51 protein-coding genes, 1 rRNA gene and 1 pseudogene (1 of these 53 only partly in view) are annotated in these 56,706 nt (G+C 72.8%); 40 read left to right on the forward strand and 13 right to left on the reverse strand.

The window, feature by feature from the left end; all coding sequences use genetic code 11:
• The 3 genes from rrf to ACIQK6_RS39050 all read left to right on the forward strand — a co-directional run.
• Positions 1-92, forward strand: a 5S ribosomal RNA gene (gene rrf, locus ACIQK6_RS39040); the annotation flags it as partial.
• Positions 93-316: 224 nt separating this feature from the next.
• The gene (locus ACIQK6_RS39045; protein WP_402697203.1) at positions 317-1,678 is read left to right on the forward strand and encodes a hypothetical protein; all 1,362 of its coding nucleotides are present in this window, start codon (positions 317-319) and stop codon (positions 1,676-1,678) included.
• Positions 1,660-2,505: a hypothetical protein gene (locus tag ACIQK6_RS39050; RefSeq protein ID WP_329108066.1), complete on the forward strand. Its 846-nt coding sequence runs from the start codon at positions 1,660-1,662 to the stop codon at positions 2,503-2,505. The genes ACIQK6_RS39045 and ACIQK6_RS39050 overlap by 19 nt, the downstream gene beginning before the upstream one ends.
• Positions 2,506-2,572: 67 nt before the next feature.
• On the opposite strand, the gene ACIQK6_RS39055 is transcribed toward ACIQK6_RS39050, so the two are convergent.
• A complete protein-coding gene (locus tag ACIQK6_RS39055; RefSeq protein WP_329103495.1) occupies positions 2,573-3,844 on the reverse strand; it encodes a DUF1015 domain-containing protein in 1,272 nt (423 codons plus the stop codon).
• A 112-nt stretch (positions 3,845-3,956) separates the two neighbouring features.
• Here ACIQK6_RS39055 and ACIQK6_RS39060 point away from each other — a divergent pair, with 112 nt between their 5' ends.
• Genes ACIQK6_RS39060 through ACIQK6_RS39075 form a run of 4 tightly spaced genes read left to right on the forward strand, consistent with a single transcriptional unit; the run spans position 3,957 to position 8,072 of the window.
• Positions 3,957-5,036 carry an HAD-IIA family hydrolase gene (locus tag ACIQK6_RS39060; RefSeq protein WP_329103497.1) on the forward strand — a complete coding sequence of 360 codons (1,080 nt, stop codon included), beginning with the start codon at positions 3,957-3,959 and terminating at the stop codon, positions 5,034-5,036.
• 50 nt (positions 5,037-5,086) lie between these two features.
• On the forward strand, positions 5,087-6,154 hold the full coding sequence (locus ACIQK6_RS39065) for an iron chelate uptake ABC transporter family permease subunit (protein WP_329103499.1): 1,068 nt from the start codon (positions 5,087-5,089) through the stop codon (positions 6,152-6,154).
• Entirely contained in the window at positions 6,151-7,245 is a 1,095-nt protein-coding gene (locus ACIQK6_RS39070; protein WP_402697206.1) for a FecCD family ABC transporter permease, read from the forward strand. Before ACIQK6_RS39065 ends, ACIQK6_RS39070 begins: the two co-directional genes overlap by 4 nt.
• A gap of 5 nt (positions 7,246-7,250) precedes the next feature.
• Positions 7,251-8,072, forward strand: coding sequence for an ABC transporter ATP-binding protein (locus ACIQK6_RS39075; RefSeq protein ID WP_329103502.1), 822 nt, complete (start codon positions 7,251-7,253; stop codon positions 8,070-8,072).
• 148 nt (positions 8,073-8,220) lie between these two features.
• Here ACIQK6_RS39075 and ACIQK6_RS39080 read toward each other — a convergent pair whose 3' ends face one another.
• Positions 8,221-8,568, reverse strand: a complete 348-nt coding sequence (locus ACIQK6_RS39080; protein WP_329103504.1) for an SCP2 sterol-binding domain-containing protein — start codon at positions 8,566-8,568, stop codon at positions 8,221-8,223.
• Positions 8,569-8,632: 64 nt separating this feature from the next.
• Here ACIQK6_RS39080 and ACIQK6_RS39085 point away from each other — a divergent pair, with 64 nt between their 5' ends.
• The 5 genes from ACIQK6_RS39085 to ACIQK6_RS39105 all read left to right on the forward strand — a co-directional run bounded on the left by ACIQK6_RS39085 (position 8,633) and on the right by ACIQK6_RS39105 (position 14,160).
• Entirely contained in the window at positions 8,633-8,911 is a 279-nt protein-coding gene (locus ACIQK6_RS39085) for a hypothetical protein (RefSeq protein WP_402697209.1), read from the forward strand.
• 7 nt (positions 8,912-8,918) lie between these two features.
• Complete coding sequence (locus ACIQK6_RS39090) at positions 8,919-9,734, forward strand: TlyA family RNA methyltransferase (protein ID WP_329103507.1); 816 nt, start codon at positions 8,919-8,921, stop codon at positions 9,732-9,734.
• Positions 9,731-10,675, forward strand: coding sequence for an NAD kinase (locus tag ACIQK6_RS39095; protein ID WP_329103509.1), 945 nt, complete (start codon positions 9,731-9,733; stop codon positions 10,673-10,675). Before ACIQK6_RS39090 ends, ACIQK6_RS39095 begins: the two co-directional genes overlap by 4 nt.
• A gap of 432 nt (positions 10,676-11,107) precedes the next feature.
• Positions 11,108-12,832 (forward strand): DNA repair protein RecN, encoded by a 1,725-nt coding sequence (recN, locus tag ACIQK6_RS39100; RefSeq protein WP_329108070.1) that lies wholly within the window; start codon positions 11,108-11,110, stop codon positions 12,830-12,832.
• A gap of 203 nt (positions 12,833-13,035) precedes the next feature.
• On the forward strand, positions 13,036-14,160 hold the full coding sequence (locus ACIQK6_RS39105; protein WP_402697212.1) for a glycosyltransferase family 4 protein: 1,125 nt from the start codon (positions 13,036-13,038) through the stop codon (positions 14,158-14,160).
• A 209-nt stretch (positions 14,161-14,369) separates the two neighbouring features.
• Here ACIQK6_RS39105 and ACIQK6_RS39110 read toward each other — a convergent pair whose 3' ends face one another.
• The 3 genes from ACIQK6_RS39110 to ACIQK6_RS39120 all read right to left on the reverse strand — a co-directional run bounded on the left by ACIQK6_RS39110 (position 14,370) and on the right by ACIQK6_RS39120 (position 19,332).
• Entirely contained in the window at positions 14,370-15,995 is a 1,626-nt protein-coding gene (locus ACIQK6_RS39110) for a PucR family transcriptional regulator (protein ID WP_329103512.1), read from the reverse strand.
• 35 nt (positions 15,996-16,030) lie between these two features.
• Positions 16,031-17,413 carry an FAD-binding oxidoreductase gene (locus tag ACIQK6_RS39115; protein WP_329103514.1) on the reverse strand — a complete coding sequence of 461 codons (1,383 nt, stop codon included), beginning with the start codon at positions 17,411-17,413 and terminating at the stop codon, positions 16,031-16,033.
• Between the two features lie 107 nt (positions 17,414-17,520).
• Complete coding sequence (locus tag ACIQK6_RS39120; protein WP_329108073.1) at positions 17,521-19,332, reverse strand: glycoside hydrolase family 15 protein; 1,812 nt, start codon at positions 19,330-19,332, stop codon at positions 17,521-17,523.
• A gap of 497 nt (positions 19,333-19,829) precedes the next feature.
• Here ACIQK6_RS39120 and ACIQK6_RS39125 point away from each other — a divergent pair, with 497 nt between their 5' ends.
• The 14 genes from ACIQK6_RS39125 to ACIQK6_RS39190 all read left to right on the forward strand — a co-directional run bounded on the left by ACIQK6_RS39125 (position 19,830) and on the right by ACIQK6_RS39190 (position 35,548).
• Positions 19,830-21,467 (forward strand): CTP synthase, encoded by a 1,638-nt coding sequence (locus tag ACIQK6_RS39125; protein WP_327386190.1) that lies wholly within the window; start codon positions 19,830-19,832, stop codon positions 21,465-21,467.
• An 84-nt stretch (positions 21,468-21,551) separates the two neighbouring features.
• Positions 21,552-22,187, forward strand: a complete 636-nt coding sequence (locus ACIQK6_RS39130) for an NUDIX hydrolase (RefSeq protein WP_329108075.1) — start codon at positions 21,552-21,554, stop codon at positions 22,185-22,187.
• A 162-nt stretch (positions 22,188-22,349) separates the two neighbouring features.
• Positions 22,350-24,338 (forward strand): tetratricopeptide repeat protein, encoded by a 1,989-nt coding sequence (locus tag ACIQK6_RS39135; RefSeq protein WP_402697215.1) that lies wholly within the window; start codon positions 22,350-22,352, stop codon positions 24,336-24,338.
• Positions 24,339-24,490: 152 nt separating this feature from the next.
• Positions 24,491-25,606, forward strand: coding sequence for an alanine dehydrogenase (ald, locus tag ACIQK6_RS39140; RefSeq protein WP_329103518.1), 1,116 nt, complete (start codon positions 24,491-24,493; stop codon positions 25,604-25,606).
• A 368-nt stretch (positions 25,607-25,974) separates the two neighbouring features.
• Positions 25,975-27,093, forward strand: coding sequence for a ParA family protein (locus tag ACIQK6_RS39145; RefSeq protein ID WP_329103520.1), 1,119 nt, complete (start codon positions 25,975-25,977; stop codon positions 27,091-27,093).
• A complete protein-coding gene (locus ACIQK6_RS39150) occupies positions 27,078-27,599 on the forward strand; it encodes a hypothetical protein (protein ID WP_329103522.1) in 522 nt (173 codons plus the stop codon). The genes ACIQK6_RS39145 and ACIQK6_RS39150 overlap by 16 nt, the downstream gene beginning before the upstream one ends.
• Positions 27,600-27,999: 400 nt before the next feature.
• On the forward strand, positions 28,000-29,256 hold the full coding sequence (locus ACIQK6_RS39155; protein WP_402697218.1) for a segregation/condensation protein A: 1,257 nt from the start codon (positions 28,000-28,002) through the stop codon (positions 29,254-29,256).
• Between the two features lie 59 nt (positions 29,257-29,315).
• Positions 29,316-29,888, forward strand: a complete 573-nt coding sequence (gene scpB, locus ACIQK6_RS39160; RefSeq protein WP_402697250.1) for an SMC-Scp complex subunit ScpB — start codon at positions 29,316-29,318, stop codon at positions 29,886-29,888.
• Positions 29,888-31,225, forward strand: coding sequence for a pseudouridine synthase (locus ACIQK6_RS39165; RefSeq protein WP_329103528.1), 1,338 nt, complete (start codon positions 29,888-29,890; stop codon positions 31,223-31,225). The genes scpB and ACIQK6_RS39165 overlap by 1 nt, the downstream gene beginning before the upstream one ends.
• A 156-nt stretch (positions 31,226-31,381) precedes the next feature.
• Complete coding sequence (pnuC, locus tag ACIQK6_RS39170; RefSeq protein ID WP_329103530.1) at positions 31,382-31,978, forward strand: nicotinamide riboside transporter PnuC; 597 nt, start codon at positions 31,382-31,384, stop codon at positions 31,976-31,978.
• Positions 31,975-33,054 carry an AAA family ATPase gene (locus tag ACIQK6_RS39175; RefSeq protein WP_329103532.1) on the forward strand — a complete coding sequence of 360 codons (1,080 nt, stop codon included), beginning with the start codon at positions 31,975-31,977 and terminating at the stop codon, positions 33,052-33,054. Before pnuC ends, ACIQK6_RS39175 begins: the two co-directional genes overlap by 4 nt.
• Positions 33,051-33,779 carry an NUDIX domain-containing protein gene (locus ACIQK6_RS39180; protein ID WP_329103533.1) on the forward strand — a complete coding sequence of 243 codons (729 nt, stop codon included), beginning with the start codon at positions 33,051-33,053 and terminating at the stop codon, positions 33,777-33,779. The genes ACIQK6_RS39175 and ACIQK6_RS39180 overlap by 4 nt, the downstream gene beginning before the upstream one ends.
• Positions 33,776-34,786 carry an ADP-ribosylglycohydrolase family protein gene (locus ACIQK6_RS39185; RefSeq protein ID WP_329103535.1) on the forward strand — a complete coding sequence of 337 codons (1,011 nt, stop codon included), beginning with the start codon at positions 33,776-33,778 and terminating at the stop codon, positions 34,784-34,786. Before ACIQK6_RS39180 ends, ACIQK6_RS39185 begins: the two co-directional genes overlap by 4 nt.
• 3 nt (positions 34,787-34,789) lie before the next feature.
• Positions 34,790-35,548, forward strand: coding sequence for a DNA polymerase beta superfamily protein (locus ACIQK6_RS39190; RefSeq protein ID WP_329103537.1), 759 nt, complete (start codon positions 34,790-34,792; stop codon positions 35,546-35,548).
• On the opposite strand, the gene ACIQK6_RS39195 is transcribed toward ACIQK6_RS39190, so the two are convergent.
• The 3 genes from ACIQK6_RS39195 to ACIQK6_RS39205 form a co-directional block, all read right to left on the reverse strand.
• Positions 35,537-36,217, reverse strand: a complete 681-nt coding sequence (locus ACIQK6_RS39195) for a DNA polymerase beta superfamily protein (protein WP_329103539.1) — start codon at positions 36,215-36,217, stop codon at positions 35,537-35,539. The two genes, ACIQK6_RS39190 and ACIQK6_RS39195, sit on opposite strands and share 12 nt — an antisense overlap.
• Before the next feature lie 28 nt (positions 36,218-36,245).
• Complete coding sequence (locus tag ACIQK6_RS39200; protein ID WP_329103541.1) at positions 36,246-36,734, reverse strand: Rieske (2Fe-2S) protein; 489 nt, start codon at positions 36,732-36,734, stop codon at positions 36,246-36,248.
• 80 nt (positions 36,735-36,814) lie between these two features.
• Entirely contained in the window at positions 36,815-37,156 is a 342-nt protein-coding gene (locus tag ACIQK6_RS39205) for a DUF952 domain-containing protein (RefSeq protein ID WP_329103543.1), read from the reverse strand.
• Positions 37,157-37,271: 115 nt separating this feature from the next.
• On the opposite strand from ACIQK6_RS39205, the pseudogene ACIQK6_RS39210 reads away from it, so the two are divergent.
• The 5 genes and pseudogenes from ACIQK6_RS39210 to der form a co-directional block, all read left to right on the forward strand.
• A pseudogene (locus ACIQK6_RS39210) lies at positions 37,272-37,739 on the forward strand (YidB family protein); the annotation flags it as partial.
• Positions 37,740-37,870: 131 nt separating this feature from the next.
• Positions 37,871-38,959, forward strand: a complete 1,089-nt coding sequence (locus ACIQK6_RS39215; protein WP_402697224.1) for a prephenate dehydrogenase — start codon at positions 37,871-37,873, stop codon at positions 38,957-38,959.
• 135 nt (positions 38,960-39,094) lie between these two features.
• Positions 39,095-39,802 (forward strand): (d)CMP kinase, encoded by a 708-nt coding sequence (gene cmk / locus ACIQK6_RS39220; RefSeq protein WP_329103548.1) that lies wholly within the window; start codon positions 39,095-39,097, stop codon positions 39,800-39,802.
• A 56-nt stretch (positions 39,803-39,858) separates the two neighbouring features.
• A complete protein-coding gene (locus tag ACIQK6_RS39225; protein WP_382550876.1) occupies positions 39,859-40,446 on the forward strand; it encodes a lysophospholipid acyltransferase family protein in 588 nt (195 codons plus the stop codon).
• Between the two features lie 76 nt (positions 40,447-40,522).
• Positions 40,523-41,986, forward strand: a complete 1,464-nt coding sequence (gene der, locus ACIQK6_RS39230; protein ID WP_329103552.1) for a ribosome biogenesis GTPase Der — start codon at positions 40,523-40,525, stop codon at positions 41,984-41,986.
• Between the two features lie 34 nt (positions 41,987-42,020).
• Here the strand turns inward: der and ACIQK6_RS39235 are convergent, their stop codons facing one another.
• Both ACIQK6_RS39235 and ACIQK6_RS39240 read right to left on the reverse strand, forming a co-directional pair.
• Entirely contained in the window at positions 42,021-42,383 is a 363-nt protein-coding gene (locus ACIQK6_RS39235; protein ID WP_329103554.1) for a hypothetical protein, read from the reverse strand.
• A 207-nt stretch (positions 42,384-42,590) separates the two neighbouring features.
• Positions 42,591-43,400 (reverse strand): hypothetical protein, encoded by an 810-nt coding sequence (locus ACIQK6_RS39240; protein WP_329103556.1) that lies wholly within the window; start codon positions 43,398-43,400, stop codon positions 42,591-42,593.
• Positions 43,401-43,696: 296 nt separating this feature from the next.
• On the opposite strand from ACIQK6_RS39240, the gene ACIQK6_RS39245 reads away from it, so the two are divergent.
• The 3 genes from ACIQK6_RS39245 (at position 43,697) to ACIQK6_RS39255 (ending at position 46,092) form a co-directional block, all read left to right on the forward strand.
• On the forward strand, positions 43,697-44,434 hold the full coding sequence (locus ACIQK6_RS39245) for a transglycosylase family protein (protein ID WP_329103558.1): 738 nt from the start codon (positions 43,697-43,699) through the stop codon (positions 44,432-44,434).
• A 97-nt stretch (positions 44,435-44,531) separates the two neighbouring features.
• Positions 44,532-45,074, forward strand: a complete 543-nt coding sequence (locus ACIQK6_RS39250; RefSeq protein ID WP_402697227.1) for a hypothetical protein — start codon at positions 44,532-44,534, stop codon at positions 45,072-45,074.
• Positions 45,075-45,111: 37 nt separating this feature from the next.
• Entirely contained in the window at positions 45,112-46,092 is a 981-nt protein-coding gene (locus ACIQK6_RS39255) for a YafY family protein (protein WP_329103562.1), read from the forward strand.
• A gap of 286 nt (positions 46,093-46,378) precedes the next feature.
• Here ACIQK6_RS39255 and ACIQK6_RS39260 read toward each other — a convergent pair whose 3' ends face one another.
• Together ACIQK6_RS39260 and ACIQK6_RS39265 are read right to left on the reverse strand one after the other, a co-directional pair.
• Complete coding sequence (locus ACIQK6_RS39260) at positions 46,379-47,482, reverse strand: phosphatase PAP2 family protein (RefSeq protein WP_329103564.1); 1,104 nt, start codon at positions 47,480-47,482, stop codon at positions 46,379-46,381.
• 242 nt (positions 47,483-47,724) lie between these two features.
• Positions 47,725-48,834 (reverse strand): hypothetical protein, encoded by a 1,110-nt coding sequence (locus ACIQK6_RS39265; protein WP_402697230.1) that lies wholly within the window; start codon positions 48,832-48,834, stop codon positions 47,725-47,727.
• Positions 48,835-49,156: 322 nt separating this feature from the next.
• Between ACIQK6_RS39265 and ACIQK6_RS39270 the strand changes: the two genes are divergently transcribed.
• Positions 49,157-50,812 carry an MFS transporter gene (locus ACIQK6_RS39270; RefSeq protein WP_402697232.1) on the forward strand — a complete coding sequence of 552 codons (1,656 nt, stop codon included), beginning with the start codon at positions 49,157-49,159 and terminating at the stop codon, positions 50,810-50,812.
• A gap of 225 nt (positions 50,813-51,037) precedes the next feature.
• Positions 51,038-52,210, forward strand: coding sequence for an acyl-CoA dehydrogenase family protein (locus ACIQK6_RS39275; protein ID WP_329103570.1), 1,173 nt, complete (start codon positions 51,038-51,040; stop codon positions 52,208-52,210).
• A 21-nt stretch (positions 52,211-52,231) separates the two neighbouring features.
• Here ACIQK6_RS39275 and ACIQK6_RS39280 read toward each other — a convergent pair whose 3' ends face one another.
• On the reverse strand, positions 52,232-52,681 hold the full coding sequence (locus ACIQK6_RS39280; RefSeq protein ID WP_030012752.1) for a cell division protein SepF: 450 nt from the start codon (positions 52,679-52,681) through the stop codon (positions 52,232-52,234).
• Positions 52,682-52,965: 284 nt separating this feature from the next.
• On the opposite strand from ACIQK6_RS39280, the gene ACIQK6_RS39285 reads away from it, so the two are divergent.
• The 4 genes from ACIQK6_RS39285 to ACIQK6_RS39300 all read left to right on the forward strand — a co-directional run.
• Positions 52,966-54,297, forward strand: coding sequence for a DUF5685 family protein (locus tag ACIQK6_RS39285; protein WP_329103573.1), 1,332 nt, complete (start codon positions 52,966-52,968; stop codon positions 54,295-54,297).
• A gap of 77 nt (positions 54,298-54,374) precedes the next feature.
• Positions 54,375-55,199 carry a DUF1684 domain-containing protein gene (locus ACIQK6_RS39290; protein ID WP_402697235.1) on the forward strand — a complete coding sequence of 275 codons (825 nt, stop codon included), beginning with the start codon at positions 54,375-54,377 and terminating at the stop codon, positions 55,197-55,199.
• Between the two features lie 135 nt (positions 55,200-55,334).
• A complete protein-coding gene (locus ACIQK6_RS39295; protein ID WP_402697237.1) occupies positions 55,335-56,219 on the forward strand; it encodes a S1 family peptidase in 885 nt (294 codons plus the stop codon).
• 97 nt (positions 56,220-56,316) lie between these two features.
• Positions 56,317-56,706, forward strand: the 5' portion of a protein-coding gene (locus tag ACIQK6_RS39300) for a hypothetical protein (RefSeq protein WP_329103579.1). The gene runs 90 nt beyond the window's last position; 390 of the gene's 480 nt are visible here — the first part of the coding sequence; its start codon is at positions 56,317-56,319; its stop codon lies beyond the right edge, outside the window.

Below are 56,706 nucleotides of genomic sequence, written 5' to 3' on the forward strand. Positions count from 1 at the left end.
CGCCCGGTTACATTCCGAACCCGGAAGCTAAGCCTTTCAGCGCCGATGGTACTGCAGGGGGGACCCTGTGGGAGAGTAGGACGCCGCCGAACAATCTTTCAAAGGACCCTTGGTCCAGCGTTCAACGCTGGACCAAGGGTCCTTTTTTGTTTTTCACCTCTTTACGCCGAAGCGCGGCCATGGGTTGGTTGCGCGAGAATGACTAGCGGTACCCCGAAGACAGGAGTCACACCCATGTCCAACTCTCCCGACGATCGTCCGGAGCGCGAGCCTCGTCGCAACGACGGCGGTGACAGGGGCGGCTACCGCGGGGGCCGTGACGACCGTGGCGGCGACCGTCCCCCGTTCCGTCGTGACGACCGTGGTGCCAGTGGCCGGCCGTCCAGCAGCGGTGGTGGTTTCCGTCGCGATGACCGTGGTGGGCGTCCCTCCGGTGGTGGCGGCGGCTTCCGCCGTGACGACCGCGGTGGCGACCGTCCGTCGTACCCCCGCCGCGATGACGACCGTGGTGGCCGTCCCTCCGGTGGTGGCGGTGGCGGTTTCCGTCGCGATGACCGCGGTGGCGACCGCCCCAGCTTCCCGCGTCGTGATGACCGTGGTGGCGACCGCCCCTCGTACCCCCGTCGTGACGATGACCGTGGTGGGTTCCGTGGCGGTCGTGACGACCGTGGTGGCGACCGCCCGTCCTACCCGCGCCGTGACGACCGTGGTGGCGACCGCCCGTCGTACCCGCGTCGTGAGGACGACCGTGGTGGCCGTCCCTCCGGTGGTGGCGGTGGCTTCCGCCGCGACGACCGCGGTGGCGACCGCCCCTCGTACCCGCGTCGCGATGACCGGGGTGGCGACCGCCCCTCGTACCCCCGTCGTGACGATGACCGTGGTGGGTTCCGCGGCGGTCGTGACGACCGCGGTGGCGACCGCCCGTCCTACCCGCGTCGCGATGACCGGGGTGGCGACCGCCCGTCGTACCCGCGTCGTGAGGACGACCGTGGCGGCTACCGCGGCGGTCGTGACGACCGTGGCGGCGACCGCCCGTCCTACCCGCGTCGCGATGACCGGGGTGGCGACCGCCCCTCGTACCCCCGTCGTGACGATGACCGTGGTGGGTTCCGTGGCGGTCGTGACGACCGTGGTGGCGACCGCCCGTCCTACCCGCGCCGTGACGACCGTGGTGGCGACCGTCCGTCGTACCCCCGCCGCGATGACGACCGTGGTGGCCGTCCCTCCGGTGGTGGCGGTGGCTTCCGCCGCGACGACCGCGGTGGCGACCGCCCCTCGTACCCGCGCCGTGACGACCGTGGTGGCGACCGCCCCTCGTACCCGCGCCGTGACGACGACCGTGGTGGGTTCCGCGGCGGTCGTGACGACCGCGGTGGCGACCGTCCGTCCTACCCGCGTCGTGACGACGACCGTGGCGGCTACCGCGGCGGTCGCGACGACCGTGGTGGCGACCGCCCGTCGTACCCCCGTCGCGACGACCGCGGTGGCGACCGTGGCGGCTACCGTGGTGGCCGTGACGATCGCGGTGGTGACCGTGGTGGCTACCGTGGTCGCGATGACCGCGGCGGCGACCGTGACTTCCGCGCGGACCGTGACCGGGACCCGGTCAAGCGGCTTCCGATCGACGAGGACGTCACCGGCTTCGAGATCGACGCCGATGTGCGTCAGGAGCTGCTGAGCCTGCCCAAGGGCCTGGCCGAAGAGGTTTCCAAGAACCTCGTCATGGTCGCGCGGCTGATCGACGAGGAGCCCGAGCAGGCGTACGCGTACTCGCGCATCGCCCTGCGGCTGGCCTCCCGCGTCGCCGCCGTCCGCGAGGCCGCCGGCTTCGCCGCGTACGCCACGCAGAAGTACAGCGAGGCCCTCGCGGAGTTCCGCGCCGCCAAGCGCATGACCGGCTCGGTCGAGCTGTGGCCCGTCATGGCCGACTGCGAGCGCGGCCTCGGCCGTCCGGAGCGGGCGCTGGCCATGGCCGGCGAGCCCGAGGTGCAGAAGCTGGACAAGGCCGGTCAGGTCGAGATGCGTCTGGTCGCGGCCGGTGCCCGGCGGGACCAGGGGCAGCTCGAAGCGGCCATCGTGACCCTGCAGAGCCCGGAGCTGGCCTCCAACTCGGTCCAGCCCTGGACCGCACGCCTGCGGTACGCCTACGCCGACGCCCTGCTGGCGGCCGGTCGTGAGGACGAGGCGCGCGAGTGGTTCGGCAAGACCCTCGAAGCGGACAAGGACGGGGCCACCGACGCCTCCGACCGCCTCGCCGAGCTCGACGGCGTCGAGTTCGTCGACGCCTCGATCGACCTGTCCGACCTCGCTGAGGGCCAGGACCAGGACGACGACGAGGGCCAGGACGACGATGACGAGGACGACGACGAGGACGCGGCGGAGATCGCCGCGGCCGAGCGCGCCTCCGACGTCGCCGAGTACTACGACGAGGACGACGAGGAGTACGAGCCGCTGGAGCAGTCCGAGGCCGACGCCGACGTCGACACCGAGGGCGACAAGGCCTGAGGCACGGTGACATGAAGAAGGGCGGTACCCCGACCGGGGTACCGCCCTTCTTCATGTCCGGAACCGGTCAGCCCAGGCCGCGCAGGACCAGGCCGGTGGCCGGTTTCGGGCCGAAGGACGTGGACTTGCGGGGCATGGTGACGCCCTGGCGGGCCAAGTCCCGTACGACTTCCTCGCGTACGGGATGCAGCAGGACCGCCGTGCCGCCGTGCCGCTCGGCCATGGCCACGGTGGACGCGGCGTCGTGGATGTACGTGATCTGGTCCGGCGCGTCCGGGACGTGCCAGAGGGCGTCGAGCAGGGTGGCGTGCAGGACGGTGGCGTCCAGCCGGCGCCAGGCCTCGGGGCGGTCGTGGCGGACCGTGGCGTCGAGGAGCGCCAGGTCGGGGTCGGTGACCAGATGGAAGGCGCCGTCGCCGGCGAGCAGGAAGGCGTTGCCGCGTTCCGAGGCGTCCGCGAGGGAGTCCAGGGCCAGCGGCAGCGGTCCGGCGACCGGGCGGACGCGGAAGTGGCCGTCGAGGGCGGCGAGGGCGTCCGCCACCGGGAGGCGGCGCAGCATCCGGTGGATGGCGCGGACCTGCAGCGGATAGCGGGCGGTGTCCACGAGGAGGACCAGGCCGAAGTCCCAGGGGGTGGGGGAGGCGTGCTCCTCCTGGAGGCGCAGGTACGTCGCCCAGCGGTGGTGGCCGTCGGCGATGAGGGCCTGGCGGTGGCTCAGGTCCGCCATGACGGTGTCGAGCTCGGCCGGATCCGTGATGGCCCACAGGCGGTGCTGGAAGCCGTCCTCGGTGGTGGTCGACAGGAGCGGGGCGCGCCGGGCGGTCCGTTCGACGACCGCGGCCGCTCCCGTGTCGGGGTCGTCGCCCCGGTAGGTGAGCAGCAGGGGTTCGAGGTTGGCGGACGTGGCCCGCATCAGGCCGGCCCGGTCGGTGACCACGTCCGGCATGACGTCCTCGTGCGGCAGCACGATGCCGGCGTCGGCGGTGGACAGGGCGAGGGCGCCGATGAGGCCGCGCTGGAGGAGGCCGGCCCGGCGCTGTTCGTACACGTAGAGCGCGGGCTCGGGGTCGGCGCTGAGGATGCCCTGGGCGAGCCAGTCGTGCAGGGTGCGCGCGGCCTGCTCGTTGCGCGCCGCCGGGGTACCCGCCTGCGGGAGGATCAGGCGGACGATGTTGTGCGGGTCGGCGGATTCGAGGTGGTCGACTCCGTCGGGGCGCACGACCACGTCGTACGGCGGCGAGGTGACGGCGGCGAGGCTGCCGACACGCTCGGGGACGTAGCGCAGGCCGTGGAACGGGATCAGGCGCAGCCCGTGCTCCGCAGTACCAGATGTGGTCATTGGTGCATGGTAAAACGCGTCTTGCCATGCGGGATGATCGGGGCAGTACGGAATCGGACAAGGTCGGTCGGCCCAGCTACTGCTGGGAGTGGCCCCAGGAGGAGCGGACAGGATGACCCGGCAGAGCAGGACCAGTCCCGCGGCGAGTGAGCAGAGTCTGCACCAGGCGTACGACACCGCCCTGCTGGATCTGGACGGGGTGGTGTACGCGGGCGGCAGGGCCATCGCGCACGCGGTGGAGTCCCTCGCGACGGCCCGGGCGGACGGGATGCACCTCGCGTACGTCACGAACAACGCGCTGCGGACGCCGGACGCGGTCGCGGAGCACCTGGGCGAGCTGGGCATTCCGACGGAGGCCGCCGAGGTGATCACCTCGGCGCAGGCGGTGGCCCGGCTGATCGCTGAGCAGGTGGAGCCGGGGTCGAAGGTGTTGGTGATCGGCGGGGACGGGCTGCGGGTCGCGCTGCGCGAGCGGGGTCTGGTGCCGGTGGAGTCGGCCGAGGAGGAGGGGCTCGCGGCGGTCGTCCAGGGGTACGGGGGTCCCGACCTGCCGTGGGGGCGGTTCGCCGAGGCCTCGTACGCGATCAACCGCGGGGTGCCGTGGTTCGCGTCGAACACCGACCTGACGATTCCGGGTGCGCGCGGGATCGCGCCGGGCAACGGGGCTGCCGTGGAGGTCGTACGGATCGCCACGGGCGCGGAGCCGCAGGTGGCGGGCAAACCGCTGCCCCCGATGCACCGGGAGACGGTGCTGCGCACCGGGGCACGGCGGCCGCTGGTGGTGGGGGACCGGCTGGACACCGACATCGAGGGTGCCTTCAACGGGGAAGTGGACTCGCTGCTGGTGCTGACCGGGGTCACCGACGCGGAACAGCTGCTGCGTGCCGAGCCCAGGCACCGTCCGACCTACGTGGACCGGGATCTGCGGGGGTTGTTGGCCGGGCAGCCGGAGGTGGAACCGTTCGCGGAGGGGTTCCGCTGCGGCGGCTGGACGGCGGTCGCGACGAACGGCGGCGTGCTGGAGCTGCGCGAGGCCGGAGAAGCCGGAGCGGGCGAGGAGGCCGGAGAAGTCGGGGAGGCAGGGGATCCGCTCGACGGGCTGCGGGCGCTGTGTGCGGCGGCCTGGACGGTGGCCGGGGACGGAGTCTGCACGCTCGATGCGGCGAAGGCGCTGGCCAGGCTGGGTCTTTAAGGGCGGTCCGGGGGATCCGCCCGTGCGGAAGGTAGGTTAGCCTAACCTGCGTGTTGGTCGAGAGTCCCCCTGAACCCGAACGGAGCGCGGCGCCCGACGAGGGCGCCGCTGCCTCCGTAGCCCGCCCGCGCCACGCCGTGCGCGCCGCCGGTCTGCTCGCCGCTCTCGCGGTGCTGGCACTGATCGCCGTCGTGAGCATCGCCGTGGGCGCCAAGCAGATGACCCTGGACGAGGTCTGGCACGGCCTGTTCGCCTACGCGGGTACGCCCTCCGACGTGGTCGTGCGGGACCTGCGGATCCCGCGCACCCTGCTCGGGCTGCTGGTCGGGCTCGGGCTCGGTCTGTCCGGTGCCGTGATGCAGGCGTTGACCCGCAACCCGCTGGCCGAGCCGGGCATCCTCGGCGTCAACGCGGGTGCCGCGGCCGCCGTGGTCTCCGCGATCAGCTTCTTCGGCGCGAGTTCACTGAACGAGTTCGTGTGGTGGGCCTTCCTCGGAGCCGCCTTCGTCTCGGTCCTCGTGTACGTGCTCGGTGGCAGTCGCAGCGCGACCCCGGTGCGCCTCGCGCTCGCTGGTACGGCGGCCAGCGCGGCGCTCGTCGGCTACATCAACGCCGTGCAGCTGATGGACAGCAAGGCACTGGACAAGCTGCGCTTCTGGACGGTGGGTTCGCTGGCTTCGGCCAACATGGACACCGTCCGGCAGGTGGCCCCCTTCCTGCTCGTCGGCGCGGTGCTGGCGCTGGTGCTGGGCCGGCCGCTCAACGCGATGGCGATGGGCGACGACACGGCGCGGGCGCTCGGCGCCCACCTCACGCGGACCCGGATCGGCGCCATGGTCGCCATCACCCTGCTGTGCGGTGCGGCGACCGCCGCCTGCGGTCCCATCGTGTTCATCGGGCTGATGGTCCCGCACCTCGTCCGGGCCTTCACCGGCCCCGACATGCGCTGGGTGCTCGCGTACTCGGCCGTCCTGTCGCCGGCCCTGCTGCTCGGCTCCGACATCATCGGCCGCGTCGTCACCCGGCCCGCCGAACTGCAGGTCGGCATCGTGACCGCGCTCATCGGCGGCCCGGTCTTCATCTACCTGGTTCGGCGCAAGAGGATGGCCCAGCTGTGACCGCGACCGCGCCCACGACCGTGACCGCGACCGATGCCCCCCGAAAGGGCCGTCGGTCCGGCCCCCGTCCGCTGCGCCTGCCCGGCGGGCTCTCGTTGCGCGTCGAGCGGCGCGCCCTCACCGTGGGCGTGCTGCTGACCTTCGTGGCGTTCGCGATGGCCGTCTTGCTCATCGGCACCGGCGACTTCGAGATCGCGCCGTGGGACGTCGTACAGACCCTGCTCGGCAACGGCACCCCGGCCACCGACTTCATCGTCAACGACCTGCGGCTGCCGCGGGCCCTGGTCGCGCTGCTCGTCGGCGCGGCGCTCGGCATCTCCGGAGCCGTCTTCCAGTCCGTCTCCCGCAACCCGCTGGGCTCCCCGGACATGCTCGGCTTCGGCTACGGCTCGGCGGTCGGCGCGCTCGTCGTCATCGTCCTGTTCAAGGGCGGCGCCACCGAGGTCGCCGTCGGCGCGCTGGTCGGCGGTCTGCTGGCCGGAGTCCTCGTCTACCTGCTCGCGTACAAGCAGGGCATCCAGGGCTACCGGCTGGTGCTGGTCGGCATCGGCGCCTCCGCCATCCTGATCGCCGTGATCCAGTACCTGATCACGAAGGCCCAGCTGATCGAGGCCACCCGCGCCATGGTCTGGCTGACCGGCTCGCTGGCCGGCCGGGACTGGGCGCAGGTGTGGCCGCTGCTCGCGGTGTGCGCGGTGCTCTTCCCACTGGTCCTCGGGCGGGGCCGGGCCCTGCGGATGATGGAGATGGGCGACGACGCCGCGTACGCGCTCGGCGTGCGGGTGGAGCGGACGCGGATGCTGCTGATGCTCGCGGCGGTCCTGCTCACCACCGCGGCGAGCGCCGCGGCCGGCCCGATCAGCTTCATCGCGCTGGCCGCGCCGCAGCTGGCCCGGCGGCTGACCCGTTCGCCCGGCGGGAACCTGGTGAACGCCGCCCTGATGGGCTCGGTGCTGCTGATGGTGTCCGACTGGGCCTCGCAGCGGGCCTTCGGCTCCGACCAGCTGCCGGTGGGCGTGGTGACCGGCCTCGTCGGCGGTGTCTACCTGCTCTGGCTGCTCGTCACCGAGCGCAAGGCGGGACGTATATGAACCTGATGAGGAGTACCCAAGTGCAGCGGCTGACCGCGGAGAACGTGACCCTCGGCTACGACCAGCGGGTCATCGCCGAGAACCTGTCGGTGGAGATCCCCGACAACTCCTTCACGGTGATCGTCGGCCCCAACGCCTGCGGCAAGTCCACGCTGCTGCGGGCCCTGTCGCGGATGTTGAAGCCGTCCACCGGGCGGGTGCTGCTGGACGGGCAGGCCATCGGGTCGATGCCCGCGAAGAAGGTCGCCAAGACCCTGGGCCTGCTCCCGCAGTCCTCGATCGCGCCCGACGGCATCACGGTGGCCGACCTGGTCTCGCGCGGCCGGTACCCGCACCAGGGGCTGTTGCGGCAGTGGTCGGCCGAGGACGAGCGGGTCGTGAACGAGTCGATGGCCTCGACCGGGGTCGCCGAGCTCGCGGACCGGGCCGTGGACGAGTTGTCGGGCGGGCAGCGGCAGCGCGTGTGGATCGCGATGGCGCTGGCCCAGCAGACGCCGTTGCTGCTGCTCGACGAGCCGACGACGTACCTGGACATCCAGCACCAGATCGACGTGCTGGACCTGTGCGCGGAGCTGCACGAGACGCAGGGGCGGACGCTGGTGGCGGTGCTGCACGACCTGAACCACGCGGCCCGGTACGCCACGCACCTGATCGCGATGCGGGGCGGGAAGGTCGTCGCGGAGGGGCCGCCGGCCGAGGTGGTGACGGCGGAGCTCGTGGAGAAGGTGTTCGGGCTGCGCTGCCAGGTGATTCCGGATCCGGAGACGGGGACGCCGCTGGTGGTCCCGGCGGCGCGCAAGGCCCGTGTGGTGGCCCGGGCGGAGTAGCCTCCGGCCGGGCAGGCGGTTTCGGTGCGGGCCGATTGCCGGGGGCGCCGCCCCCGGACTCCCGCGCCTCGAACGCCGGCGGGGCTTGGGGGTGCCGGGGAGGCTGGAAGGGGTCGACGAGGCTGGAAGGGGTCGGGGCGGGGCTTGGCTAGAGCATGCTCTTGAGGCGGAGTAGGTCGCGGAAGCCGGCTTCCAGACGGACCCGGCCGGAGGCCCAGGCCTTCGCGAACTTCAGCTCGCCCGCGACCAGGGCCACGAGGTCGTCGCCGGTCATCGCGAGCCTGATCTCGGCCTTCGCCGCGGGCGGGCCCGGGGCGACCGCGTCCACCCGGATCCGGCCCGCGTCGAGGCGGCCCGTGAACGTCTGGTCGAGGTCGGTGATGTGGCAGCTCAGGGAGCGGTCGAACGCGGCCGCGCTGCGCACGCCGCCGTCGGCCCGTGCGAGGTTGCCGGAGAGGTTGTCGAGTGCTTCGCGGCACTCCTGGATCGTAGCCATCGTGATCACGACCGTACCGCAGAGCCATGCGTGGTCGCGGGGCGCTTCGAGGTAGCGTCGGGGCATGACCGACGAAGCCGCCGACCCCCGGGTCGATGCCTCCGCAGAGCCGGCAGGGCCCGTGGAGCCCGCAGAGCCCACCGGGCCCGTGGCGCTGGGCATCGAGCGCACGCCCACCGGCCACGCCGGCGTGGACGCGCACCTGGCGCGGTTGGCGGACGCGGACCACCTCGAGGAGCACGGACACGTCGAGGTGTACGAGGATGTCCACCGGGGGCTGCGCGACGCGCTGACCGCGCTGGACGCACCGCCCGTCCCCGGACCGTACGAAAACAGGAGCTGAACCGAACGTGGCAGGAGTGGCACGCCGCCGCCTGGACGCCGAACTGGTACGCCGCAGCATGGCCCGCTCGCGCGAGCACGCCGCACAGCTGATCGCCGCGGGCCGGGTGACCGTGGGCGGCACCACCGCGACCAAGGCGGCCACCCAGGTCGAGACCAGCGCGGCCCTGGTGGTCCTCAAGGACGACGCAGACCCCGACTACGTCTCGCGCGGCGGCCACAAGCTGGCCGGCGCGCTGGCGGCCTTCCAGCCGCAGGGGCTGGCCGTCGAGGGCCGCCGCGCGCTGGACGCCGGCGCCTCCACCGGCGGGTTCACGGACGTGCTGCTGCGCTCGGGCGTGGCCCACGTGATGGCCGTGGACGTCGGCTACGGGCAACTGGCCTGGTCGCTGCAGAGCGACGACCGGGTCACGGTCAAGGACCGCACGAACGTGCGCGAGCTGACGGTGGAGCAGCTCGACGGGGTTCCGGTCGACCTGGTCGTCGGTGATCTGTCGTTCATTTCCATCGGTCTGGTGCTGCCGGCGCTGGTGCGCTGCTGCGCGCCGGACGCGGACCTGGTGCTGATGGTCAAGCCGCAGTTCGAGGTCGGCAAGGACCGGCTGGGCAGTGGCGGCGTGGTGCGCAGCCCGGAGTTGCGGGCCGAGGCCGTGCGCGAGGTCGCGGCGCAGGCCGCGAAGCTGGGTCTGGGCGTTCTCGGGGTGACGGCGAGTCCGCTGCCGGGGCCTTCGGGGAACGTCGAGTACTTTCTGTGGCTGCGGGCGGGGGCACCGGCACTCGACCCGGAGGATGTTGACCGTGCAGTAGCGGAGGGGCCGCAGTGACAGGTACAGCGGGTACAGCAGGTACAGCGGGTTCACGTGTTTCGGGGGAAGGGCGGACGGTCTTCCTGCTCGCGCACACCGGGCGGCCTGCGGCCATCCGCAGCGCCGAGCTGGTCGTACAGGGTCTGCTGAGGTGCGGACTGGGCGTACGCGTCATGGAGCACGAGGCGGTGGACCTGCCGCTGCCCCCCGAGGTGGAGCTGGTCACCGAGTCCACCCCGGGGGTGCTCGACGGGTGTGAGCTGCTTATCGTCCTCGGCGGGGACGGCACCCTGTTGCGGGGCGCGGAGTTCGCCCGCGCCTCGGGGGTGCCGATGTTGGGCGTCAACCTGGGCCGGGTGGGGTTCCTCGCCGAGGCCGAGCGCGACGACCTGGACAAGGTCGTGGACCGGGTGGTGACGCGCTCGTACGAGGTCGAGGAGCGGATGACGCTCGACGTGATCGTGCGGACGAACGGAGATGTGGTCCACCGGGACTGGGCGCTGAACGAGGCCGCGGTCCAGAAGGTGTCCCCGGAGCGGATGCTGGAGGTGGTCCTGGAGATCGACGGGCGCCCGGTGACCGGTTTCGGCTGCGACGGGATCGTCTGCGCGACTCCGACGGGCTCCACGGCCTACGCCTTCTCCGCGGGCGGGCCGGTGGTCTGGCCGGAGGTGGAGGCGCTGCTGCTGGTGCCGATCAGCGCGCACGCGCTGTTCGCGAAGCCGCTGGTGACCTCGCCGACCTCGGTGCTGGCGGTGGAGGTGCAGAACGGCACCCCGCACGGCGTGCTGTGGTGCGACGGGCGGCGCACGCTGGAGCTGCCGGCCGGGGCGCGGGTCGAGGTGCGGCGCGGTGCGGTGCCGGTACGGCTCGCCCGACTGCACCACGCGTCCTTCACGGACCGGCTCGTCGCCAAGTTCGCGCTGCCGGTGTCGGGGTGGCGCGGCGCGCCGCACTGATGTGATCCACCCCCTCGGCGGTCCGGGGCGTCCGGACGCAGGGTGGGGACGGGTGGCGGGGGACCGGGCGCCCCGGTGGTGGCGCGGTTCCGCCGTCCTTCGGACGGGCGAACCGCCGTCGGTCGGGCCGTGCCGGAAGGGGTGAGGCACCGGAGCCCCCGGCGGGCGAGCCGCAGGGCTGCGGGCCCCGCTCTCTCGCTCCCCCGCGGCGCAGCCGCCGAAGCGGTCGCACACCCGCACGTGCGTGTCGTGGAGGTGCTGGACGGCGGCGAGTCGAATCGAGTCCGAAACGGTTCCGGGCGCCTATCCCCGTAGCACGATGGGGAGTTCGGCCGGGAGAGCATTAATAGCACACGCGTTCGGAGAATTCGGGGCGGGTGACGTCACATGGCACCCATGAAACCTCGGTATCGTCGTCCCGTGCTTGAGGAGATGCGGATACGGTCGCTCGGGGTCATCGACGACGCGGTGGTCGAGCTGTCGCCCGGATTCACCGCGGTGACCGGCGAGACCGGCGCGGGCAAGACGATGGTCGTCACCAGCCTCGGGCTGCTGCTCGGCGGTCGCGCCGACCCGGCCCTGGTACGGATCGGGGCCAAGGCCGCGGTGGTCGAGGGTCGCATCGTCATGCGCCCCGACGCCCCCGCCGCCGTACGCGCCGAGGAGGCCGGGGCCGAGCTCGACGACGGCGCCCTGCTGATCAGTCGGACCGTGTCCGCCGAGGGACGCTCGCGCGCCCACGTCGGCGGCCGCTCCGTGCCCGTCGGTCTGCTCGGCGAGCTCGCCGACGACCTGGTCGCCGTACACGGGCAGACCGACCAGCAGGGGCTGCTGCGCCCGGCGCGGCAGCGGCAGGCCCTCGACCGGTACGCCGGGGACGCCGTCGCCGTCCCGCTGGAGAAGTACGGCTCGGCCTACCGCAGGTTCCGTGCCGTCGCCGTCGAGCTGGAGGAGATCACCACCCGGGCCCGGGAACGGGCCCAGGAGGCGGACCTGCTGCGCTTCGGACTGGACGAGATCGCGGCCGTGGAACCGGTGGCCGGCGAGGACGTCGAACTCGCGGCCGAGGCGGAGCGGCTCGGGCATGCCGAATCACTGGCCTCGGCGGCGCAGCTGGCCCACGCCGCGCTCGCGGGCAACCCGGAGGACCCGGAGGCCATCGACGCGAACATGCTCGTCGCGGGCGCCCACCGGGCGCTGGAATCCGTACGCTCCCACGACCCGGCCCTCGGCGCGCTCGCCGAACGGATCGGGGAGCTCGGCATCCTGCTGTCCGACGTGGCCGGGGAACTGGCGGGCTACGCTGACGACCTGGACGCCGATCCGCTGCGGCTGGCCGCGGTGGAGGAGCGGCGGGCCGCCCTGACCCAGCTCACCCGCAAGTACGGCTCCGCGGGCACCGTGGACGCCGTGCTGGAGTGGGCCGAACAGAGCGCGGCACGGCTGCTGGAACTGGACGGCGACGACGAGCGGATCACCGAGCTGACCGCCGAACGCGACGGACTGCGCGGCGAACTGTCGCTGCTGGCACAGGCGTTGACGGACGCCCGGGTGGAGGCCGCGACCCGTTTCGCCTCCGCGGTGACGGCGGAGCTGGCCTCGCTGGCGATGCCGCACGCCCGCGTGACCATCGACGTCCGGCAGGCCGAGGATTCCGACGGAGTGGACGTGGACGGCCGCCCGGTCGCCTACGGCCCCTCGGGCGCGGACGAGGTGGAGCTGCTGCTGGCCCCGCACCCCGGTGCCCAGCCGCGGCCGATCGCCAAGGGCGCCTCGGGCGGTGAGCTGTCCCGGGTGATGCTGGCCGTCGAGGTCGTCTTCGCGGGCTCCGACCCGGTGCCCACCTACCTCTTCGACGAGGTCGACGCGGGCGTCGGCGGCAAGGCGGCGGTCGAGGTCGGCCGGCGGCTGGCCAAGCTGGCCAAGTCGGCGCAGGTCGTGGTCGTCACGCACCTGCCGCAGGTGGCGGCCTTCGCGGACCGGCAGCTGCTCGTCGAGAAGACCAATGACGGATCGGTCACCCGGAGCGGGGTCACCGTCCTGGAGGGCGAGGACCGGATTCGCGAGCTGTCGCGCATGCTCGCCGGCCACGAGGACTCGGTCTCGGCGCGGGCGCACGCCGAGGAACTGCTGGCGGCGGCGCGCGCGGACGCGTGAGGTACCCCGGCGCAGGCCCGGAACGCACCGCGTTCCGGGCCTCCGGCGCGCCCGCGCAGGCCCGGAGATAGCCCGTGTGGGTGAGGCTCGAGGGCGTCCTGCACCATCTCGTACGGGATCCGTACCCGTATGGTCCCGGAACGCGCGTGCGGACTGGCATTCTTGGCGACGTCTCTCACTCCCTCACCCTGGAGCTTCGGCCCGTGAGCAGCTCCCCGGTCTCCACCTCTCTCCCGGCCCAGCCCTACGGCCGGCCGCCGCTGCGCACCGTGCAAGTACTCGGCAGCGGTGCGGGCGCGAGCAGCAGCGCGCACGTACGCTCGCTCGCGACAGGCCTCGCCGCGCGCGGGGTACGGGTCACGGTGTGCGCGCCCGTCCAGGCGGAGGGGGAGTACGACTTCACCGGCGCCGGGGCGCAGTTCGCGCCCGACGCGGTCAGCGTGCTGCGGGCCGCATGTGCCGGGGCGGACCTCGTGCACGCGCACGGCGTGCGCGCCGGAATGCGCGCCGCCCTGGCCATACGGGGGCGCCGGGTGCCGCTGGTGGTGAGCTGGCACGGCGATGGCCCCACGGCGGTCGGTGCGCTCGGGCGGCTGGGCCGGATGCTGGAACGGCACGTGGCGCGGGCCGCGGCGGTGGTGCTCGGGGCCTCCTCGGACCAGGTGGACGCCGCGCGGCTGCGGGGCGCCAGGGACGCGCGGTTGGCCCCGGTGGCCCTGCCGGTGGGCACGGCGGGTGCAGAGGCGGCGGTCGACCCCGGCAAGGTGCGGGCGGAACTGGGCGTGGTGGAACGGCCGCTGCTGATCGCCGTCGGCAGCCTGGTGCCGCACCGCGGGTACTCCGTACTGCTCGATGCGGCACGGGAGTGGCGCGGCCTGGACCCGGCGCCGCTGCTGGTGATCGCGGGGGAGGGGCCGCTCCGGGCTGAGCTCGCCCGGCGGATCGAGGCGGAGGGGCTTCCGGTACGGCTGTTGGGGCGCCGCCGGGACGCGGCGCAGCTGCTGGCGGCGGCGGACCTGGCGGTCCTGCCGAGCCGCTGGGAGGCGCGGGCACTGCTGGCGCAGGAGGCGCTGCGGGTGGGCGTGCCGCTGGTGGCCACGGCGGTGGGCGGTGTCCCGGAGTTGGTGGGCGACGGTGCGGTACTGGTCCCGCCGGGGGAGGCGGGGGCCCTCGCCTCGGCCGTGACCGGCCTGCTGGCCGACCCGGACCGCCGGGCCGCGCTGGCGGCCGCGGGGCGCGTCCAGGCCGCGACGTGGCCGTCGGAGGACGACACCGTCGCACAGGTCCTGTCCGTCTACGACGAACTGATGGAACGTACCCGCCGCTAGCCTCCCGGCGGGGTAGCGGTGGTCCGGGCGGCGCGCCGTTTCGGGGGCTCCGCCCCCGCACCCCCGCGCCTCGATCGCCGGCGGGGCTCAACTTGAGCCCCGCCGGCGATCGAGGCGCGGGTTCGGGCAGAGCCCGGGGAACGGTGGAAGGGCAGGTAGGGGTACGAAGCCCGGGAGGCGCGCTAGCGCCGAGCGGTGCGAGGACGGCGTCAAGAAGCGGAAGGGGTGTGGCGGCGGGCGCGGAGGGCCAGGCTCAGGGAGAGGACCGTCTCGGGGTCGTCCAGGTCGGTGCCCAGGAGTTCCGAGATGCGGGCCAACCGGTTGTACAGCGTCTGCCGGTTCAGATGGAGCTCGCGCGCCGTCTCCGCCTTGCGGCCCGCGTGGGCCAGGTACGTCTCCAAGGTGGGCAGGAGCGGCGGGCGCGACGTCGTGTCGTGCGTGCGGAGCGGTCCGATCGCCCGGTCCACGAAGGCGGCCAGGTCGGGATGTTCGCGCAGCCGCCACAGCAGCAGGTCGATGTCCAGGCGGCGCGCGTCGTACCAGGGGCGTGCCGGTAGGCCGTGGGCCGCCGTCGCGGTCTCCGCGGCGTGGCGCAGGCCCGCCGAGGCCGCGGCCCAGCCACCCGCCACGCCGACGACCACGGCCGGCGGCGCGTCGGCCCGGTCCAGGCCCGCCCGTTCGACGCCCGCCCGGAGCGCGGCCGAGACCCGGTCCGCCACCGCCGTGCGCTCCGACTCCGCGCGCAGGGAGACCAGCAGCGGCACCCGGCCCTCGACCGGGCGGACGCCCAGCAGGACCGGGACCCCGACGGACGACAGCTCCTCCAGCACCGCGCGGGCCAGGACGGCCCAGTTCCCGGACGGTCCGAGGTCCGAGGACAGCCGCATCACCACCGGCAGCAGCGGTCCGCCGCCCGGCTTGAAGCCCAGGACCCGGGCCTGTCCCGGTGCGTCCTCCGCCGAGATGCGGCCCTCCGCCAGGTCCGTCAGGAAGTCGCCGCGGCCGCGCGCCGCCAGCTCCTCCTCCTGCCGCGCCTGCATCAGGACGACGGCCAGGACACCCGCCGTGCGTTCGGCCGCCATCCGGTGCACCGGGAGCAGCGGGGCCGAGACGCCGACCAGGACGAGCCGGGCCCGGACCGAGCCGGTGCCGTGGCCGCCGCCCGGTACGTCGACCACCACCGTGTTCGTGGCGGGTTCGGCCTCGCGCTGGCCGCGGAGGCCCTCCCACACCTGGAGCGGGTCCGCGCCCGCGTCCCCGGCCGCGCTGCCGGCCGCGTACAGGAGTTGCCCGTCGGGGGTCTCCAAGAACACCGGGTTCCCCGTGAGGTCGGCCAGGATCCGCAGGACCTGGGGGATGCCCCCACCGCCCAGTAGCGCCTCCGTACAGCGCCGGTGGACCTCCTCGGCCCGCTGGAGCAGTGCGTAGTGGTGGTTGACGATCTCGGTGTGGACCTCCTCCGTGACCGCCACGAAGGGGACCTCCCGGTGGAGCTGGACCAGGGGCAGCCCCGCCGACCGCGCGGTCTCCACCAGGGTCGCCGGCAGCCGGGTGAAGCGCGGGCCCAGTTCGACCACGAGCGCGGCGATCCCGCGGTCCGCGAGGCGGCGGACGAAGGCCCGCTGCTCGGCCGGCCGGGTGCCGAGGCCCAAGCCCGTGGTCAGCAGCAGCTCACCTCCCTTGAGCAGGGAGGCGATGTTCGGCACCTCGCCCGCGTGCACCCAGCGGACGGTCCGGCCCAGGCGGTCGGCGCAGGCCACCACCTCCGGCAGTCCGCCGCGCAGCCCGGGCAGTTCCAGTGCCCGCTGAACCGTGATCCCGCCCTGGTTCTCCATAGCGCGGGACGCTACCGGCCGATCCGTCTCCATCGTCAGGCGGGCTGGATGTTGTGGTTGAAGCGGAAGATGTTGTCGGGGTCGTACTGGCGCTTGAGCGCGCCCAGCCGCTGCATGTTCTCGCCGCCGAGGCCCGAGACCACCCGCTCCACGCCCTCGTCCCCGGTGAAGTTGAGGTAGACCGCGCCGGTGCTCCACGGCCGGGCGTCGGCGCGGACGTCCTTGACCCACTGCCGGCAGCGCTCGTCGTCGGCCGGGTCCTCCCAGATCCCGAACGGGTGCACCGCCCACGGCGAGTCGCGGTACGGCACCGGGTAGTCGGCCGGGCCGGACGCCACGGCGCCGCCCTGCGGGAAGACCAGGTGCTGGGTGCCGGTCGGTACCGGCATGGCCTCGGCGCGGGCGCAGAAGACGTCCACGAACGCGTCGGGACAGCCGGTGAGGTACTCGGCCGACCAGTAGTTCCGCATGCCCGGCGGGTCGTCGATCATGCACTGGAGGTCGGCGTACGGGATGGCCGTGACGATCTCCGACTCGTGGGGGATCGCCAGCAGCGGTTCGGCCAGCCGCCGCATCTCGTCCTCGGGGCCCGCGTACGTCAGCAGCGCCCCGGCCAGCAGCCGCCCGACCAGGTGCTGCGGGACGAACTCTTCGGGCGGGCCGGTGAGGTAGAGGGCTGCGCCCGAGGCCTCGGGCGGCGCGGCCTCGATGACGTCCCGGTACGTACGGACCACCTCGGGCCCGCGCTCCGGCAGGTACAGCAGGAACGCGATCGACATGGCGGGCAGTTCGTACAGCCGCAGGGTCAGCGAGGTGGCGACGCCGAAGTTCCCGCCGCCGCCGTGCAGCCCCCAGAACAGCTCCGGGTGCTCCTCCGCGGTCGCGTGGACGACCTCGCCCTCGGCGGTGACCAGGTCCACGCCCAGCAGGTTGTCCACGGCCAGGCCGAACTTCCGGTCCAACCAGCCGCTGCCGCCGCCCAGCACGTACCCGCCGACGCCGGTGGTGGAGGCGCGGCCGCCGGTCGTCGCCAGTCCGTAGGGCTCGCAGGCCCGGTCCAGGTGGCTCATGGTGGCCCCGCCCTCGACGTGCGCGGCCCCGGCCGCCGGATGGACCGTCACCTCGTGCATCCGGCGCAGGTCCACGACGAGGCCGCCGTCGTTGAGGGACATCCCGGCCACGCTGTGCCCGCCGCCGCGCACGGCGATGTTCAGGTCCAGTTCCCTCGCGAACCGGACCGCGGTCACCACGTCCGCCGTGCTCTCGCACTGGGCGATGACGGCGGGTCTGCGGTCGATCATCGCGTTGAAGAGGGTCCGGGCCTCGTCGTACCCCGGATCCTCCGGAGCGAAGACCCCGCCGGACAGATCCTCGCGGAGCGCGGTCAGGGCCGCGCCCGCCTTCGACAGGGGAGCCATGGCTGCCCCCTTCCACCGGAGGGAGGGCATAGGACACTTCCAGCGTAGGCGCGGACGATCACCGGGGCGCGGCGAGAAGGTCCGCGGCCCCGGCGGGTCGACCGGTATCAGCCGCCGTACGCCCCGCTGGCCGTCAGCCGCAGGGCCGTGTCGATCAGCGGAACGTGACTGAAGGCCTGCGGGAAGTTCCCCACCTGCCGCTGGAGCCGCGGGTCCCACTCCTCCGCGAGCAGGCCCAGGTCGTTGCGGAGCGACAGCAGCCGCTCGAACAACCGCCGGGCCTCGTCCACCCGGCCGATCATCGCCAGGTCGTCGGCCATCCAGAACGAGCAGGCCAGGAAGGCTCCCTCGTCGCCCTCCAGGCCGTCCACGCCGGCCTCCTCGCCCGCCGTCGGGTAGCGCAGGATGAAACCGTCGGGCGTGGACAGCTCGCGCTGGATCGCCTCGATGGTGCCGATGACCCGCTTGTCGTCCGGCGGCAGGAAGCCCATCTGCGGAATCAGCAGCAGGGAGGCGTCCAGTTCCTTCGACCCGTACGACTGGGTGAAGGTGTTGCGCTCCTTGTCGTAGCCCTTCTCGCACACGTCCTGGTGGATCTCGTCGCGCAGCTCGCGCCACCGCTCCAGCGGGCCGTCCGCGTCGCCGCTCTCGATCAGCTTGATCGTGCGGTCCACGGCCACCCAGGCCATCACCTTCGAGTGCACGAAGTGGCGGCGCGGGCCGCGCACCTCCCAGATGCCCTCGTCCGGCTGGTCCCAGTGGGTCTCCAGGTAGCGGATCAGCTTGAGCTGGAGCAGCGAGGCGTAGTCGCTGCGGGCGAGCCCGGTCATGTGGCCCAGGTGCAGGGCCTCGGTGACCTCGCCGTACACGTCGAGTTGGAGCTGGCCCGCGGCGCCGTTGCCGACGCGGACCGGGCGGGAGTTCTCGTAACCGGGCAGCCAGTCCAGCTCGGTCTCGCCGAGCTCCCGCTCGCCCGCGATCCCGTACATGATCTGCAGGTTCTCCGGGTCGCCGGCGACCGCGCGCAGCAGCCACTCGCGCCAGGCCCGGGCCTCCTCGCGGTATCCGGTGCGCAGCAGCGAGGAGAGGGTGATGGCCGCGTCCCGCAGCCAGGTGTAGCGGTAGTCCCAGTTCCGGACCCCGCCGATCTCCTCGGGGAGGGAGGTGGTGGGCGCGGCGACGATCCCGCCCGTGGGGCCGTACGTGAGCGCCTTGAGGGTGATCAGCGAGCGGATCACGGCCTCCCGGTACGGTCCGTGGTAGGTGCACTGGTCGACCCACTCGCGCCAGAAGTCGGTGGTCGACTCCAGGGCCGCTTCGGCGTCGGGGGTTTCGGGCGCGTCGCGGTGCGAGGCCTGCCAGCTGATGCTGAAGGCCTTCCGGTCGCCGGGGCCGACGGTGAAGTCGGAGTACGTGGTCAGGTCCTCGCCGTAGGTCTGCGCGTCGGAGTCCAGCCAGACCGAGTCGGGGCCGGCCACGGCCACGGTGCGCCCGTCGACCCGGTGCACCCACGGCACGACCCGCCCGTAGCTGAAACGCATGCGCAGTGCCGAGCGCATCGGCACGCGCCCGCTGACGCCCTCCACGATGCGGATCAGCTGCGGCGCGTGATCCTCTCGGGGCGGCATGAAGTCGATCACGCGGACCCTGCCGCGCGGGGTGTCCCACTCCGATTCCAGCACGAGCGAGTCACCGCGGTAGCGGCGGCGGGTCGCGCGCGGGGCCTCGGTGCCCTCCGGGAACGCCGGGCCGATCCGCCAGAACCCGTGATCCTCGGTGCCGAGAATGCTCGCGAACACGGCATGCGAGTCGAAGCGTGGCAGGCACAGCCAGTCCACGGCTCCGTCCCGGCAGACCAGTGCTGCGGTCTGCATGTCCCCGATCAGTGCGTAATCCTCGATGCGCCCGGACACGTGCATCTCCAGTCGAACGGCCACGTCCGCCCCGAAGGGCGCTTGCATTGCGCGGTTGCGCGGTCACCTGTGTGCAGGGATCCCCGCGTGAGCCCATGATTCCGTATATCGGCTCGGTTAGGCCGTCTGACGGACTGCCCGGCGGTGATGTGTGCAATATCCGAGCAGGATATGACGGCACCCTAGTGATCTCCGTGAGCCTGTGGAGAATGCGGTTGGGCCGAACGGGTGAGCAGCGGCGATACCGCCCCGGCGCACTTCGCCGCCCCCGGGCCGGGCGCGTGCGCCGCGCGCCCGGAGGCGGACCGCTCCGGGCGCTGATAGGCTGGTACCCCGTGGACCGGTGGTCTGCCTGTGCGAATCAGGAGCCCCGAAACCGCAGCTTCGGCGCCCCCTGAGACCCTTCCGGATCGACGGTGGCCGGCGCCGGACGCACCTCACCTCGCGACCACGGGAGCCCCCTCTTGGCGACGCCGCCCGCTGCTTTTCGAAACAGCACAGCCATGACGACCAAGCACATCTTCGTCACCGGGGGTGTCGCTTCCTCCCTCGGCAAGGGCCTGACGGCCTCCAGCCTGGGTGCGCTGCTGAAGGCGCGCGGTCTGCGGGTCACGATGCAGAAGCTCGACCCCTACCTGAACGTCGACCCCGGCACCATGAACCCGTTCCAGCACGGCGAGGTGTTCGTCACCAACGACGGCGCCGAGACCGACCTGGACATCGGCCACTACGAGCGCTTCCTCGACGTCGACCTCGACGGCTCGGCCAACGTCACCACCGGCCAGGTCTACAACACGGTCATCGCCAAGGAGCGCCGCGGCGAGTACCTCGGTGACACCGTGCAGGTCATCCCGCACATCACCAACGAGATCAAGCACCGCATCCGCCGCATGGCGACCGACGACGTCGACGTCGTCATCACCGAGGTCGGCGGCACCGTCGGCGACATCGAGTCGCTGCCGTTCCTGGAGACCGTCCGCCAGGTCCGCCACGAGGTCGGCCGCGACAACGTCTTCGTCGTGCACATCTCGCTGCTCCCCTACATCGGCCCCTCCGGTGAGCTCAAGACCAAGCCGACCCAGCACTCGGTCGCGGCCCTGCGCAACATCGGCATCCAGCCCGACGCCATCGTGCTGCGCGCCGACCGTGACGTCCCCACCTCCATCAAGCGCAAGATCTCGCTGATGTGCGACGTGGACGAGGCGGCCGTGGTCGCGGCGATCGACGCCAAGTCGATCTACGACATCCCCAAGGTCCTGCACACCGAGGGCCTGGACGCGTACGTCGTGCGCAAGCTCGACCTGCCGTTCCGCGACGTCGACTGGACGGTGTGGGAGGACCTGCTCGACCGGGTCCACAACCCCGACCACGAGGTCAAGGTCGCGCTCGTCGGCAAGTACATCGACCTGCCCGACGCCTACCTGTCGGTGACCGAGGCGCTGCGCGCCGGCGGTTTCGCCAACAAGGCCCGGGTCCAGATCAAGTGGGTCACCTCCGACGACTGCAAGACCCCGGCCGGCGCGGCGGCGGTGCTCGGCGACGTGGACGCGATCTGCGTGCCCGGCGGCTTCGGCGACCGCGGCGTCAACGGCAAGGTCGGCGCGATCACCTACGCCCGCGAGAACAAGATCCCGCTGCTCGGCCTGTGCCTGGGCCTGCAGTGCGTGGTCATCGAGGCCGCGCGCAACCTCGCGGGCATCGAGGACGCCAACTCCACCGAATTCGACGCCTCCACCCCGCACCCGGTCATCTCGACCATGGAGGAGCAGCTGGCCTTCGTCGAGGGCGCGGGCGACCTGGGCGGCACCATGCGCCTGGGCATGTACCCGGCGAAGCTCGCCGAGGGCTCCATCGTGCGCGAGGTCTACGGCGACGAGGCCTACGTGGACGAGCGCCACCGCCACCGCTACGAGGTCAACAACGCCTACCGCGGCGAGCTGGAGAAGAAGGCGGGCCTCGTCTTCTCCGGCACCTCCCCGGACAACAAGCTCGTCGAGTACGTCGAGTACCCGCGCGAGGTGCACCCCTACCTGGTGGCCACCCAGGCCCACCCGGAGCTGCGCTCGCGCCCGACGCGTCCGCACCCGCTGTTCGCCGGCCTGGTGAAGGCTGCCGTGGAGCGGCAGCAGTCCGCGAAGTGAGAGCCTGACCGCATAACGTAGGCAGCCGGGACACGGATCGTGTCCCGGCTGTCGCGTTTCTCGGGGAAGGTATCGGCCATGGCCATGGGCAACGACATCGTGGACACACCGGAGTCGTGGGAGGTCGTCGCCTCGCGGACCCCGTTCGAGGGCGCGAAGACGTCCGTCCGCTCGGACCAGGTCCGGATGCCCGACAGCTCGGTGGTGCGCCGCGACTACCAGGTGCACCCGGGCTCGGTGTGCGTCCTCGCCCTCGACGAGGAACAGCGGGTGCTGGTCCTCAAGCAGTTCCGCCACCCGGTGCGGCACCGGCTGTGGGAGCTCCCGGCCGGGCTGCTGGACGTACCCGGCGAGAACCCGCTCCACGCGGCCCAGCGGGAGCTGTACGAGGAGGCGCACGCCAAGGCGGGCGAGTGGCGGGTGCTGGCCGACTTCTTCACCTCGCCCGGCGGATCCGACGAGGCCGTCCGGATCTTCCTCGCACGGGATCTGGCAGAGGCCGAGGGGGAGCGGTACGAGGTCTCCGAGGAGGAGGCGGACATGGAGATCGCCCGGGTTCCGCTCGCGGACCTGGTCCGCGGGGTCCTGGCGGGCGAACTGCACAACCCCGGGCTGGTGACCGGAGTGCTGGCCCTCGCCGCGGCCCTCGCCTCCGAAGGCGGCATCGAGGCCCTGCGCCCGGCCCTCGCCCCCTGGCCGGCCCGCCCCTACGAGGCGTAGGGCACGTCCGCGCGGTCCCGGCCGCGCGCACCGCGCGAGCGGCGAGTGAAAAATAGGTCCATCTGCTGATCCGATCGGGGGATTTGTCCGCCACGCTCCACCCGGGTCGTCGCTCTGCGTGAACTACGCTCGCAATCCGGTGGCAGGGAGAGGAGCGGATCCGTGGCGGATTTCGTCGGGCGGCGGCGTGAGCTCAAGGAGCTGCGCGAGGACATCGCGCGGACCGGGCTCGACACCCTCTCCGGCCGCAAGGCCAAGGCGCCCCGGGCCCGGGTCCTGCTGGTCGCCGGGCGGCCGGGCTCCGGGCGCACGGCCCTCGCCGAGGCCTTCGTGCACGAGGTCGCCGAGGAGTACCCCGACGGAGTGCTCCGCACCCGACTCACCGCCCCCGGCGGGGACACCGTGGCCACCGAGCGGGCCGTCCGGAGCCTGCTGGAGGGACTGGGGCGGCCCACCCCGCCCGGGGCCGGTGAGGACGAACTGAGCTCCGCGCTGCGCACCGCCCTCGAAGGCCGCCGGGCGATCATCCTGGTCGACGACGCCGCCGATCCCCAGCAGGTGGACGCCCTGCTGCCGGACACCCCCGAGTGCCTCGTCGTGGTCACCGCCGAAGGGCCGCTCACCGGGATCCCCGACGTCCGGCCCTGCACCCTCGGCGGACTCGACACCCCCTCCGCCGTGGAACTGCTCGTCCAGCGCATCGGCGACACCCGGGTCACCGCCGACCCCCGGGCCGCCGAGGCCCTCGCCGAGGAGTGCGGGGGCCAGCCCGCCGCGCTCGTCCTCGTCGGCGGATGGCTCGCCGCCCACCCCAAGGCCGCCGTCGCCGACGTGGCCAAGCAGCTCCACGACATGCCGGCCACCACCGGCGGCCCGCTCGCCCGCGGCTTCCGACTGGTCTACGAGTCCCTGCCGCAGCCCGCCCAGCGGACCCTGCGGCTGCTGCCGCTCGCGCCGGCCGGCATCGTCGACTCGCACACCGCCTCCGCCCTCGCCGGCTGCTCCGTCGCCGCCGCCCAGTCCACCCTGGACGACTTCGCCGGGCTGGGCCTCGTCCGCCCCGCCGGCGACGGCCTCTTCCTGTTGCCCGGCTGCCTCGCGCCGCTGCTCCAGGCGCTCCTGGAAGCCAAGGAGCGCCCCGCCGAGGTCCAGCTGGCCCGGGCCCGGATGTTCGAGCGCACCGTACGGCTGCTGCACTCCTGCCGGGCCATGGCCGAGGCCGAGGAGCCCGGGGTGGACGCCGCCGTGGACGACGACCTCCGCGAGCTGCTGGACGGCCTGCCGCGCGCCCTGCGCTTCCCCGACCGACGGGCCGCCGCCACCTGGCTGGACACCCGGCTGCCCGCGCTCACCGCGGCCGCCTCGCTGGCCGTGGCCGACGGCGGGCTGGACACGCTGGCCCGCCGACTGGTCGCGGCCCTCGTGCGGGCGCTGGCGGACCACCGGGGCACGGCCGGGGCCGCCCCCGAGCTGTACGGGCTGCACCGCCTGGTCCTGGACGTGGCCGAGCGCCGTCACCTGCACCGGGAGCAGGCCGCCGCGCTGCTGAACCTGGCCGACCTGGACGCCTCGACCGGCCGTACCCAGGAGGCCCTGGAGCGCTACCGGGCCGCGCTGGACGCCGGACGGGCGGCGGGCGATCCGTACGCGACGGGCCGCGCGATGGAATCCGTAGGGGGTGCCTACCAGGAGCTGGCGGACTGGCACCGGGCCTCCGACTGGTTCGGCCGGGCGCTCTCCCAAGCCCTCGCACGGGGCGAGCGCGCGGACGAGGCCCGGCTGTACGGGCGGCTCGGGAACGTCCACACCTACGCGGGGCGGTACGGGGACGCGCTGCGCAGCTGGCGGGCGGCCGCCGCGGGCTACCGGAAGCTCGCCGATGTGCCCGGTCAGGCAAAGGCATTGAGCGAGATGGCGCGGGTCCAGGAGTACGCCGGCCGGCCCGAGGAATCCCTGCACACCTGCCGTGAGGCGGTGGAGCTGGCCCGCCGGGCGGGTGACCAGCGACTTCAGGCCGCACTGCAGGTCCGGCTGGCCGACACGCTGGACAGGCTGGGGGACCCCGCAGCTGCCAGGCTGCACCGCTCCGCAGCCGACAGATTGCTGGGAGATGACCCCGCAGCCTGCGAAATCCGTAGTGCTTCCGACTAAGATTATTGGTTTGCAAGGCTAGACAGCGACTCATCCTTCATTAGACTGGGTTCACCGCGGCTTCCCGTGGTGCATCCCGTTGCGCGTTCTTGTGGGCGGGTATGTATGGAAGTGCCCCGTAATATCCCCTGAGCCAAGGACCGTGATCGACGATGAAGGTCGGCATCCCCCGCGAGGTCAAGAACAACGAGTTCCGGGTCGCCATCACGCCCGCCGGCGTGCATGAGCTGGTCCGCAGCGGCCACCAGGTCTTCATCGAGCAGAACGCCGGTGTGGGCTCCTCGATCACGGACGCCGAGTACGTCTCGGCCGGTGCCGAGATCCTCGGCACCGCCGACGAGGTCTGGGCCACCGCCGACCTGCTGCTCAAGGTCAAGGAGCCCATCGCGGAGGAGTACCACCGCCTCCGCAAGGACCAGACGCTCTTCACCTACCTGCACCTGGCGGCCTCCCGCGAGTGCACGGACGCCCTGCTGGAGTCCGGCACCACCGCCATCGCGTACGAGACGGTCGAGCTCGCCAACCGCGCGCTGCCGCTGCTCGCCCCGATGTCCGAGGTCGCGGGCCGGCTGGCCCCGCAGGTCGGCGCCTACCACCTGATGCGCTCGGCCGGCGGCCGCGGCGTCCTCCCGGGCGGTGTCCCCGGCACCCACGCCGGCGAGTGCGTCGTCATCGGCGGCGGCGTCTCCGGCTGGAACGCCGCGCAGATCGCCATCGGCATGGGCTTCCACGTGACCCTGCTGGACCGCGACATCAACAAGCTCCGCGAGGCCGACAAGATCTTCGGTACGAAGATCAAGACGATCGTCTCCAACGCCTACGAGCTGGAGAAGGCCGTCGTCGAGGCCGACCTCGTCATCGGCGCGGTGCTGATCCCGGGTGCGAAGGCCCCGAAGCTGGTCACCAACGAGCTCGTCGCCAAGATGAAGCCCGGAAGTGTCCTTGTCGACATTGCGATCGACCAGGGCGGCTGCTTCGAGGACTCCCGTCCGACCACTCACGCCGAGCCGACCTTCCAGGTCCACAACTCGGTCTTCTACTGCGTCGCCAACATGCCGGGCGCGGTGCCGAACACCTCCACCTACGCGCTGACGAACGCCACGCTGCCCTACATCGTGCAGCTCGCGAACCTCGGCTGGGTCGAGGCGCTGCGTCGTGACCCCGCGCTCGCGCTGGGCCTCAACACCCATGACGGCCAGGTCGTTTACGGTCCCGTCGCCGAGGCCCACGGCCTCGAGACCCTCGAGCTGAGCACGCTGCTCGGCTGACACGTCAACGACTGACGTCAATCTCACGTATCCGGCCGGACCTTGCCCGCAAGGTCCGGCCGGCCGCGTTTGCGCGGCGCCCCGAGCCCCCGCTCAACTCGCCTCGAACGTAACCCTTTAACCCTTTCGCACACCCGCGAAACTTCGCAGCGACAGCTCGTGCGCCCTTGACAGAGCGGTGTTCGGTTGCCGACACATCGTGCCGGGTCCGGCGGATTGTGTTGCCGCTGGGCGGTGACACGCCATAGAGTCGCCAACCGTCGGCATGGTGCCACGCTGACCTATCGATAAGTGTCCTGGTCACGTCCGAGGAGGTAAGACGACTTGTGAATGAGTCGACATTTGCTCCTGGGGGTGGTCGAGCAGGGATGCCTGAGCGGGGCCAGAGCCCTACCGGGCTCGAAGCCGTCGGCTCCGTCGCAGTACGCACCTTCGCAAACCACCAGCACATGACGACGCCCCAAAAGAGCATGGACGGCCTAGACGTGAACTCCAGGGCCGGCGACCTGAGCGGCGAAAAGCCCGTGGGTTTCGCCGACTACGACAATGTGCCCGAAGGGCATTTCTACGACCCCGACGCGGAGTACGAACCGGACCCCGAGTACGCGGCCACCCTCGCCCCCGACGCTGCCCGTCAGCGCCGTGAGCGGATCGGCCCGACCGGACGCCCGCTCCCGTACTTCCCGATTCCGGGTCCGCTGACCGACCACGGTCCAGCGAAGATCATCGCGATGTGCAACCAGAAGGGCGGCGTGGGCAAGACCACGTCGACCATCAACCTGGGTGCCGCGCTCGCCGAGTACGGGCGCCGCGTGCTGCTCGTCGACTTCGACCCGCAGGGCGCACTGTCCGTGGGTCTCGGCGTGAACCCGATGGAACTCGACCTGACGGTCTACAACCTGCTCATGGAGCGGGGCATGTCGGCCGACGAGGTGCTGCTCAAGACGGCGGTCCCGAACATGGACCTGCTGCCGAGCAACATCGACCTGTCCGCCGCCGAGGTGCAGTTGGTCAGCGAGGTCGCGCGCGAGTCCACCCTGCAGCGGGCCCTGAAGCCCCTGCTGGCCGACTACGACTACATCGTGATCGACTGTCAGCCCTCGCTCGGTCTGCTGACCGTGAACGCCCTGACGGCGGCTCACAAGGTCATCGTCCCGCTGGAGTGCGAGTTCTTCGCGCTGCGCGGCGTGGCGCTGCTGACCGAGACCATCGAGAAGGTGCAGGAGCGGCTCAACCCCGAGCTGGAGCTCGACGGCATCCTCGCCACGATGTACGACTCCCGTACGGTGCACAGCCGCGAGGTGCTGGCGCGCGTCGTCGAGGCCTTCGACGACCACGTCTACCACACGGTCATCGGCCGTACGGTGCGCTTCCCGGAGACCACGGTCGCCGGTGAGCCGATCACGACGTACGCGTCCAACTCCGTCGGCGCCGCCGCCTACCGCCAGCTGGCCAGGGAGGTGCTCGCCCGGTGTCACGCCGAGTGAGTCTGCCCGGAGCCGACGAACTGTTCCGTACGACCGGGGGGATGGCGCTCCAGTCGTCCTCGCCGCGGCGCGGGGTCGAGGAGACGCCCGCCGCAGAACACTCGGCCACCTCGGCCGAGGGCACGGCGGGCGAGGGCCGTGGCCGGGAGGCCGCGGACACCGGCGGGCCCGTCGTGGGGCAGCCCAGACGACCGCAGGAAGGTTCTGCCGGACCGGCCGGCGGCATGGGGTCCGCCCCGGCCGGCGCGGGCCGCCGGGGCAAGGGGCAGGGCCGGGGCGCGAACCGGCGCCCCAGCGGCCGCGAGCGCCACGACGAGAAGATCACGGTCTACGTCTCCGCCGAGGAGCTCATGGACCTGGAACACGCGCGGCTGGTGCTGCGCGGGGAGCACGGGCTGGCGGTGGACCGGGGCCGCATCGTCCGCGAAGCGGTCGCGGTCGTCCTCGCCGATCTGGAGTCCCGCGGCGACGCGAGCATCCTCGTACGGCGCCTGCGCGGCCGCTGACCGCCCTGCGGGCCCGCCCTCCCGGTGCCCCGGCCCGTCCGGACCGCGCGCGTGCCCTGGCTCGGCCTGCGGCCCGCCTTCCCGCCGCCCGGGGCCGCGTCCGGGCCGCCTGCGCGCCGCTCGGCCCGCGGCGCGCGCTCCCGGAGCCGGGCTCCGGCGGGCGTCCGCCCGGCGACCGGGCCTCCGGACGATCTGCGGCCCGCCCCCCTCCGGAGCTCCGCCCCGTCGCCGGGAGCCGCCCGCACGGGGCTCCGTACGGACGGGGGAACGCCGGTCCGGCGGTGCGGCGCCGTGTCGGGCGGTGGTCCGCCGGGGAGCGGGGAGGAACCCGTAGGCTGCTGGTGGCCGCGGCCCCGGCGCCCGGCCCTCCCCGCCGCCCCCGTGCACCTCCTGGACATCGATGCCCCTCCCCGCCGAATCCGGCCGACCGACCCGGCGCGTCCTGGGGCGCGGCCCCGGCGCCCCCGACGCGTCCCGGCGACCGGAGGCGTACGGCGCGGGAGCGGACCGCGAAGGTCCTGGAGCCCCCGAGAGCCCGGAGGCGCCCGAGGTTCCCGGAACCATCGAGGCCCACGGCCCCCACGAGACCTCCGAAGCCCCTGAGGCGCCCGCTGAGAGCCCCGCGCCGGCGGTGCGCGGTACCGAGCCGGAACGTTCCCCCGGGCCCGCAGACGGGCAGCAGGAGCATCCTGAGCCCGGTCCGGCCCCGGACGTCGAAGCCCGGGAAGCCGAGGTCCCGGACGCCGAAGCCCGGGACGCCGAGGGCTCGGCTGATGCTCCGCACCCGCACGCCCCGCGGGCCCGCGAGGCGGCGGCCGGTGATCCGGGCCAGGGCACCGCCACCGCGAGCCCCACCGGCGGCGACGGCCGGTTCACCCTGCGGCTCGCCAACTTCGAGGGCCCCTTCGACCTGCTGCTCCAGCTGATCTCGCGGCACAAGCTCGACGTCACCGAGGTGGCGCTGTCCAAGGTCACCGACGAGTTCATGGCGCACATCCGCGCCATGGGGCCCGACTGGGACCTCGACCAGACCACCGAGTTCCTCGTCGTCGCCGCCACCCTCCTCGACCTGAAGGCAGCCCGGCTGCTGCCGGTCGCCGAGGTCGAGGACGAGGCGGACCTCGCCCTGCTGGAGGCCCGGGACCTGCTCTTCGCGCGACTCCTCCAGTACCGCGCGTACAAGCAGATCGCCGAGATCTTCGAGCGGCGCGCGGAGGCGGAGGGCAAGCGGTACCCGCGGACGGTCGGTCTGGAGCCGCACCACGCGGACCTGCTGCCCGAGGTCGTCATCAGCATCGGACCGGAGGGGTTCGCCCGGCTGGCCGTGAAGGCCATGCAGCCCAGGGCCAAGCCCCAGGTGTACGTGGACCACATCCACGCCCCCCTGGTCAGCGTGCGCGAGCAGGCCGGGTTGGTGGTGCGGATGCTGAAGGCGCGCGGGGAGGCCACCTTCCAGGAGCTCACCGAGGACGCCGGGGACACCCTCACCGTCGTCGCGCGCTTCCTGGCCCTGTTGGAGCTCTACCGGGAGAAGGTGGTCGTCCTCGATCAGGAGGAGGCGCTGCAGACCCTCACCGTGCGCTGGAGCGGCGGGGACGGCGACGGCATGCCGGCCGTGACCGACGAGTTCGACCAGATCGTGGAGGCGAAGGATTGAACGGCGACGTCAGCGCGGTGGCCGCGCTGGAGCTGAAGCCGGCCCTGGAGGCCGTGCTCATGGTCGTGGACGAGCCGGCCACCGAGGCGCACCTGGCCAAGGTGTTGGAGCGCACCCCGCGCGAGGTCGGGCAGGCGCTGCGGGAGCTCGCCGACGAGTACACGGCCGCGCGCCGGGGCTTCGAGCTGCGGTTGGTCGCCGGCGGCTGGCGGTTCTACACCCGGGCGGAGTACGCGCCGGCCGTCGAGGGCTTCGTACTGGACGGCCAGCAGGCCCGGCTCACCCAGGCGGCCCTGGAGACCCTGGCGGTCGTCGCGTACCGGCAGCCGGTGAGCCGATCGCGGGTCTCCGCGGTCCGCGGAGTCAACTGCGACGGGGTCATGCGGACCCTCCTCCAGCGCGGTCTGGTGGAGGAGGCGGGGACGGAACCCGAAACAGGTGCGATCCTGTACAGGACGACGAACTACTTTCTGGAGCGGATGGGCCTGCGCGGCCTGGACGAGCTCCCGGAGCTCGCGCCCTTCCTCCCCGAGGCGGACGCGATCGAAGCCGAGACGCAAGAAGGTGTGCCGTCGTTCGATCCGGACGCACCGGACACAGATGCAGACGACGACAAGACGACGGAACTTTGATGCGAAGCAGCGGCAACGGCAACGGTGGCGGCAACAGGAACAGCGGCGGCGGAGGCGGCGGGCGCGGTAACTCCCGCGGCGGCTCCTCCAGCGGCGGCGGTGGCTACCGCGGGAGCGGCTCCGGCGGTGGCAGCGGCTCCGGCGGCTCCCGTGGCGGCAGCTCCGGCGGCGGCTACCGGGGCGGCAGCTCTGGCGGCTCCGGCGGCTACCAGGGCGGCGGCTCCCGCGGCGGCAGCTCGGGCGGCGGCTACCAGGGCGGCTACCAGGGCGGCTCCGACTCGCGCGACCGCGACCAGCCGGCCCCCCGCATCCGCAACCCGCGTCCCGAGGAGCGCCGCTACGACGTAGGCCCCGAGGGCGAGCGCAGCGGACGCAGCGGCCCCAAGGCGGGCGGCGGCGGTGCCCGCGGCGCCGCGGCGCGCGGTGGCGCCAAGGGCGGTCCCCGGACCTCCAAGACCCCCGGCATCGGCGGCGCCGGCGGCCCGCGCAGCGGCCCCGGCAGCCGCAGCGGCCAGTCCCGCCCGCGCGAGCTGGACGCGCGGATCGAGGAGCGCGTGCGCGACCGGTACGCCGACAAGCCCGTGATCAAGACCCCGAAGACCTTCCCGGGCGCCGAGGCGGAGGGCGAGCGCCTGCAGAAGGTGCTCGCCCGCGCCGGCATGGGTTCGCGCCGCGCCTGCGAGGAGCTCATCGAGCAGGCCCGCGTCGAGGTCAACGGCGAGATCGTGCTGGAGCAGGGCAAGCGCGTCCAGCCGAAGGACGAGATCAAGGTGGACGGCCTGACCGTCGCCACCCAGTCGTACCTGTTCTTCGCGCTGAACAAGCCCGCCGGCGTCGTCTCCACCATGGAGGACCCGGACGGCCGCCAGTGCCTCGGCGACTACGTCACCAACCGCGAGACCCGGCTCTTCCACGTCGGCCGGCTCGACACCGAGACCGAGGGCATCATCCTGCTCACCAACCACGGTGAGCTGGCCCACCGCCTCACGCACCCGAAGTACGGCGTGAAGAAGACGTACGTGGCGGCCATCACCGGTCCGCTGCCGCGCGAGATCGGCAAGCGGCTCAAGGACGGCATCGAGCTGGAGGACGGCTACGCCCGCGCCGACCACTTCCGCGTCGTCGACCAGGTCGGCAAGAACTACCTGGTCGAAGTCACCCTCCACGAGGGCCGCAAGCACATCGTCCGCCGCATGATGGCGGAGGCCGGCTTCCCGGTCGAGAAGCTCGTCCGGACCTCCTTCGGTCCGATCGAGCTGGGCGACCAGAAGTCCGGCTGGCTGCGCCGCCTGACCAACACCGAGGTCGGCATGCTGATGCGCGAGGTCGGCCTCTAGTACGCAGGCCGGTCGCCGCGCAGGCGGCCGGTCCGATCCCAGAAAACCCGCGGTGCCCCAGGGCGCCGCGGGTTTTCTGCTTGTCGGGGACCCGCTCCACTGTTTATAGTCAACCTGACCATTAAATGTTCTGAGGGGGTCGCCATGAGTTGGAGCATGAGCTGGACCGAGGTGCTCGGCTTCGCCACCGGCGCCCTGTGCGTCTGGCTGGTCGCCCGGCAGCACGTGGCCAACTGGCCGATCGGGATCGCCAACAACGTCTTCTTCATCGTGCTCTTCGCCCAGGCCGGCCTCTACGCCGACGCCGGGCTCCAGATCGTCTTCATCGCCCTCGCCGCCTACGGCTGGTGGTCCTGGACCCACGGGGGTGGACCAGGATCCGCCGAGGCCCTGCCGGTGCGCCGCACCACGCGCACCGAATGGGCCGGGCTCGCCGCGGCGGGGGCGGTGGGGGTGCTCGCGCTCACCCTGCTGCTGGGCCGCGCCACCGATTCCACCGTCCCCTTCTGGGACGCGCTGACGACCGGGCTCTCGCTCGTCGCCACGTACGGGCAGTGCCGCAAGCTCGTCGAGTCCTGGTGGCTGTGGATCGCCGCCGACCTCGTCTACATTCCGCTCTACGCCCACAAGGGCCTCTACCTGACCTCCGCGCTCTACGTGGGCTTCCTCGCCCTGTGCGTGGTCGGACTCCTCGGCTGGCGGCGCACCCTGCCCGCGCGGGACGCCCGTACGGCGGCGGGGGCGACGGCATGAGGCGGCACGGGCACGGCCTCGTCCTCGGCAAGTTCTACCCGCCGCACGCCGGGCACCACCACCTCGTGCGCACCGCCCAGGACCAGTGCGAGCGGCTGACCGTGCTGGTGTGCGCGGCCTCGGTGGAGTCGGTCCCGCTCGCCGACCGGGTCGCCTGGATGCGCGAGGCGCACCCCGGGGCCGAGGTCGTCGGCGCGGTGGACGACATCCCGGTCGACCTGCACGACCCGCAGATCTGGGAGGCGCACATGGCCGTCTTCCGCGGCGCGGTCCCCGAACGGGTGGACGCCGTGTTCACCTCGGAGGAGTACGGCAGCGAGCTCGCCCGGCGGTTCGGCGCCGAGGAGGTCCTGGTGGACCGGGAACGGACGCTGTTCCCGGTGTCCGGAACGGCGGTGCGCAAGGACCCGGCCGGCTCCTGGGAGTTCCTGGGACCGGCCGTCCGGGCCGCCCTGACCCGGCGGGTCGTCGTCCTCGGCGCGGAGTCCACCGGGACCACCACGCTGTCGCGGGCCCTGGCGGACCACTACCGGCGGCGCGGCGGCGTATGGGCCAAGACGGGCTGGGTCGCCGAGTACGGGCGCCGGTACAGCGAGGACAAACTGGCGGCGGCCCGCGCCGCCGACCCGACCGCCTCCTGGGCGGACGTGTCCTTCACCTCGCAGGAGTTCCCGGTCATCGCGCGCCACCAGGACGCGGACGAGGAGCACGCGGCCCGGCTCGGCTCCCCGGTGCTGTTCTGCGACACCGACTCCTTCGCGACCGGGATCTGGCACGAGCGCTACACGGGCGGCCGCAACGCGGAGGTCGAGCGGATCGCCGACCTCACCCGGCGGGACCTGTACCTGCTCACCGACCACGCCGACGTGCCCTTCGAGGACGACGGGCTGCGGGACGGGGAGCACCTGCGGCCCTGGATGACCGAGCGGTTCCGGGCGGAACTGGAGCGCACCGGGAGGCGTTTCCTCGTCGTGCGCGGGGACCGGGCGGCCCGGCTGGAGGAGGCCGTCCGCGCCGTGGACGCCCTGCTGGCCGAGGGCTGGCACTTCACCGACCCCCTTCCGGAGAACCGATGACCGCCGGCTATGACCCCTACGCCTTCGAGCCGTTCGCGGTGACGGTCGACCTGGCCGTCTTCACCGTGCGCGGCGGAGCCCTGCACGTCCTGCTGATCCGGCGCGGCCAGGAACCGTACGCCGGGGCCTGGGCGCTGCCCGGTGGGTTCGTCCTGCCGCGGGAGTCCGCCGAGACCGCCGCGCGGCGCGAACTGGCCGAGGAGACCGGCCTGCCGGACCGGCTCGTGGCCGCACTCCACCTGGAGCAGCTGCGCACGTACAGCGAACCGGACCGGGACCCCCGGATGCGGGTGGTCTCCGTGGCCTTCACCGCCCTCGTCCCGGACCTGCCGGAGCCGGCGGCCGAGGGTGGCGGGGACGCGGCGCACGCCCGCTGGACCGCGCTGCACGAGGTCTCGGAACTGGCCTTCGATCACGCGGTGATCCTGGCGGACGCACGCGAGCGGATCGGCGCCAAGCTCGAGTACACCTGCCTGGCCACCGGCTTCTGCCCGCCCGAGTTCACCCTCGGCGAGCTCCAGTCCGTCTACGAGACCGTCTGGAACACCAGCCTCGACCGACCCAACTTCCGCCGCAAGGTCCTGGCGACGCCGGGCTTCGTCGAGGCCGTACCGGGCGCCGCCCGGCTGACCGGCGGCCGCGGCAAACCGGCCGCCCTCTACCGGCCCGGCCCGGCGACCACCCTCCACCCACCCCTGCTGCGACCGGAAGGATCCACCCGATGACCAAGCGAGCCGCGACGGGCGCCATGATCGGCCTGGCCCTGGGCGACGCCCTCGGCTTCCCGACCGAGTTCAACGACGTGCCCTCGATCCTGGCCAAGACGGGCCCCTGGCGGGAGATGGGCCTGCCGCGCCCGGCGATCGTCACGGACGACACCCAGATGACCCTCGCCCTGGCCCGCGGCATGCGCACGGCCGGCGAGCGGGGCCGGGTGGGGCCGCTGCGCCTGACCCGGCCGGTCCGCGAGGAGTTCGTCGACTGGTACCACTCCCCGGAGAACAACCGGGCCCCGGGCCGCACCTGCATGACGGCCTGCCGGCTGCTCAACGCCCCGGACCGGGACTGGCGCGACGCCAGCCAGATCGGCTCCAAGGGCTGCGGCGCCAACATGCGGGTGGTCCCGGTCGGGCTGGTGCCCGACTGGACCGAGGAGGAACGGGCCGGCGCCGCGCAGCTCCAGTCGGCCCTCACCCACGGACACCCGACGGCGCTCGCCGCCTCCGACCTGACCGCCCGGGCCGTGCACCTGCTGGCCGAGGGCACCGAGGTGACCGGGCTCGTCGGGCGACTGCGCTCGTACGCACTGGAGAACCGCACCCGCTACCACGAGCGCTGGCTCGGCGACCTGTGGATGCGGACCGCGTCCGACGCCTCCGCGGAGTCCTTCATCGCCCGGGGCTGGGACGAGTGCCTGGCGGTCCTCGACCGGCTCTCGGCCGCCCTGCGGTCCCCCTCCCCGGAGACCGACCCCTGCCTGACCACGGGCGACGGCTGGATAGCCGAGGAGGCCCTCGCCACCGCCCTGCACTGCTTCCTCCTCTTCCCCGACGAGCCGCTGACCGCGCTGCGCCGGGCCGCCTGCACGCGCGGCGACTCCGACTCCATCGCCTGTCTCGCGGGCGCCTTCGCCGGAGCCCACCTCGGCGCGGACGCCTGGCCCCGCGAGTGGGAGGGCCGCATCGAGTACCGGGACGAACTCCTGGCCTACGGCACCCTCTGGGACGATTGATCCATGCTGGACGCACTGAGCATCGACCTGACCCCCGTCGTGGCGGAGCAGCCCGACCCGCTGCTCTTCGCCACGGTCTCCGGCGCGCACCTGTACGGCTTCCCGTCCCGGGACTCCGACATCGACCTGCGCGGCGCCCACCTGCTCCCGGCGGAGGCCCTGCTGGGTCTGCGCGATCCGGAGGAGACCCGGACCCGCATGTGGGACCGGGACGACGTGGAGATGGACCTCGTCACGCACGACCTGCGCAAGTTCGTCCGCCTGATGCTGAACCGCAACGGCTACGTCCTGGAGCAGCTGCTCTCCCCGCTCGTGGTCCACACGACGGCGGCGCACGAGGAACTGATCGCGCTGGCCCCGGGCGTGCTGACCTCCCACCACGCCCACCACTACCGGGGGTTCGCGGGCACCCAGTGGCGGCTCTTCGAGAAGTCCGCCGAACTCAAACCGCTGCTCTACGCGTTCCGGGCGCTGCTCACCGGCATCCACCTCATGCGGTCGGCCGAGGTGCAGGCGCACCTGCCGACCCTGCTGGCCGAGGTGCCGGAGGCGCCCCCGTACCTCGCCGCCCTCGTCGAGGCCAAGGTGGCCGCCGAGCACGGGGGCTACGAGGGGCCGCCCGTCGGCGGCGTGCGCGAGGACCTCGAGGCGCTGCACGCCGTGCTCGACGCGGCTCAGGCCGCTTCCGCGCTGCCCGAGCACGTGACGGCGTACGACGCCCTCGACGCGTTCGTCGTGCGGCGGCGCGTGCTACACGGCTGACGCGCGGCGGGTGCGGACCAGGAAGTCCTGCACCCGGGCGTGGTCCGGCTCCGCCGGCAGCACGGTGCGGGCCAGGGCGCTCTCGGTCTCCTCCTGGAGGCGGGCCATCCAGGCGTCGACCGCCTCCCAGGTGAGCTCGCCGCGGCGGACCGCGAGCAGGCGGTCGCGGTACGGGCCGGCGTCGATGGTCAGCCGGCCGGTGCGCAGCAGGTCACGGCAGGACAGCAGCAGGCGCAGCAGGTGCATGGCGTGCTTCCAGCGCGGGGCGCCGTGGACCCGGACGTCGGCGAGGAGCTTGCCGCGCTGGGAGGCCGCGTACCGGCTGAAGCTGGTGTGGGCCCGGCGGGAGAGGAAGGCCCCGCGCAGCGAGAGCAGTTCCTCGCCGACCGGGGTCACCTCTTCCACCAGGGGGGAGTGCAGGCACTCCAGGATGTTCGGGTTGGCCCGCAGGGCCAGTTCACAGAAGCGCTCCAGCTCCCAGGAGAACTCCTCGTCCCGCGGGCCCTCCACGTGGGTGGGGGGCTTCTCGAACCGCCAGAACAGCGGCGTCGGGGCGAGGTAGACACCGCGCAGGTCGGTGTCGCTCGCCTCCGTCGCCAGTCCGAACGCCCGGGAGCCCATCACGCACCGGTAGACGGTGTGGTCCCGTACCAGTGTCAGATCGTCCATCCGGGGAGCTTAGGCGCCTGACCTGCCGCTATGCGAGCGAGATATTGCCGTCCGCCGCGACCTTGATCTTCTTCTCCGCCAGCCCCTTGGTGGCCGGGCCCTTGGTCACCGCGCCGTCGGCGACCGCGAACTTGCTGTTGTGGCAGGGGCAGTCGATGCTGCCGTCGTCCACCTTGTTGACCAGGCAGCCCTGGTGGGGGCAGACCGCCGTGAAGCATTTGAAGGTTCCGGCCTTGGGCTGGGTGACCACGACCTTTTCCTCCTTGAAGACCTTGCCGCCGCCCACCGGGATGTCCGCCTTCTTGGTGAGGGCCTTGCCGGCCGCGGCGCCCGTGTCCGCCGAGGTGGCGGGAGCCGGAGCGGCGGGCTCGGCGGGCTGGGCGGGCACCTCGTTCGGTTCCCCCGGGGCGGCCTTCTCACCGCCGCTGCTGCCGCAGGCGGTGATCGTGCCGCCGGCCAGGGCGGCCGCGCCGATCGTCAGTACCGTGCGCCGGGCGGTGTGCGTGAGGTCGCTCATGAGTCTCTCCTCGCTTCGTGGCCGGATGGCGTCAGCATCCTGGCCTGCGGCGGGCCTCAGGTGAAGCCTGCCGCGCCGGTTTATCGGCCCGGTTCCCATGGGGCCAATGAGGCAGGGCTGCCGGGTGTGCGTACGACCTCCCACACGTGGATCACGGCTTCCCGGTTCAGCGGGCCGTGAACATGCGGGTAACGGCCGCCGGAATCACTCTCCCGGCGGACCTCGGCGGTCAGCGCGCCCTCGTCGAGCTCCACCGCGAGCAGGATCCCGGGTACCGACCGGTAGTGCGCGTCGACGATCGCGAGTGCCGTGGGGCGGTCCGCGGAACAGTGGACGAACCCCTCGGTCGCCAGCGAGGGCGGGGCGTAAGGGAGCTCGGGGGCAGCGGCCCAGTCGGCGAGCGGGACGATGTGGAAGATCATGCGGATGGTTCTACCGCAGGGGGCGCGGACGTGTGCGCCAGGTGGCGGCACGGTCCACCATGGGTGACATTGTCCGTGTCTCGAAGCCGGGTGCGCCACGTCCGCGCGGCCCGGTCCCTCTGCGAAAGGCACGACGATGGCGGGTAACGACCTCGGCTCCCTTCTCGGCGGTCTCCTGGGCGGGAGCAGCGGTCAGGGCGGGAGCGCCGGCGGGGGAGCCGGCGGCGCCGGCAACGTCCTCGGTGCGCTGCTCGGCGCCCTGATGGGCGGGGCCGGCGGTTCCCAGGCCGGCGGGAGCAACCCGCTCGGCGGGCTGATGGACATGCTGACCAAGTCGGGCCTGGCCGACCAGGCCCAGTCCTGGATCGGCACCGGCGACAACCAGTCGGTCAGCGGGGCCCAGATCGCCGAGGCGCTCCCCGACGAGGCCCTCCAGAAGGCGGCCGCGCAGGCCGGCGTCAGCCCGCAGGAGGCCGCCGACCAGATCGCGCAGGCGCTGCCGACGGCCGTCGACAAGCTGAGCCCGGGCGGAGAGCTGCCGACCGGTTCGCTGGAGGAGATCATCCGGGCGCAGAACCTCTGACCGACCGCGAGCGCCGCACCGGGGCCCGGCCGCCGTCCCACGGGATGGGCGGTCGGGCCCTCGTGCCGCAGGTGCTGGATACCCTGGCCGGACAGTCCGTCAGCTCGCCTTTACGTCCCCTGGAGTGCCTCGTGAGAACCGCCGCCGTCATCGGAACCGGACTGATCGGCACCTCCGCGGCGCTCGCCCTGTCCGCCAGGGGGATCACCGTCCACCTCGCCGACCACGACCCGGACCGGGCCCGCACGGCCGCCGCCCTCGGGGCCGGCACCGACGAGGCCCCCAAGGAGCAGGTCGACCTCGCGATCGTCGCCGTACCGCCGGCCCACGTGGCCGCGACCCTGGCCGACCTGATCGGGCGCCGAGTCGCGCGCGCCTACGTGGACGTGGCCAGCGTCAAGGGCGGACCGCGGCGGGAGCTGGCGGCGCTCGGCGTGGACGTCACCGCGTACATCGGGACGCACCCGATGGCCGGCAAGGAGCAGTCGGGGCCGCTCGCCGCCACCGCGGACCTCTTCGAGGGCCGCCCGTGGGTGCTGACCCCCACCCGCGACACCGACCACGAGGTGCTCAACCTCGCGCTGGAACTGGTGGCCCTCTCCCGGGCCGTACCGGTGGTGATGGACGCCGACGCCCACGACCGCGCGGTGGCGCTCGTCTCGCACACCCCCCAGCTGGTCTCCAGCATGGTCGCGGCCCGGCTGGAGGAGGCCGACGAGACCGCGGTCCGGCTGTGCGGACAGGGCATCCGCGACGTGACCCGGATCGCGGCCTCCGACCCGCGGATGTGGGTGGAGATCCTGTCGGCCAACCCGGGACCGGTCGCCGACGTCCTCGCCGGGATCGCCGCCGACCTGGAAGAGACCGTGGAGGCACTGCGGGGCCTGCAGTCCGCCGACGTGGAGAAGCGCCGCGGCGGCGCCGCCGGCATCGAGGACGTGCTGCGCCGCGGGAACGCGGGCCGGGTCCGGGTGCCGGGCAAGCACGGCGCGGCGCCCACGGTCTACGAGACGGTGGCCGTGCTCATCAGTGACCAGCCCGGCGAGCTGGCACGGATCTTCGCCGACGCGGGGCGGGCCGGGGTCAACATCGAGGACGTACGGATCGAGCACGCGACGGGTCAGCAGGCCGGCCTCGTCCAACTCATGGTCGAGCCGAGGGCGGTGGCCGGCCTGACCGCCGAGCTGCGCGAGCGGGGCTGGGCGCTGCGGCAGCAGTAGCGGGGCGGCCCGTTCCGGGGCCGGCCGGCCCCGGAAAATACGGCGGGGACGGCGGCCGTCCGGGGCCGGTAACCTTGGGGAGGGGCGCTTTGCCGCGCCCGGACACGTACGCGCAACCAGGAAGGTGCCCGCACCGTGGAAACCGCAGCTCCGTCCGCCGTGATCGTCGCCATCGACGGTCCCTCCGGCACGGGCAAGTCCAGCACCTCCAAGGCCGTGGCCGCCAAGCTCGGGCTGCGCTACCTGGACACCGGCGCCCAGTACCGGGCCATCACCTGGTGGATGATCACCAACGGCGTCGACACCGACGACCCGCAGGCCATCGCGATCGCCGCCGGCAAGCCCAGCATCGTGTCCGGCACCGACCCGGCCGCCCCCACCATCACCGTGGACGGCCTCGATGCCGCCGGCCCCATCCGGACCCAGGAGGTCACCTCGAAGGTCAGCGCCGTCAGCGCCGTCCCCGAGGTGCGCACCCTGATCACCGACCTGCAGCGCTCCATCGCGGCCGGGGCGGCCCAGGAGGCCGACGGGATCGTCGTCGAGGGCCGGGACATCGGCACCACCGTCCTGCCCGACGCCGACCTCAAGATCTTCCTGACCGCTTCCGCCGAGGCGCGCGCCGCCCGCCGCAGCGGCGAGCTCCAGGGCAAGGAGGCCGCCGACCTCGCGGCCACCAAGGAGGCGCTGATCAAGCGCGACGCGGCCGACTCCGGCCGCAAGACCTCCCCGCTGGCCAAGGCCGACGACGCCGTCGAGGTGGACACCACCGAACTCACGCTCGACCAGGTGATCGAGTGCGTCGTGACGCTGGTGGAAGAGAAGCGGGCGGGCCGCAAGTGAGCCAAGCGCCCTCCCTCAAGGGTGCGGCGGTCGGCAGGCGCATCGGCATCGGGCTCATGTACGGGCTCTGGAAGCCGCGCGTACTGGGGGCCTGGAAGGTGCCCGCCTCGGGCCCCGTCATCCTCGCCGTGAACCACTCGCACAACATCGACGGCCCCATGGTCATGGGCACCGCGCCCAGACCGCTGCACTTCCTGATCAAGAAGGAAGCGTACGTGGGCCCGCTCGGCCCCTTCCTCGAAGGGATCGGGCAGGTCAAGGTCGACCGCGGCGGTCCCGACCGGACGGCGATAGGGCGCGCCCTCGGCGTGCTCGACAATGGAGGGGCCCTGGGGATATTTCCCGAGGGCACCCGGGGCGAGGGAGACTTCGCCTCGCTGCGCGCGGGCCTCGCGTACTTCGCGGTCCGCAGCGGCGCCCCCGTCGTCCCCGTGGCCGTCCTGGGCAGCGGAGACACCCCGGGCCGGGTCGTCAAGGGCCTGCCGGCCCTCAAGAGCCGGGTCGACGTCGTCTTCGGCTCGGCCTTCGACGCGGGTGACGGCAGTGGCCGCCGTACCCGTACCGCGCTGGACGAGGCCACCGTACGCATCCAGGACCGGCTGACCGCCCACCTGGCCGACGCCAAGCGCCTCACCGGGCGCTGAGCGAGACTTGAAACCAGTAGTGGAACCGCGCTGCGCGGGCACCACCGATCACCACGAACGACGAGGAACGGACTTCATGAACGACCAGCACGACCACGGAGCACTTGGCGATGCCGAGTACGCGGAGTTCATGGAGCTCGCCGCGGAAGAGGGCTTCGACCTCGAAGAGGTCGAAGGCGCGATCGAGGAGGCCGGTCACGGCCCGCTCCCCGTCCTCGCCGTCGTCGGCCGCCCGAACGTCGGCAAGTCGACCCTGGTGAACCGGATCATCGGCCGCCGCGAGGCGGTCGTCGAGGACAAGCCCGGCGTCACCCGCGACCGCGTCACGTACGAGGCCGAGTGGGCCGGCCGCCGCTTCAAGGTCGTCGACACCGGCGGCTGGGAGCAGGACGTCCTCGGCATCGACGCCTCCGTCGCCGCCCAGGCCGAGTACGCCATCGAGGCCGCCGACGCGGTCGTCTTCGTCGTCGACTCCAAGGTCGGCGCCACCGACACCGACGAGGCCGTCGTACGGCTGCTGCGCAAGGCGGGCAAGCCCGTCGTGCTCTGCGCCAACAAGGTCGACGGCCAGAGCGGCGAGTCCGACGCGGCCTCCCTGTGGTCGCTCGGCCTCGGCATGCCGCACCCGGTCTCCTCGCTGCACGGCCGCGGCACCGGTGACATGCTCGACGCCGTCCTGGAGGCCCTGCCCGAGGCCCCCGAGCAGACCTTCGGCGGCGCCGCCCCCGGCGGCCCGCGCCGCATCGCGCTGATCGGCCGCCCGAACGTCGGCAAGTCCTCGCTGCTCAACAAGGTGGCGAAGGAGGACCGCGTCGTCGTCAACGAGTTGGCCGGCACCACCCGCGACCCGGTCGACGAGCTGATCGAACTCGGTGGCATCACCTGGAAGTTCGTCGACACCGCCGGTATCCGCAAGAAGGTCCACCTGCAGCAGGGTGCCGACTACTACGCCTCCCTGCGCACGGCCGCCGCCGTCGAGAAGGCGGAGGTCGCGGTGATCCTGATCGACACCACCGAGACCATCAGCGTCCAGGACCAGCGCATCATCACGATGGCCGTCGAGGCGGGCCGCGCGATCGTGATCGCGTACAACAAGTGGGACGAGCTCGACGAGGAGCGCCGCTACTACCTCGAGCGCGAGATCGAGACCGAGATGCAGCAGGTCTCCTGGGCGCCCCGGGTGAACGTCTCGGCGCTCACCGGCCGCCACATGGAGAAGCTGGTCCCGGCGATCGAGACGGCCCTCGCCGGCTGGGAGACCCGCGTCCCCACCGGCCGGCTGAACGCCTTCCTCGGTGAGGTCGTCGCCGCCCACCCGCACCCGATCCGTGGCGGCAAGCAGCCCCGCATCCTGTTCGGCACCCAGGCGGGCAGCAAGCCGCCGCGGTTCGTCCTCTTCGCCTCCGGCTTCCTGGAGCACGGCTACCGGCGCTTCATCGAGCGCCGCCTGCGCGAGGAGTTCGGCTTCGAGGGCACCCCGATCCACATCTCGGTGCGGGTGCGCGAGAAGCGCGGCGCCCAGTACAAGAAGAAGAAGTAGGAGCCGGGCGGGGACTCCGTCGGACTCCGAGGGGTCAGTAGCCCCGGCGCGGAGCGGGCGGCAGGGCCGCCGGGACGTGTGCCGTCCCGGTCTGGTGCTGCCGCCCGTCGGCGTATCCGGGGCTGCCCGCGTACGAATACGCCGGCAGCGGCTGCGGGGCGTACGAGGGCTGCCAGCCGTCGACGCGCTGCCAGGCGGAGCCGTTCCAACCGCTGCCGTACGAGGTGCCGCTCGTGTACGAGCCCCCGTAGGCGAAGGCCGTGAACCCGTGGTCCTCCTCGCCCGTACGGTCGCCCGGCAGCGCCCGGAAGGCGCGCAGGTACTCCGAGTACAGCGTGTCGTAGATCGGGGTGTGCGAGTCGGCCGGAGGGGTGTCCCGGTCCCGTGCGGGACGCATCGCGGGGACGGTGCTCGGATAGGACGGGGCGCGGGAGGAGTCGTATGCATGCACGTATCAGCCAACGAAACCGGCGCGTTGCGGATGCGGGGTGACAGGTGAGGAAACACAGATCGCCGGGGGTGTGCGGGACGGACCGCACACCCCCGGCGCACGCCGCCCGGCCCCACGCCAAGGGGCTCGGCGGCCGTTCTCGTACCGGCGGGGTCAGGCGCCGGGCGTACCCGCCAGCGGCATCGCGGCGGCCACGAGCTTGCCCGCGGCGGCGGCCTTGTCCAGGGCGTCGCGCAGCAGGTCCTCGCGGGGCTGCTGGCCGATGGAGCCGACCGGGGCGGCGTAGATGAGCACGCGCTGGGTCTTGTTGACGGCGGCCCGCCAGCCGTCGGTGACCGACAGCGCCTGGTGCGCCTGCCACCAGGCGACCTGGCCGGTGCCGTCGTTGCCCGGCTGCAGGACGGCGTGCAGCTGGCCCGCGGCGAGCAGGACCGACCAGCCGCCGAGGAGGGTGGGGACCTCGGTGGTGTCGGTGACCGGGATGAACCCCTGCTCGATGAGGAGCGGCAGGAAGTCGTCGCCGGGGCCGTCGCTGCCGGGGCGGGCGATGGGCGCGGTCGGCTCGACGACCAGGGCGGGGTGCAGCTCCCCGGCGATCAGGATCAGGCCGCTGGTGATGCCGAGGACGGCCTGGCCGCCGGGCACGTTCTGCGGGGCGGCGCCGGGGCCACCGGCGGCGGCCGGGCTGTCGCCGGTGATGCTGCGGACGGCGCCCTGGAGCTGCTCCTCGGAGACCGAGACCACCTGCGAGGGGATGCAGGTGGCGTGGGCGAAGGCGAGGACGGCGGTCTCCTCGCCGACGAACAGCACCGTGCTGGTGCGGTCGTTCTCGGGGTCGCCCGGGGTGCGGCAGGAGGTGCAGTCGTAACTGCGCGGCGCGTCCTCGCCGACGAGCAGCCTGTCGGCTTCTTCGTCACCGATCTCGGCACGTACCTCATCACTGACGTCGAGCATGCGCGGCACGGGGTGGCTCCTCGGCATAGGTGCGGGTCCGGGAGGCTCCCGGCTCGCCGGGCTCAACGGTCGAGCGGCGGCCGGGGTCACGCCATTCGAGGGAACGGATTCGAACCTGGCCCCCGGAAGGGTGAACCGTCCGACCTCGGCTTCTTTTTCGTGTCAACTGTTCTCTGCTTGTGCTCAGTTGGTGCCCGGGTGTGGCCGTTTGGGGTGGTGGTCGCGGTCGGGCGACCGGGTGGGGCGCGGTGACCTGCCGCGTGGCGGGCCGGAGGGGGCCGCGGGTGGCTGCGTAGCGTGACGCGATGCCCCACCATCGGACCTGTCGGGCCGCCTCCGGCGCCGCCGTCGCGCTCGCCGCAGTGCTGGCGCTCGTACTGCCCCGCGCGGCCGCGGCCGCGGCTCCGCCGCCTCCGGCGCCCGGGCCGGCCGGGGCGGCGCACCCCGGCTCGCCCGGCGTGATCGGGGACGGGCCGGGGGACTGCGGACCGGGCGGGGAGTGGCCCTGGGACTGCGTGGCCGACTGCGAGAGCGGTGGCCGGTGGTCGGTGAACACCGGCAACGGCTTCTACGGCGGGCTGCAGTTCTGGCAGCCGACGTGGGAGGCGTTCGGCGGGCTGGTCTTCGCGAAGCGCGCGGACCTGGCCAGCCGGGTGCAGCAGATCCGGGTCGCGGAGGAAGTCCTCGGCTCGCAGGGCTGGCAGGCGTGGCCGGTGTGCTCCAAGCGGTACGGGCTGGCCGGGCGGATGCACGCGGTGCGCGACGGCGACACGCTGGTGTCGATCGCCAGCAAGCGCCGGGTCCGGGGCGGGTGGCGGGCCCTGTACGAGGCGAACCGGGAGCGGATCGGGCCGAAGCCGGAGGCCCTCGCGGTGGGCATGCTGCTGGTCGTCCCCACCACGGAGCCCGCCGCCCCGCCGCAGGTCCCGGGCGTGCCGGCACCCGTACCGGGGCCCGTGCCCGTGCCGGCGTCGGTCACCGTTCCTGCCGTTCCTGCCGCTCCGGCCGCTCCGGCCGCTCCGGCACCGGCCCCGCGCCCCTGACCGGGGCGCCCGGGCCGTCCGCGCGTTGCGCGCTGCCCCGAGGGCGCTGACCCTGGAAACGACGAGCCGAACGGCTCGGACACCGGTGGTGAGCCAGATGGTCCTGAGCAGACGCCCGCGCGTCCACCCGCGCGCACCCGCACGCGCCGCGGCCTGTACGGCGGCCGCGGTCCTGCTGGCCCTACCGGCGGCCGTGGGATGGTCCTCGCCCGCAGTGGCGGCCGGGGCCCAGGACCCACCGTCCGCCGCGGCCGGGATCCTGCCGGCCGTGGACGGGCCCGCGGACCCCGAGGCGGCCAAGGCGCAGATCGAGAAGAACTGGACCGCGTTCTTCGACCCGAAGACCCCGACCGACGAGAAGGCCGAGCTGTTGCAGCACGGCGACCTGCTCAAGGTGCTGCTCGACGGCTTCTCGGCCGGTGCCGAAGCGGCCAGGACCTCCGTCAAGGTCACCGACGTCGCCTTCACCTCGCCCACCGGGGCCGAGGTGACCTACGACCTGTTGGTCGGCGACGAGACGGTGCTGCCCGGCAGCAAGGGGACCGTGGTGTTCGAGGACGGGGTCTGGAAGGTCTCCCTGAAGACCCTCTGCGCGCTCGTCGAGCTCAGCGGCGCCGAAGCGCCACCGCTGCTCTGCTGAGGCCCGGCCGGTCGCGGAGCGCTGGCAGACTCTGGGGATGCTCGATACCTCCGCACGACTGCTGCGCCTGCTTTCCCTGCTGCAGGCCCACCGCGAATGGACCGGGGCCGATCTCGCGGACCGCCTCGGGGTCACCGCGCGGACGGTCCGGCGCGACGTGGACCGGTTGCGGGAGCTCGGGTATCCGGTGAACGCCAGCCCCGGGACCGGCGGCGGCTACCAGTTGGGCGCGGGGGCCGAGCTGCCGCCGCTGCTGCTGGACGACGACGAGGCCGTGGCCGTCGCCGTGGGCCTGCGGACCGCAGCCGGCAACGGGGTCGAAGGCATCGGGGAGGCCTCCGTACGCGCCCTCGCGAAGCTGGAGCAGGTGCTGCCGTCGCGGCTGCGCCGCAGGGTGTCCGCACTCAACGACTTCACCGTGCCCATGCTGCGCGGCGCCCAGCGGTCCACGGTGGACCCCTCGGTGCTGACCGAGCTGGCCTCGGTCTGCCGGGACGGCGAGCGGCTGCGCTTCGGGTACCGCGACCACGAGGGGAACGTCAGCCGCCGCACCGTCGAACCGCACCGGCTGGTGTGCACCGAGCGGCGCTGGTACCTGGTCGCCTGGGACCTGGACCGGGAGGCGTGGCGGACCTTCCGCGCCGACCGGATCGAGCCCAGGCCCCCGCACGGACCGCGCTTCACCCCGCGCCCGGCGCCCGCCGAAGACCTCGCCGCGTACGTCTCCGAGGGCGTGTCGCAGCGGGCGTACGCCGCCCGCGCGGTGGTGCGGCTGAAGGTTTCGGCGCAGGACGCGGCACGGATCATCGGGCCGAGCGACGGGGTCCTGGAACCCGTCGACGGGCAGAGCTGTCTGCTGCGCACCGGGGCCGTGAACCTGGACGTTCTGGTGATTCACGTCATGCTGCTCGGTTGTGAGTTCGAAGTGGTCGAGCCGCCGGAGCTGACGGATCGGATCAGGGCCGCACGGGATCTCCTGGGTAGGGCCGTGGAGGCCGGAGAAGTGCAGGAAATGTAGGGGAGCTGAGGGGGATTCAACTGGTCTGGTCCAAGGGGATCGTGGCAATCCCGGACAGGAATTCGGCCGCGTTCCGAACAAATTCCAAACCGTCTGGACCCCGGGCGTGTCGCGGACCGGTAAACAATTTGCGGCTGTTGATATTCTGTGACACAAGCGTGACCCGGGACGGACGAACGTCCGGGCGTGGCGCTGACGAACGGCGAAGGCGGGCCGGGTCCGAGGACCCGGCCCGCCTTCGTGTGTCGCGGGGAGAGGGGTGCGTACCGCCCCCGCGGTGGGACCGTCAGCCGCCGGCGACCGGACGGGCCGCGGCCCCCCGGGTGGTGGCCCGTTCGGTGTGCGCCGGGCGGCGGCTGCCGTTCGGCGTGGCCGGGGTCCGCTCGGAGCGGATCACGTGCGGGCGGCCGGCCGGGTGCGCGGCGGGCCGGGCGGTGGGGGAGTGCGCGGTGACGGTGGCCGGCGCGGCCGCGGTGGTCGTGACGGGCTGCGGGGCCGGCTCCTCAACGGTGGCGGTGGCAGTGGCAGCGGTGGTGGCGGCTTGCGCGGCGCTCCGCAACTGCCACTTGCCGCCCGCCGAGAGCAGCGGGGTGAGCACGGAGACGACCGGCGCGGGCATCCGTCCGGTCTCGGCGCGGCGGCGCAGCAGCTCGCGCACGTCGAAGACGTAGGCCTCGGTCCGGGCGATGAGCGGCTCGAACCAGGGGAGGGCCAGCATGATCAGCAGGCCCGCGGACCATCCGAGCAGGACGTCGCTGACCCAGTGGGTGCCGAGGTACACGGTGGTGGCGCCGACGCTCAGCGAGACGACCGCGGACACCACGGACAACACCCGGCGGGTGACCCCGGTGGAGGCCAGGTAGGCCAGGATCCCCCAGGTCACCACGGCGTTGGCGGTGTGACCGGAAGGGAATATATCGCCACCGGCGAAGAGTTCGGCGGATCCGATCTGCGTTGCGTAGTGCGGACCGAGCCGGCCGAGGCCGAGCTTGACGGACCCGACGGTGATGTTGAGCAGCAGCAGCGCCACGCCGAGGGTGATCAGCGGGCGGAGGGTGTGCTGCCGCCAGGAGCGCCAGCCGAGCCAGGCGGCGACCATGACCGCGGTGGGTCCGCGCTGGCCCAGGACGACCAGGTAGTCGAGGAAGGCGTGCAGCTGCGGCCACTGCTCGTAGGGCCGGAAGAACATGATCTGCCAGTCCAGGCGGACCAGCCAAGAAGTGGTCAGGACCGCGACCACGATTGCGAGATAGAAGGCGAGGGTCGATCCCAGGAGTACGACGCGGTGCCGGCTCATCTGCGGGGTTTGCAGATGAGCCGGTCGCTCTGGTTCCCGGTCCAGCCGGGCGAACACCCGCTCCAGACGGGTCAGGATTTGGTCGGTACGCACTCAATCGACGTTACCGCCCGTCGATGGTCGGCCCGGGCGAATCGCGGGCTTTGTGATGACCATGTGATGTGGAGTTGGTCTCATGCGGGGCTTAATTCCCGCTATTTCGACAGTGGTTGGTCGTCCCTTGATCCACGGTCTCGGGGAATTGTTTCGCCCGATTATCCGGACTTTATTGCCGAGAAGGTCATTTCTTTTGCTGAAAGATGGATCGGAATGACTCATTCCGTGACATGGGGGGCCTACGGGGGACCCGAGCCGTTCAGCCAGAACGCCCCGTAGACCGCCGAGATCAGGGCCAGCGCACCCACCACCGAGGCCGCCCGCCCGGTCCGCCACCGTGCCAGCGCCACCGCCGGCGGCAGCAGCAGCGGGAAGGCGGGCAGCAACAGCCGGGGCTTGGAACCGAAGTACCCGGACGCGCACAGCGCCAGCGCCACGACGATCCCGCAGTACACGAGCAGCGGCACCGGCTGCCGCTGCTGGACGCACTTCCCGTACAGCCAGAGCACCAGCACGACCCCCGCGATCAGCCCCACCCCGGCGAGGAACGCGGACGAGGCCAGCTTCGTTCCGATGAACCCCGCGAACGCCCAGCCGCCGTCGAAACCGTTGCCCCAGCCGCCCTGCACGTCCAGGTAGCCCAGCAGCCCGCCCCCGGTGCGCGCGCCGACCCACAGCACGTACGCCGCCGCACCCATCGGAGCCAGCAGCGCCCCCGCGACCGTCCGCCAGGACCGCTCCCCGCGCCGCCAGGCCATCGCCGCGGCCACCCACACCGCCGCGACCACAGCCGCCCCGACCGGGCGGGTCAGTCCGGCGCCGGCCGCGAGCAGTCCCGCCGTCAGCCACCGTCCGCGCAGGGCCCCGTACAGCGCCCAGGCGGCCAGGGCCGTGAACAGCGACTCGCTGTACGCCATGGACTGCACGATCGCGACCGGCAGCGCCGCCCAGACCGCGACCGCGAACACCCCAGCCCGACGGCCGTGGACCAGCTCGGCCACCGCGAAGATCCCCCAGGCCGCGGCGAGCCCCGCGACCACCGACACCACCAGACCCGCAGAGCCGTACGAGAGCCCGGTCACGGCCGACACCGCCCGTTCCAGCCACGGCAGCAGCGGGAAGAAGGCCAGGTTCGAGTGGACGTCCCCGTTCGGGAGGAGCACCTCGTACCCGTACCCCTTCGCGGCGATGCGGGCGTACCAGAGCGAGTCCCAGCGGGCCGACAACAGCGTGTGCGGGCTACTGCCGACCGCCGCGCCCCATGCCGCGAGCACGGTCAGCCCGAGCAGCCGCACCGCCGCGAAGACGGCCAGTGCGGGCACGGCCCGTCGCAATCCAAGATCTTCCACAGGCATGATTATCGGTGGCGGCGGTCATACGCCCCTCAAGGGCCGGAGCCGGGGCCGGAAGCGCGGCAACGGAGAAACCACGCGTCGTGAGCGTGCGTGTACACGGGGGAAGGATGGCGGCGGAGGGAGTGGCACACGCCACACGGGGGCCGCCGCCGGGATGAGAGCTTGACCACGTGTCGGGCAGACGAACTCGCGTACGCTGACCGTTCACTCGCGTGTCGATGCCGGACCCCGTTGGACGCCGCACAGCGCACCACCCCCCGTGGCTCCACAAGACGCTGGTCCGCCGAGCCCGAGGGATCACCTGGGAGGTACATGCATGTCGGGGACGAACGCGGCCGGGGTCCGGACCCCTTCCCCCTGGCAGCGGCTGGGCGCCGCCTCCGGTGGGACCAACCGCTGGGTCGTCCTGTCGGTGCTCTGCGTCAGCCTGGTCCTCGTCGCGCTCGACGCGACGATCCTGCACGTCGCCGTCCCCTCCGTCACCGAGGACCTGCGCCCCGGCTCGATCGAGCTCCTGTGGATCGTCGACGCGTACCCACTGGTCTGCGCCTCGCTGCTCATCCTCTTCGGCACCCTCGGTGACCGGGTCGGCCGTCGTCGCATCCTGCTCCTCGGCTACGGACTCTTCGGAGTGGCCTCCGCCATAGCGGCCCTCGCCGACAACGCCCAGGTCCTCATCGCCGCGCGCGCCCTGCTCGGCATCGGCGGCGCGATGATCATGCCCGCCACCCTGTCGATCCTGCGGCAGGTCTTCCCCGACCGGCGCGAGCGGGCGCTCGCCATCGGCATCTGGACCGCCGTCGCCGCCATCGGCGCGGCCAGCGGACCGGTGCTCGGCGGCTTCCTCATCGAGCACTTCTGGTGGGGCTCGGTCTTCCTCATCAACATCCCGCTGATGGCACTGATCCTGCCGCTCGGCCGCTGGCTGCTGCCGGAGTCCCGCGGCTCCGCCGACGGGCCCTGGGACGTCCTCGGCGCGCTGATGGCCGCCGCCGGTGTACTCGGCACGGTGCTCGGGATCAAGCGGCTGGGCGCCGAACGCCGGCTCCTGGACGCCGAGGCGCTGCTCCCGCTGCTGATCGGCGTGGTGCTGCTCGTGTTCTTCGTGCGGCGCCAGAAGCGGCGCGAGCACCCGCTGATCGACATGCGGATGTTCTCGCGGGCCGCCTTCTCCACCTCCGTCGCCTGCATCGTCCTCGCCATGCTGGCCCTGGTCGGCCTGGAGCTGATCGCCGTCCAGTACCTCCAGCTGGTGCTGCACCTCAGCCCGCTGGAGACCGGTCTGCGACTGCTGCCGCTGACCTTCGCCGCCATGGCCGCGGGCGCCACCGGCTCGTACACCCTGGCCCGGGTCGGGCCGCGCACGATGGTGTCGCTGGGCTTCGTCCTGACCGGCTGCGCCGTGCTGCTGCTGATGCTCATGGGCCAGCAGGACCGGCCGCTGCTGCTGACCGTCGGCTTCATCCTGCTCGGCTTCGGGCTGCAGACCACGCTGTTCGCCGCGTACGAGTCGATGCTGAGCGAGGCCCCGGCGGCCACCGCGGGCGGTGCGGCCTCGATCGGCGAGACCTCGTACCAGCTGGGCGCGGGCATCGGCATCGCGCTGTTGGGCAGCGTGATGAACGCGGCGTACCGGCCGGGGCTCATGGACGTGCCGGGGGTGTCAGTGGCGGATTCGGCGAGGGCGGCGAATTCTCTGGGCGAGGCCTACCAGATCGCCGCGCACCTCGGGGGGCCGGCGGGGGCGTCGCTCCATGCGGCGGCGCGGCAGTCGTTCGTGCACGGCCTGCACGTGACGCTGCTGGTGAGCGCGGTGCTGTTGTTCGCGGGCGCGGTGATGGCGCTGAAGCTGCCGCGGGCGATGGAATGCGGGGCGGCGGAGGAGGAAGCGGCGGAGGAAGCGGCGGAGGTGCGGTTGCCCGCGCAGGTGAAGGGGGAGGCGCGGCCGACCCCGGTCGAGCAGGCGGGCTGACGCCGTCCGGTGTTTCCGGGTGCGCCTTGCCGGGTGCGCCGCCGTTGCCGGGGGGCGCTGCCCCCGGACCCCCGCGCCTCAAACTCCCCCAGCTACCGCTGGGAGGGACCCCGAGGGGGCCGGGTTGGTGCGGCGGGGGCTGGATTTGCCCGGCCGGGGCGCATAGCTTCGGGCGAGCGCAAAACTTGCGTTGCTAGGTTCTGTCTCAGGCCGCCGGGAGGCCCAGTGTCCGCGTTCCTGCCCCATGATCCGCTCGGGCTCGATGAGCTCCTCGGGCCCGAGGACCTCGCCGTTCGGGACACCGTCCGCGCCTGGGCCGCCGACCGGGTGCTGCCGAACATCGCGCAGTGGTACGAGAGCGGCGAGCTGCCCGGCATCCGCGAGCTGGCCCGGGAGCTCGGTGGCATCGGAGCGCTCGGGATGTCCCTCCAGGGCTACGGGTGTGCCGGCGCCAGCGCCGTGCAGTACGGGCTCGCCTGCCTGGAGCTGGAGGCCGCCGACTCCGGGATCCGCTCGCTCGTGTCGGTGCAGGGGTCGCTCGCCATGTACGCGATCTGGAAGTACGGCTCCGAGGAGCAGAAGCAGCGCTGGCTGCCCGGCATGGCCGCGGGCGAGCTGATCGGCTGCTTCGGGCTGACCGAGCCCGACGTGGGTTCGGACCCGGCGGCGATGAAGACCCATGCCAAGCGCGACGGCACCGACTGGGTGCTGAACGGCCGCAAGATGTGGATCACCAACGGTTCCGTCGCGGCGGTCGCCGTGGTGTGGGCGCAGACCGACGAGGGGATCCGCGGTTTCGCGGTGCCCACTGACACGCCCGGGTTCTCCGCGCCGGAGATCAAGCACAAGTGGTCGCTGCGGGCCAGCGTCACGAGCGAGCTGGTGATGGACGACGTACGACTGCCCGCCGACGCGGTGCTGCCGCTGGTCACCGGCCTCAAGGGGCCGCTCGGCTGCCTCAGCCACGCGCGCTACGGGATCATCTGGGGATCCATGGGCGCGGCGCGGGCCAGTTTCGAGTCCGCGCTCGACTACGCGAGGACGCGGGAGCAGTTCGGCAAGCCGATCGGCGGTTTCCAGCTCACCCAGGCCAAGCTCGCGGACATGGCCCTGGAGCTCCACAAGGGCATCCTGCTCGCCCACCACCTGGGCCGGCGCATGGACGCGGGCACCCTGCGGCCGGAGCAGATCAGCTTCGGCAAGCTCAACAACGTCCGCGAGGCCATCGAGATCTGTCGCACCGCGCGGACCATCCTCGGCGCCAACGGGATCTCCCTCGAGTACCCCGTCATGCGGCACGCCACCAACCTCGAATCGGTGCTCACCTACGAGGGCACCGTCGAGATGCACCAGCTGGTGCTGGGCAAGGCACTCACCGGTCTGGACGCCTTCCGGTGAGGATCGCCCCCGCCCCCGGGCTCAGCTCTGGTTGAAGAAGTCGCGCGAGCGGCCGCCCGCTTCGCCGCTGACGATCTGGGTGTCGGCCGGGGTCAGGAGGAAGACCCTGGTCGCCACCCGCTCGATCGAACCGCGCAGCCCGAAGGTCAGTCCGGCCGCGAAGTCGACGACGCGCTTCGCGTCACCCGGGTCCATCGACGACAGGTTGACGATCACCGGGACTCCGTCGCGGAACAGCTCGCCGATGCCCCGCGCGTCACGGAAACCGTCCGGGGTGACCGTCGCGATGCGACGGCCGTGCTCCACGGCCGACTCGGAGGCCACCCGCACCCGGGGGTCGGTGACCCACTGCTCGCCGGGGCCGGCCACCGAACCCTGGGCGGCCTCCGCGTAGTCGTCGTCGTAGTAGCGATCGTCGTCGCTGTCCTCCACGAGACCCAGCCAGGCACTCGCCTTGCGCACCGAACCCATGGACTGCCTCCTTTCACCGCGGTCAGTCTGTCTTCTCTCCGCTGCCCCTATGCTCGTCCATGATGCTGACAACGCGCCAAGTGGATAGCCGCCGCGCACGGGTTTCGTGACGGTACTGGTGCAGAACATCCGTTGCACGGTCAAGGATCCTGGTCACTACCACTGCTGACTGAGTGAAAATACGACTGCTGCGGCCTTACGGGTGAGCGACGCGGACGTACGGGTGAAACGAGCGGGTCGATACGATGCCCGGCAAGCACGCGTACGACACACGGGGGAGCAGCTTGTTCGGCATAGTGAGACCTTGCACGCACCGGCTTGGAGAACGGTTCAAGGCGGAGTGGATGGCCCATCTGTGCGGGCTCTGCCTGGCACTTCGGGGAGATCACGGACAGTTCGCCAGGATCGTGACGAACTATGACGGGCTGCTCGTTTCCGTTCTGACGGAGGCTCAGTCGGGCACCGCGCCCGAGGGCCGGCGCACTGCGGGGCCCTGCCCGCTGCGCGGGATGCGCACCGCCTCGGTGGCCCAGGGCGAGGGGGCGCGGCTCGCCGCCGCCGTCTCGCTGGTGCTCGCCTCCGCCAAGGTGCGCGACCACGTGGCGGACCGGGACGGGCTGTTGGCCCGTGCTCCCATAGCCGCCGCCGCGCGCAAGGTGGCCCGCGGCTGGGACCGGGCCGGAGCCCGCACCGGGGCCTCGCTCGGCTTCGACACCGCCGTGCTCGTCGACGCCGTGGACCGGCAGGCGGGCATCGAGACGCTCGCGGGCCCCGGCACTCCCGTGCTCGTGGTGACCGAGCCGACGGAGACCGCGACGGCCGCCGCTTTCGCGCATACCGCGCAGCTGGCCGGACGTCCAGGTAACGCCGCCGCGCTGGCCGAGGCCGGCCGGTACTTCGGGCGGCTCGCGCACCTGCTGGACGCGGTGGAGGACCAGGGCGCCGACGCCGTCGCGGGCGCCTGGAACCCGCTCACCGCCACCGGGACCTCGCTCACCGAGGCCCGCAGGCTCTGCGACGACGCCCTCCACGGCATCAAGCTCGCGCTGCGCGAGGTCGAGTTCACGGACGCGGGGCTCGCCCACCGGCTGCTCGTGCACGAGCTGCGCACCTCGGTGGACCGGGCCTTCGGCACCGGCAGTTGCGGCCACACGGCAACGGCCTCCGCCGGACAGGGCGGCAACCCGTACGCGGGCCAGCCGTACGGTGGCCAGGGCCAGGGCCAGAACCCGTACGGCGGGGCTTCGTACGGTGGAGCTCCGTACGGTGGAGCTCCGTACGGTGGGGGAGCGGGCGGCCCCGGGATGCCGCCGACGGGCCCGGGCGGATTCGGTGGCGCGCCGCCCCCGCAGCGGCCGCGCCGCGGACTGCTCGCGGGCTGCGCGGTGGCCATCGGGCTGTTCTGCACCTGCCAGCTGTGCTGCACCGATTACGAGGGGCCGTGGTCCCGGAAGAAGCGGGACGCGTGGTGCAACGCCTGCGACTGCTGCAACTGTTGCAACGGCACCAACCATTCCGGCAGCGGGAGCGGGGGGAGCGGCGGCGGTGGTGGCGGCGGTGGTGGCGGTGGTGGCGACGGCTGCTGCAGCTGTGACTGCTGCGGCTGCGACTGCTGAGGCCCTTTCAGATTTCACAGGTCCGGACGGCGTACGGGGGGATTCCCGTCCGGACCGGTGTGGAAGGGGTGAGCGGGATGAGCGACGACGCAGACGACCCGCACGCCGCGCGGCGGGAACGGCACGAGCGCAGGGCGGCGGCCGTGTCCGCGCCCTGCGGCCCCCTCGCGCTGACCGGAACCCCCCGGCTCGCCGACCACCCGGAAGGTCGAATTCCGGCCGTTCCGGGGCAGTGGCGCCGGACGGAGGGCGGCGGTGCACCGACCGCCACCGCCGGGGACTCCTTGAGCCTCGACGGCGAGCCCTTCGCCGGTGACGTCGTACCGACCGCCGACGAGACCCCGCCCGCGCCCTCCCGGCTCTCCGTCGGGGAGCTCCGGATCGCGATGATCCGACGCGAGGGGGAGCGGGGCGTCCGCGTCCACGACCCCGACTCCCGGGCCCGCCGGGCCCGCGCCGGCGACGGAGCCACCCCCTACGACCCCGCCTTCGTACGGCCGGGGCGATTTCGGCCGTACGCCGAGGACCGGAGCGTCCAGGCGGAGAACACCGACGGGCGGGCGCGCGGCCTCGACCCCGGCGGAGAGCCGGTCTTCTCCTTCGGGGGAGCCGGCCGCACCCTCCAGGTCGCCGTCGACGCCGACGGCGACAGCCTCTGGACCGGCTTCGGCGACGCCACCGGCGGGCGCCCCGGCTCCCGCCCCCGCCCCCGTTTCCCGAAGCCCGGCATACCCGACGCGCGGGGCGCGATCGCGGTGGACTCCCACCACTCCGCGCTGCCTCACTGCGCCTTCGCGGACCGCTTCACCTGCCGTTTCCCGCCGCCCGGAAACACGCTTCCCTTCGAGGCGGCGGCGGCGGGCGGGCGGAGGCTGAAAGCCGCTCTTGCTACCGGTATCTGACGACAGGACACTCCCGACAGCGCTTGTCAGGGACACGGCCAAAGTTTATGCGCCCGCCGTGCCCCCGGCTGCGCCTCACGGGCTCTGGCACCCCCACAACCGTCGGGCCCCCGAACCTCTCCAGGAGGACGAGAAGTGAGGATCAAGCGCATGACCCGTACCAGGCTGCTCGCGGCGGCCACCGGCCTGGCCGCCGCCGCAGCGCTCGCCGTCCCCACGGCCGCGAGCGCGGACCCGCGGGACGGCGGATTCAGCGCCGACCAGCTCGCCTCGGCCGGCGCATCCGTCCTGCGCGCCGACGTGGCGGGCACTGCCTGGCACACCGACCCCGCCACCGGAACCCTCGTGGTCTCCGCCGACTCCACGGTTCCCGAAGCCGGTATCGCGAGAATCAAGCGCGAGGCCGGAGCCGACGTCGGAGCACTGCGCATCGAACGCATCCCCGGCAAGCTCACCAAACTGGTCTCCGGCGGCGACGCCATCTACGCCACGAGCTGGCGCTGTTCGCTGGGCTTCAACGTGCGCAGCGGCAGCAACTACTACGCCCTGACCGCCGGCCACTGCACCGACGGCGCGGGTACCTGGTGGAGCAACTCCGCCCGCACCACCGTCGTGGGCTCCACGGTCGGCTCCAGCTTCCCGACCAACGACTACGGCCTCATCAAGTACGCCAGCAACACGCCGGTGCCCCCCGGCACCGTCGGCAGCCAGGACATCACCAGCGCCGTGAACGCCACGGTCAACATGTCGGTGACCAGGCGCGGGTCCACCACCGGTATCCACAGCGGCCGGGTCACCGGGCTCAACGCCACCGTCAACTACGGCGGCGGCGACATCGTCTACGGCATGATCCGCACCAACGTGTGCGCCGAACCCGGCGACAGCGGCGGCCCGCTCTACTCGGGCGCCCGTGCCGTCGGCCTCACCTCCGGCGGCAGCGGCAACTGCTCCTCGGGCGGGACGACCTTCTTCCAGCCCGTGGTCGAAGCCCTCAACGCCTATGGGGTCAGCGTCTACTGACGATGACTCACGCGCCCCCGCCGCACCCCTGGACGTCCTCCCGCCTTCTGGGAGGATGTTCGGGGCGGCCGTGTCCACGGGGGAGGCTGGTTTCTGCATGAAACGCATCGGCGTGACCGGACACCGAGCCATTCCCGACTCGGTGCTCGGCCATGTGGAGGACGGGCTGCGGGCCGTCCTGGGCGACCACGAAGGACCGTTGGAGGCCTTCTCCAGCCTCGCCGAGGGAGCGGACCAGCTGTTCGCGGCCATCGCCCTCGAGAACGGCGCCGACCTCACGGTGGTGATCCCCAGCGGGGACTACGAGGACGCCTTCGAGGGTGCCGAGGCCCTCGCCCGCTACCGGGGCCTGAAGAACCGGGCCACCCAGGAGGTCCGAATGGACTTCGCCCGCTCCACGGACGAGGCCTACTACGCCGCCGGCACCTACATAGCCGACTCCTGCGACCGGATCGTCGCCGTCTGGGACGGACAGCCCGCCCGCGGC

The sequence above is a fragment of the Streptomyces sp. NPDC091682 genome (assembly GCF_044756625.1).
GTDB lineage: Bacteria > Actinomycetota > Actinomycetes > Streptomycetales > Streptomycetaceae > Streptomyces.

Coding starts and splice junctions, on each gene's coding strand:
- ACIQK6_RS39110 (WP_329103512.1), bottom strand. CDS start 15,995: ATGGAGAACCAGGGCGGGATCACGGTTCAGCGGGCACTGGAACTGCCC.
- ACIQK6_RS39235 (WP_329103554.1), bottom strand. CDS start 42,383: ATGCGTCCCGCACGGGACCGGGACACCCCTCCGGCCGACTCGCACACC.
- ACIQK6_RS39250 (WP_402697227.1), top strand. CDS start 44,532: ATGGTCCTGAGCAGACGCCCGCGCGTCCACCCGCGCGCACCCGCACGC.
- ACIQK6_RS39280 (WP_030012752.1), bottom strand. CDS start 52,681: ATGGGTTCGGTGCGCAAGGCGAGTGCCTGGCTGGGTCTCGTGGAGGAC.
- ACIQK6_RS39075 (WP_329103502.1), top strand. CDS start 7,251: ATGAGGAGTACCCAAGTGCAGCGGCTGACCGCGGAGAACGTGACCCTC.
- ACIQK6_RS39120 (WP_329108073.1), bottom strand. CDS start 19,332: ATGCACGTGTCCGGGCGCATCGAGGATTACGCACTGATCGGGGACATG.
- ACIQK6_RS39185 (WP_329103535.1), top strand. CDS start 33,776: ATGACCAAGCGAGCCGCGACGGGCGCCATGATCGGCCTGGCCCTGGGC.
- der (WP_329103552.1), top strand. CDS start 40,523: ATGAACGACCAGCACGACCACGGAGCACTTGGCGATGCCGAGTACGCG.
- ACIQK6_RS39255 (WP_329103562.1), top strand. CDS start 45,112: ATGCTCGATACCTCCGCACGACTGCTGCGCCTGCTTTCCCTGCTGCAG.
- ACIQK6_RS39080 (WP_329103504.1), bottom strand. CDS start 8,568: ATGGCTACGATCCAGGAGTGCCGCGAAGCACTCGACAACCTCTCCGGC.
- ACIQK6_RS39200 (WP_329103541.1), bottom strand. CDS start 36,734: ATGAGCGACCTCACGCACACCGCCCGGCGCACGGTACTGACGATCGGC.
- scpB (WP_402697250.1), top strand. CDS start 29,316: ATGGTCGTGGACGAGCCGGCCACCGAGGCGCACCTGGCCAAGGTGTTG.
- ACIQK6_RS39270 (WP_402697232.1), top strand. CDS start 49,157: ATGTCGGGGACGAACGCGGCCGGGGTCCGGACCCCTTCCCCCTGGCAG.
- ACIQK6_RS39225 (WP_382550876.1), top strand. CDS start 39,859: ATGTACGGGCTCTGGAAGCCGCGCGTACTGGGGGCCTGGAAGGTGCCC.
- ACIQK6_RS39130 (WP_329108075.1), top strand. CDS start 21,552: ATGGGCAACGACATCGTGGACACACCGGAGTCGTGGGAGGTCGTCGCC.
- ACIQK6_RS39055 (WP_329103495.1), bottom strand. CDS start 3,844: ATGACCACATCTGGTACTGCGGAGCACGGGCTGCGCCTGATCCCGTTC.
- ACIQK6_RS39060 (WP_329103497.1), top strand. CDS start 3,957: ATGACCCGGCAGAGCAGGACCAGTCCCGCGGCGAGTGAGCAGAGTCTG.
- ACIQK6_RS39145 (WP_329103520.1), top strand. CDS start 25,975: ATGCCTGAGCGGGGCCAGAGCCCTACCGGGCTCGAAGCCGTCGGCTCC.
- ACIQK6_RS39165 (WP_329103528.1), top strand. CDS start 29,888: ATGCGAAGCAGCGGCAACGGCAACGGTGGCGGCAACAGGAACAGCGGC.
- ACIQK6_RS39155 (WP_402697218.1), top strand. CDS start 28,000: ATGCCCCTCCCCGCCGAATCCGGCCGACCGACCCGGCGCGTCCTGGGG.
- ACIQK6_RS39190 (WP_329103537.1), top strand. CDS start 34,790: ATGCTGGACGCACTGAGCATCGACCTGACCCCCGTCGTGGCGGAGCAG.
- ACIQK6_RS39085 (WP_402697209.1), top strand. CDS start 8,633: ATGACCGACGAAGCCGCCGACCCCCGGGTCGATGCCTCCGCAGAGCCG.
- ACIQK6_RS39195 (WP_329103539.1), bottom strand. CDS start 36,217: ATGGACGATCTGACACTGGTACGGGACCACACCGTCTACCGGTGCGTG.
- ACIQK6_RS39175 (WP_329103532.1), top strand. CDS start 31,975: ATGAGGCGGCACGGGCACGGCCTCGTCCTCGGCAAGTTCTACCCGCCG.
- recN (WP_329108070.1), top strand. CDS start 11,108: ATGCGGATACGGTCGCTCGGGGTCATCGACGACGCGGTGGTCGAGCTG.
- ald (WP_329103518.1), top strand. CDS start 24,491: ATGAAGGTCGGCATCCCCCGCGAGGTCAAGAACAACGAGTTCCGGGTC.
- ACIQK6_RS39125 (WP_327386190.1), top strand. CDS start 19,830: ATGACGACCAAGCACATCTTCGTCACCGGGGGTGTCGCTTCCTCCCTC.
- ACIQK6_RS39115 (WP_329103514.1), bottom strand. CDS start 17,413: ATGGCTCCCCTGTCGAAGGCGGGCGCGGCCCTGACCGCGCTCCGCGAG.
- pnuC (WP_329103530.1), top strand. CDS start 31,382: ATGAGCTGGACCGAGGTGCTCGGCTTCGCCACCGGCGCCCTGTGCGTC.
- ACIQK6_RS39290 (WP_402697235.1), top strand. CDS start 54,375: ATGAGCGACGACGCAGACGACCCGCACGCCGCGCGGCGGGAACGGCAC.
- ACIQK6_RS39245 (WP_329103558.1), top strand. CDS start 43,697: ATGCCCCACCATCGGACCTGTCGGGCCGCCTCCGGCGCCGCCGTCGCG.
- ACIQK6_RS39180 (WP_329103533.1), top strand. CDS start 33,051: ATGACCGCCGGCTATGACCCCTACGCCTTCGAGCCGTTCGCGGTGACG.
- ACIQK6_RS39205 (WP_329103543.1), bottom strand. CDS start 37,156: ATGATCTTCCACATCGTCCCGCTCGCCGACTGGGCCGCTGCCCCCGAG.